The organism is Streptomyces sp. NPDC087270 (assembly GCF_044744625.1).
Classification (GTDB): domain Bacteria; phylum Actinomycetota; class Actinomycetes; order Streptomycetales; family Streptomycetaceae; genus Actinacidiphila.
In genome coordinates this window covers 1-56,378 of sequence record NZ_JBIUYR010000024.1, presented here as the reverse complement: position 1 = coordinate 56,378, position 56,378 = coordinate 1, and the positions used below count along the sequence as shown (strand labels likewise).

Genomic DNA, 56,378 nt, shown 5'->3' with positions numbered 1-56,378 from the left:
GGACGAACCTGTGGCATCAGACATTCCAATGGCTGCTCGGTCCGAGCGACGTCGAGATCCCGCTGACCGCGTACGCGAGGCAGCCGGACATCAGGGTGCGGTTCCACTACACCGGTCCCGGGCTCTACTGGGCGCTTGACAACGTCTCGGTGGCCGATCGCGTCCTTTCTCCCGTACCCGGTGGCCTGATCACCGGCACCGTGGACGACGCCAACACCCACCAGGGCGTGATCGGTGCGACCGTCACCGACGTCGACTCCTCGGTGCAGGCGGTGACCGTGGCCACCCCCGACGACCCGGCCATCGGCGACGGCTTCTACGCCGCCTTCGAACCGGGAAGCGGCAAGCAGCACTTCACGGGTGCCATGCCCACCTACACGTCGTCGGCCAGGTCCACAAGGATCACGGCGAACAAGACGGTGCGGCAGAACTTCTTCCTCAAGGCAGGTCGCCTGGCGGTCGTCCCCGGTTCCGTCAGCGCCGACGTCCAGGCGGGCCACCGGGTCACCGAGCGCCTGACGGTGAAGAACACCGGCGACGAACCGGCCTCCTGGACAGCGATCGAACGCAGCGGGACGGAACCCGGATCGCCGAGCGCCGGTACTCCCGCCGACGCCTGGCAGTCCATCGCCAACCTGCCGGTGCAGGTGTACGACAACGCCGTCGACACCGTCCAGGGCACCGTCTACTCGGCGTTCGGGACCAGCCCGGCCGCCGGAAGGCTCAGCTCTCTGTACGCCTACGGTCCGAAGACCGACAGCTGGAGCCAGCGTGCCTCCGCACCGCAGGCCGGCGCGGAGCCCGCCCACGGTGTCATCGACGGCAAGATCTACTACGCCGGCGGCTGGGGCAGCAGCGGCCAGCCGGTCGCCGCGACGCAGGTCTACGACCCGGCGGCCGACACCTGGACACCGGCGGCCGACGAGCCCAAGGGATACGGCGGCGCGGCGAGCGCCGTACTCGACGGACGGCTCTACTCCGTCGGAGGCTGCACCAACACATGCGGCAGGACCGACGTCCAGGTCTACGACCCGGCGACCAACGCCTGGTCCGCCGCAGCCGCCTACCCCGAGCCCATCTCCTGGGGCGCCTGCGGAGCCATCGACGGCAAGCTCTACTGCGCCGGCGGTGTGACGTCCAGCAGCGCCCCGGTCGCGGACGCCTACGTGTACAACCCGGCCTCCAACAGCTGGTCGCGCATCGCCGACCTGCCGGTCATCCTGGCCCAGTCGTCCTATACCGCGGCCAACGGCGAACTCCTCCTTTCGGGAGGAATCACCGATGTCAACGGCAACTTCCTCGCCACGGCGCACGGATACGCCTACGACCCGCAGAAGGGCACCTGGAACGCGCTGCCCGACTCGCCGACGGCAACGACCCGAGGCGGCGGTGGCTCCGGAATGTACCGCGTCGGCGGAACCACCCGCCTGCCCAACGCGGTCTCCACCGCCCAGGTCCTGCGCGGCTACGACGAGACCGAGTCCGATGTCGGCTGGCTGTCCGCAAGCCCCGGGAAGGTCACCCTCAACCCGGGCCAGAAAGCCACGGTGACCATCACCCTGGACGCGACGGGCCTCAGTCGTCCCGGCGCATACACGGCGACGCTTGAGCAGGCGAGCAACACCCCGTATGCGCTGGCGCCCGTTCCCGTGACCCTCAAGGTGAGCGGCTCCACCGCGCACTGAACCAGATGCCGGCAGGGCCCGGCGCACGTCCCGTACCGCCGGGACATGCGGGAGTCCGTCCAGTCAGCCGACCGGACGGGCTCCCGCCGTGCCCGGTGGCGCGGGACAGGTCCGGACGTCCGGAACCATGGTGCCCTGGGCCAGTCCCTCGGCGGCGATCCCCGCTCGGTCAGCTCCTGATGCCGTCCGGGGGTGGGCTTGTCGGCGGGCGCTGGTGGTGGAGGCGCACTCGGGGACGGTGACACCGGAGGGCAGGGGCCCTCGGCCGAGGGGCTACCGGGCTTGAGCCAGCGGGCTCTGTCGGTCGAGGCTCAGGGCCGTTCATGGGCACGGTGTCGTGGTGTCTTCTCTCACCGGGGTCTCGTCGATCTCTGAGGACAGCGTTTGCCGGCGGCTCCCGGTGATCAGCTGGTTCGCGGATGTCGACGGGAAATGACGGCAATTGCGAGTCGCGAGCGCGGTGTCCGGCGCGCCACGCGGTCGTTGACCGGACCTCTATCGCTTCCAGGCCACCGAAGCCTAACGCGGCACAAAGAACGCCTGACGACTTCCTTGAAGGTCCAGTCCGGTCAGTTCAACAGGGCAGCCGTGAACATCCCGCGGCGCTCCGCCAGCCAGGTCTGCAGGCGATCCCAGCGTTCCCATCCACCGCGCTCGGCCAGCGCCTGGAGATAGACGGGGTCACCGTCAGCCACGCGGCGGGCGACGAAGGCCCGGCAGACCTCGGTGGCCTGCTCGATGACGTCGGGCAGCTCGGCACGGTCCTGCGGCGAGAGGCCGTAGCTGTCGGCAAGTATCTGCAGCCGTGTGGGCGCGTCCAGCCCGGAGGGGTAGTAGGAGGCCGCGGATGAGGGATCGACCAGGGGCACCCAGTAGCGGGCAGTCATGGCGACGTCCCAGAGGGGACGGCCCGGGGCTGCCAGGTCGAAATCGATCAGGGCAGCGGCACGGCCGTCGCGGAAGACGACGTTCTCCGGGCACACGTCGTTGTGGCACAGCATCGCTCCTCCCTCCGGGTCGGCCAGGTCCCCGGGCCACCCGGCTTGGGTATCGACCGCGACGGCCGCGCTGGTCTCATGCAGGCGCCGCAGCAGACTCCCCACCGATTCCAGAGCGGTCTTCGTCATCGCCCAGTCCGGGAACGGCGGCAGAGCCACGTCGCCGGGGATGAAGGTCAACTGTTCCCGGCCACCCTCGGTGAAGCCGACAGGAGTCGGCGTCGCGTCGAAGCCGTGCTCCTTCAGCGCAAGGAGGTAGGCGTGCAAGGCCCGCGCATTGCGCGGCGCTGGACGCTCCACCAGCGCACCACGGCGAAAGACCGCGCCTGCGTTCGCCATGCCGCCGACCAGCGCTTCGCCCTCGACCGTCATGACGCTCAGGCTACCGATGCGTCGACCCCCGTGCGGGCCGGTCTCCAACAGACCCGGAACGGTTCAGGCCATGGCTTCGGGGGTGATGGAGCCCTTGTCGCTGAGTCGCTTGTTGTAAGGGAACAGCGGGCGGTTCAGCGTCACCAGGCCGTGCCGGGCTGACATGACGCTGACGAGGGACTGATGGGTCAGGGCATCCGCAGCACGCCGCAGCGACGTGTGGTGCGGGCCGTTGTAGAGCTGCCCGGTCGGAATGACGTCCCGGTACCCACCCGAACTTCTCCCACGACAGTGTGGCTTTGGCCGAGCCGCAGGCGGAAGCGCGCAGGTTCCAGAAATCTGGAACACCTTGGGACTTCTACTCGCGCGTCCCGCCCCATCTGAGCGCTGATGTCGTGTGTGTTCCTGCCCAAGCGGCAGGCACGTTGGCTCGCGGGATCCGCATGATGGCCGGCATCAGGAGCCACCGCGACGAGGCTCTCCTGTGAGTCAGACTGTTCGTCGCCCCTCGGCGAAGTCGTCCGATAGTGCCAGCAACCGCAACAACTGGTGGCGAAGCAACCGCCGCCGGGAGGGACGCGGGACGCGTACTTGCAAGTCTGAGAATCTCGGTAATAAAATCACCGCCATGCTCAGACCCGAGGATGCACGGCTCATCACAGAGGCCATCGCGCCTCTTGCTGCACCGCTCCACGAGGCACTGGAGGAAGGTCGACAGAACGCACACGATCACTACGATCGACACAAGATGACGGACCGGCGCTTCCTCAAGGGCCGAACCGATCTGACGCGAGACCACGCGCTCGCGTACTTGCTGAAGCAGGACCTTGCCGGCTGGACGCCTTCCCGTAGAGGTGGCGGGCGAATTCATCTGTCGCGAAATGCGATGTCTATGCGCCTGCTGCACCGATCACCATTTGGTGACGCTGTGCCTCCACCAGGTAAGAACCGGGCTCGAATAAACTACTACAGGAACCCGACACCTGATTTCTTCGGAGTATGGGCAAGTCACCTACTGGCCGTGTGGGACGTCGACGCAAAGGGTGAGATTGTCATCCGAGTTGTGCGCCCGACGAAATCATTCAGGGCAGGCGGAATTTCGACTTCCGACTACGACCTGCTCTTGCCGCGCAGTGCAGAGGACCTCTCGAAACTTGAGTTCGTCTCGAGCGACGAAGAGTTCGACCTGGGTTTCCTGTTCGAAGACGAAGAAGAACGAGAAGAAGGCGAAGAAGGCCGTGCTTGATACCGGTGCGCGACTACGCACCCTACGCATGCTAATGGGCTTGACCCAGAAAGAACTCGAGGGCATCGCCGGGGTGACGCAGTCGATGATCTCCGGAATCGAAAGGGGGGACAAGACTGCCAGCGAGGAAGTTTTGCAGGCAGTAGCCGGCGCCACGGGCACTCCGTATAGCTTCTTTCTCGTGGACCCGGATGATCTCCCAACGGACACGCTGCACTTCCGAAAGAAGGCCAGTGCCTCGGCCAAGGAAGTTGATCGGGTTAAAGCCACAGCGCGGGAGGCGTATCGCGTGGCTGCCCAGCTCATCGCAGAGACTCGCATGCGGCGCCTCCCTCTCCCTCGGGCGGAAGGGGAAATCGACGAATCAAGCATCGAGACACTGGCCGCGGAAACGCGGGACGCCCTCGGTGTTGCCCGTGACGGGATCTTGAAGCATGTAATTCGGACCTGCGAGCGGGCCGGGATTCCCGTCGTTCCCCTAGTTCTCGTTGACGGGGCCGGAGAACAAGAAGACGTGGCGATCGGGCACTCCGGCGTCTCATGCTGGAGAGGGGCGGACGATCCTCAACTGATCGCATACTTCGGCACTGATGCTGGTGACCGTCAGCGTTTCACGGTCGCCCACGAATTGGGACATCTCGTGCTGCACCCAGCGCGACGCACAATCTCAACGAAGCAGGCAGAGGCCGAAGCTCACAGGTTTGCTGGTGCCTTTCTCATGCCAGACGAGCAGGCACGCGAGACTCTGAGCGGAAACTTCACCCTCCGAAATCTAGCCGTCCTGAAATCTAACTGGGGAATTTCCATGCAAGCGCTGATCGAGCGGGCATTCGGCCTGAGCCTCATCGACAGCACTCGCCGCTCTAGTCTCTATCGGCAAATGGCTACGAACCAGTGGAGGTCTCGGGAGCCTGTCACGGTGTATCCGGAGCAACCAGCTCTTCTGCGCATGCTGATGGCCCGCCGGTTCGGCGCATCACCATCGTTGCGCCACGCCGCGGAAGATCTCGGGTTGCATCCCGTTCTCATGCGGTCGCTTGTGCCTGAGACCTCTCCGGGGCCGGGGGTATCTGGCGGCGAAGTGGTGAGCATGCGCGACCGGCGCCGAGGTCTTCAGCGCGTCTAGATGATCTATCCCAAGGAGCATTTGTCGGTCTTCGAGTAGGTGCAAGTCATCTGGGCGGCTTCGCTGTGCGCTCGGGGTGGGCGGCGGAGATATAGAATCTAAGATTCGGTGGGACTGAAACCGAACCGAGCGGCTAGCGCTTTGCGCCATGAGACGCATGGGTCCGGAGTCAACTCGCGTTAGGTTGCAGGCAGATCAGCCCAGGGGGCATCTGTGGTCCTTTGTTCCCATGGCTGCCTGACTGAAGTCAAAGGGGGATCCGTGGCATGAAGTACACGAACGAGGCTCAGATCATGAAGGCGCTTGGGATCGAGTCCTGGAGGAACCTCTCCAAGGACAAGATGGTCAGGTTCGCAGCCATGATGCCAAACATGGACACCGAGGTGGCTCTAAAGATCGTCGAGCAGTTCCCCGAGTTCAAGGAATTCGCTAAGGATGCTGTGAATGCCGTCGAGAGAGCGCACCAGTCTACGCTTTCGGCCAACAACCAAAGTCAGGAGCATGTCCACCGGGCCTGGCAGGAGGTCAGGGATGTCCTCAGGGGTGAACTCGGCAAAGACGACCTGAGCCGGGAAGAGAAGAAGTTTCTGATCGAGCAGATCCAGGAAACTGCAAGGATGCAATCTCAAAAGGACAGCGAGAACAAGCAGTTCTTGGATGGGGCGCTCAAAAAGGTACTGGTCGGTGCTACCGCCGCAGTCGCCCTCGGTGTTGCTTTTGTCGGCGGCAGAGTGATGGCCGAGTCCAAGGACAGTATCGCGAGCTCCCAGGACGCCTGAACTGGGCACGATTGCCGGGGCGGCTTGGCGGTTCGTTCAGAGAGGAACCGCATGGGCTTTTCGGCCTCTTCCAGGCGGGCCCGCAGCAGGACCAGGCGGACCGAGTCCCCGTTGGTCGGCAGGTCCCGCAGCGTGACCTCGGGCAGCCGCTCAGCTCCCTGCCTCGCGCACGGCTAGGGAAAGGTCGGCCATCTTGGCGCCATCCTGAGGTCGCCCCTTGCTCGGCCTCAAGCGCCGGACGAGCCTGTTCCCATCTGTCGACCGGCCGACTGGCGATCATGCTGACCATGGCGTCGCCCAGCGCTCGGAGCACGATGAGGAGCGGTATCTGATCGCGGACTGTGCTTCCAGCAGCGGGCTGGCGGAGCGGCGCGCTGCTGGAGGACTTGGTCCACGGCTCCTTGCCCACCTTCGAGCTCTTCTTGGTGGGCCGGCTCAGCGGTCGGGACGACCGACCGCGGTGCATCCCACCCCTTCCTGTCGACGGCGTCGTCCCGACTCCCGGTCGTCTGGCATGCGCACTCCACGGCTCGAGCCATTGTCCCCGGCCCCTGCCGAGCGGACTTCGCGGGCAGGCAGTGTTCGCGGAGCAGGAACGAGGGGGCGGGCCCTCGAACGTGCCGAGGGCCCGCTCCTACCCGATCTGACCGGTCAGACCTTGAGGATCAGCGCTTCCACCTGTTCGAGCGTCGTCACGCTGGCTTGCGCCGCGGCTCGGGCCTTCGACAGCTTTTCCATCCACTCGATCCGCCGCTCGGCCGGGAGTGACTCCTCCTCGAGCTGGACGCGCAGGCGGTGCGCCTCCTCGAAGTCCGTCATCAGGGCATGGGCGGCGTCCACCGCCTTCTGGTAATTCCCCTCGGCGAGTTCGACCCGCGCCGGCAGCTCCCGGCGCAGCTTGGTGAGCTGGTCGCGCGGGTCGGCGGCCGCCTCGCCGTGCGCTGTGGACGGGGCGTCGGCGTCCGCGGTGTTCCCAGCGCCCGCAGGCGCGTCGGCAGAGTTCCCGGTCGGCGCCGGAGTACCGAGGCTCACGGGCAACAGTTGGTCGAACCACGCCTTGTCGGCGACGTAGTGGGTGGGCTGGCCCTCGGTGTCAGGGGCGATCACCATCCCCGCGGTGATCGCCGTCCGGTCCGCCTCGGCCCAGTGCTGCTCGCCGTAACAGATTAGGGGTGTACCGTCGTCCGGCTCGGGCGGCCGCGGCGCGTCCGGGTGTTCCAGCACTGCCTTCGCGAACGCGAGCAGAAGGGCCCGGCTGACACCCGGCGTATTCACTGTGTACGCCAGTGTCAAGGCGGCGAGGGCGCTCTTAGGGGTGCGGCGTACGCCCTTGCGTCCATCGCTGGCCTCGCTGCCCTGCCCTGGGGTGATGAACGGCTGCGGAGCGTGGATCAGCGCCGGTGTCATCCGCCGGACCAGGGCGGTCCAGGCGGTCGCGTCACCTGCCTCCGCCCCGAGGAGCAACTCCGTGAGCGGCCTCGGATCCTGTCCGGCTCCCTCCTTGGTCTCCGTGGTGCCGAAGAGGCCGAGGGCGGAGAGGATGTTGCCCCGGTACACGAACAACTGTGCGACGGCCGCGGACCACAAACGCATGCGTCCCTCGGCTGCCTTCGCCCGGATATGGCTCCACGCCGGCTCCTGCAGCGTCCCCCTGACCACCGGCCAGAACCGCCCGGTGTCACGGACGGTGCGCCCGTTTGCCTGCTGCGGCTCCTCGGGCGGGATCCCTGGAAACACCAGCGCGGTGATGGCTCGGACCGCGATGTCACGCAGTACGACCGGGGAGACGTCGGCGCCCGCAGGCACGAGCGGCTCAAGCGGATCGAGCGGCCCGTTGACCGTCAGCGCATCGCGCACCCCCGTCAGCTCAAGGAGATCCGCGGCGCGCGCGTCGGGGAACGCCTCGGCGAGCGCATCCGCAAGGAGGGCCTCCCTGGCGTAGGCGTCGACGAGTGTTGCAAACAGGGCGATCAGCCGCGCGTCCTCGTCGTATGGCTGAATACCGCGTAGGTGGTCGTTGATGTTCAGGGCCCGCAGGACGTGTTCCAGGGCCTCGGGCTTTGTGCAGCCGATCACGATCTCCGCCGACACGGTGGCGATCTTCGCCGCCCGGAGCGACGGGTCGGTCGCCTCCGTCTCCGGCTTCGCTCCATCCCGGTTGAGCCGGGCGGAGAGCCGGTTCAGGATTTCCCGCAGACTCAGCAGCAGGGGCTCGGGGCCGCCCTTCTTGTCTTTCGGCAGGGGCACGAGGGACTGCGGCATGCCCATGATCAAGTGCTCGGGACGTACCCGGAAGACCTCCAACCGTGCCAGCGCCCGGTTGTTCCCCGTCACTGCAGCCAATCGCCACGGCTTCGACACCGTTCCGTCGGCGTGGGTGATCTGCCACTGCTGCAGGACGTTCATGCCTTTGGAAAGCTGACCCGCGTCCGCGAGGGACTCGGCCAGGTCATACCCGCGCTTCGTTCCGGCGCGCTTCAGGTTGTCGGCGGCGTACCGCTGCATGTGCACCGCCACCGCGTACGGCTGCTCGGCGAGCGTGAGTGCCGCCTTCGGCTGCCCGTCCTCTTGGACGGCGCGGACCACCGGCCGCGGCCGCCGGTGGCCCAGCGCGGCGAGCAGAGCGTGCTTCTCGGCCTCAAGCTCGTGCAGGTGACGGATGGCGTCCTGGTGCTTCTGAGTCGCCGCCGCCAACGCCTGCGACGCGTACGCGTCATCCCCCGGCGCCCGGCGCAGCGCCTCCCGCTCCTTCTCGGCGGACTTCGCGCTCTTCGTGGCGTCCTGGAGCGCCATCTCGGTGGCGACGAGATCCTTGACGCGCTGGCTCGCCTCCGGTGCGGGCGACGACCAGCAGATGGCCGTGCGGTCGTTGAGGTCCCACGGGACCACCGCGGCGCCGTGGACGTCGCAGGTCAGCAGGAGCACCTGTTCGTCGCCGGCCTGCACGATCCGGTAGGCGTTGGGCTTGAGGACCTTCCTGCCGCGCTGGGTGGCGATCAGGGCCTTGATCTCGGTGTCTGGGAGCGCGGCGGCCAGACCCTCAAGGATCGCCTGCCGCGGAGGCGGTACGACCTCGTAGTCCGCACAGGTGTTCTCGATCGCGTCCGCCAGACGGCCGGCCCAGAGGGCGTTGCCGATCTGTGGGTAGATGTCGTCCGACCGTTTCTCGGCCATGGTGTCGTCCTTCCACCCGGAGCGTCCCGGGCGAGCACAGAAACTCCCGACCGTCGGGAGCGTGTCACGCGCCCGAGGGCAAAAGCCTCGTGCCAGCGAGGAATCGGGCCGTCACCCGTGAGGGTGTGCGGCGCTCCTCGCCCCGTACGGTCCACCGGCCAGCGTCCGAAGGACGATCAGCCCCAACAGCGCCTCGGTGGCGCCTGGACCTCTCGCAGCTTGCTCCTGCTCCGCCGGAGGCGGCATGAGGCGGACGCCGGTGATGAGCCACCGACGTGCAGCACGGAACTTGCCACTTTCCGCGACGCAACCACCACTCACAGCCGTTGAGTTCACCCGATCGGGTGAACGACTGTCGCAACCAGACTGCAGGACGCTTGGGTTGAGGTAAGCGGTGGGCGATGGGGGGCCGGATCTGGACTTGATGTGGTCCGGCGGGCTCGTCGGTGCGCTGGTGAGCAACGAGATGCCGCTAACGGGTGCGGGCGAACTACCCGACGTCGACGAGGACCTGGCGAAGGTCCTGACCGCGCGGAACGCGTCGGGCGTACGGGCGCTGGGGATCCTGCAGGACGCGTGCCGGGTCCTGACCGGCACGCTGATGGAACGGCCGGACGAGGTTGCCGCGGCGTGTGTGCGCAGTGCGGCGGACGGCTGCTCCCGCCAGACCTGAGGCGCGCGGCGAAGGACCTGCTGGCCGTTGTCGACGCCCCCCGTCCGCCAGCTTTGGTGCCACGGTAGGTTCCGCCCCGTAGCGTGGTCTACCGTGGCAGCTTCACGGTGCGTTCCGGGTGGGCCGCGGTGATGTACCGCATAGCGGTCTGCGAGGAGATGTCGAACAACCGCATCAAGTGGAGCGGGTCGTTTACCTCGAATGCCTCGTCGCGGATCCGGTCCTGCCGCAGCGTCGGCATGGTGAGTCCGGTGGGCCGGAAGGTGGCGGCGAAGGCGGTGCTGATGGGCGAGTGGGTGGTGTCTACTGCGGTCCATCGGTTAATCAGCAGATGTGGGTTGGTCGTCACGGGCCAGCGATGGTGACGTTCACGCAGCCACGCGGAGGCGCAGCGGTAGGTGAGTTCGTCCAGGTAGATGATGTGCCGTTTGCCGGGGCGCCGCACGATGAGGCGCTCACGGGACAGGTCGAGGTCGGTGAGTAGTAGGTGGCGCAGGTCGGTGCCGCTGAGCGCGTGCACGCACACCAGCACCATCACGAAGCGCTGAAAGTCGTTCTGCGCATGGCTGAGGAGGCCAGCCAGCCGGTCGGAGGGCACGGAGGGCGGAGTCTTGTTGATCCCTGAGAAGACGAGGCCGCGGGTGGGGGCGCGGAAGATCATGCCCTCTTGCCGAAGAGCCCGGAAGACATTTCGCAGGACGATGTGGATCGAGCGGGCCGGTGTCCCCTTGCGGGTGGCGATTGCTCTCTTGACGTCGTCCTGGGTGATCTCGCGCAGGCTCTCGATGCCGTTCGCGAGCCACCCCTTGAGGATCGGGTCGAGGACATGCCAGTAGCGGGCGATGCTCTGGTAGGTGCGGCCGGTGTGCTCCCACTTGCCCTCTCCGCGTACGGCCTTGATCCAGACCGAGAGTTCCTGTGCGATCGTCGCGGGCAGAGCGGCGAGCTGGGCCTCCAAGTGCTTTTGCTGGGCATCCCGGCGGCGTTCGGCATCCGGGACCAGTAGCCCACGGCTTTCCAGGAACTGCGTGACCCGACGCCCGCTGAACTTCTTGGGACGGCTGTCGACGAGCGACCGGATGTCGGACTCCAACAGTGGGGCATCGGCTCCGAGCCAGGACACCAGGACGGCCAGCGTGTTGCGGGTCTTGGTGACGGGGACCTGAGACCACATCTCCTGCTTCATCACGCTGTCGAGGTCGGCCAGCAGTCGTCCGGCCGAGTCCGGGAGGGTCGGCAGATTCAGCCGCGTCAGCTCGACCACGGGGCGCCAGTCGCGCCGGAGCTCGAAGAGCCTTTCCTGCCCAGGGGCCGTCAAGTGTTCTGAGACAGGACGGCGAGCAGTAGGCGGGGTGGCGTTGGGGCGCTGGCTGGTGGGTGCCGGGACCGGTGAACCGAGCCACAACTGCGTTCCGAACCGGCTGACGTCCTTTCTTGGCCGTGGTGGGCGACGTGCCATCGGCATCCGCGGCAGCGTCCGTCTGCGAGCGGCAGGCCAGTACGGCGGCAGCGGTCGCACGCCACTGCAGATGCGGTGCTGTTTCCTCTCTTCCGGGTGGCGAAGGATGCGCAGGGTTCGCAGGTGACCCTCGTCTTCGCGGCGAACCAGGAGCCGCACTGCTGGCAGGACCTCGGTGTCAGCGCCCGGGGGGTCCAGACGCGGCGTGTAGCCCGTGGCGACCGAGTCCGCTGAGGGCGCTCAAGTTCACGTAGCGGCGGCAGGGGCTTGAGCATCCCCACCCGCAGCAGGATCTCTCTGACGGATTGGCCGTAGTTGGGGATGTCGTCAAGCACCAGTTCATCGACGAGGTCGTCGCCGTCCGCGTCGCCCACGGCGAGTGCGATGCGCAGCATCTCGTGCAGCTTGCGCTGCATGGGTTTGCTGATGCCGGTGTTCGTCGCGAACGCCGCGGTGTGCTCGACGATGTCGGCGTAGCCGGCGAGCGGCCGTTGCAGGATGCGTCGGCAGATGTCGATGGACAGCATCCGGCGGACGGGGAAGAGCGGTAGCTGCCCCGGGACGGCGGGTGGGAGGATCGCAGGGTCGTTACGGTCGGGGCCGAGGCCGCGCGCAGGTGTTCTACCCAGTGCAGCCGCTCGCGCTGATCGGTGCCGGTATGGCCGGTGCGGCTGCGGTGCTTCTTCAGCGGTTGGGCGTGGGTGGGTGCCAGGCCGTAGTAGAGGAGCATCAGCTGGCGGCTGCGCGGGCCGGCGCCTGCGGAATCAGTGGCCCATGCGGCGTCGGCGTCGAGTCGGACGGCGTGCAGGCATGCCTGGCACAAACGATCGGAGTTGAGATATCCGGTGTGACGGCAGCGCAGACATACGCGCTGCTCAGGATGATTCTTCCGCCCCTCCGTACACCCCTGGCACACGGTTCGGCCGAGCGCTCCCCAGCCCTGGCAGTCCGGGCACTGAGCCGGATGAGATCTCGCACCCATCTGTCAGTTCGGCGGCAGTGTGCGATGGCTGCCCTGCCGACCGGGCGTCGGCCGGACGGGCCCCTGTGGGAGCCTTCGGCAGTTCTTCGCTCTCTCCCGCAGCGTCCTCCAAGGGCTCGGCCTGGAGCAGATCGCCGACCGTGCAGTTCGGCACCGCACAGATCTTGTCCAGGTCGTCGAGTCGCACCGTGACCGGTGTGCCGCTCCACATCGCGGCGACCTTGCTGAGCGACGGCGTGAATCCCACTGTCTTGAACGCCTCCAGCAACTCGGTGGGACGCCACAGGTCCCGCTGCGCGGCCACCATCCTCAGATTCCACTTCACCGAAGATTCCCCTTGTCCATCACCAGGCGCTGGGCCGCCCGCGAGCTCGCTTCAACATTGGCATGCTCCGGGTCAGCCTGCGCAGTCGCCATGTACCGAAGAGTCGTAGTCGCCCAGTGGTGGCCCAAAACACGCTGGACCTCCCACAGCGTCATGCCGCGCTCGTAGTTGTGGGTCGCGCACGCGTGCCGGAGAAGGTGCGGGAAGAGATCGGTGACCGGGCCGGTCAGGTAGCTCGCGGCCGCCGCGTGGAGCTGGCGGCGGAACGTCGACGGTGTGATCGCCGGCGCGATCGGCAGGTTCAGTGCCGCGATCGCCTTTGGTCTGCGCTCGGACGGCCACAGAGGCGCAGCCGGGTGATCGGCGTCATCGCCGAACTCGCCCCGGACCTCCTCGATGTACCACCAGAGCAGCTCGCGCCCCTCGCGAAACATGTATGCCTCGCGAGGCCGCGGCCCAGAGCCCCGAGCGCCATTGCCCTGGACGACGAACCGGCCCCACTGGCCGTGTTCCCAGCGGACGTCGCCGATCGTCAACGGGCACAGCTCGGCAGCCCGTACACCGGAGACACATGCGATCTTCGTCATGACGTAGTCGCGGCAGGCCACGGCGTACTTCCGGGCGTACTGCAACTGCTCCCGCCAGTGGGTGAAGAACTCCTTCATCGCCGTCTGCGAGGGTGGGATCCCGAAGCCCGAAGTCCCCGCGGTGGACGGGCCTGTTGAACGGATCGACGGGTGACTCCACCGTCGCCCCGAACCGCATCATGATCTCGTGGGCGTAGCGCTGTTCGAGGAAAGCGAAGAACGCGTCGATGTGGTTGAGCTTCTGCCGGTGCGTGTGGTGTGCGCGCTTCCCCGGGCCGGCGAAGTACTTGTCGACCTCGCGCGGGGTCAGGTGCCACGGCACGGTGCCGTAGAAGTCGCAGACCTCAATGACCGGCTTGATCGGTTGGTCGATCGTCGACGGGGCCAATCCGGCCGAGTCCCGGGCCCACTGGTACTCCGTGAGCGCATCGACGAAGAAGCTCTCCTCGTCCTGCGCGGACATCCGGGCTTGCGGCGCCGTTGAAGAGTGACGATGTCGGCCAAACCGGTCTCGGGCGGACCCGTTCCCTCGTCCGCGGCATGCGGCGGCGGCACGAGCGTGAGGCTACGACCTTCGGAATCTGACACAAGCAGAGAGATTACTGCCATCTAGCCGAATTTCTTTGAGTTACTCGCAGATTCCTGGAGATCGCGAGCAGGGGTCTGCGTACGCCGTTGACCTGCTGACGAGCACCTTCACCCTTCTCGAAGGCGCTCGTGGAACCTGCACGTCATCCACTAGAGGGACCGGCCGGTGTCTTCGCAGGTGCCGGCGGTCATTGCGTAAGCGGAGGACCGCATGTCGGCGTGGCCGGCGGCGTGGGTGGCTGCCAGGGTCCGTTTGTTGACGAAGGCTGCCACGTGGTCGTCGATGCCCGGCGCGAGGTGGTCGGGGAACAGGGCGTGCGGGGCGACGAACGGCTCGCCGGCGCTGACGGCCGCGACGATGCGCCCGACCGGGCATCACGCCAGGTCAGACGCATCCTCGCTGGCCTCTAGAAGAAGCCGAGCTTCTTCGGGGAGTAGGAGACGAGGAGGTTCTTCGTCTGCTGGTAGTGCTCCAGCATCATCTTGTGGTTCTCCCGGCCGATCCCGGAGTTCTTGTAGCCGCCGAACGCCGCGTGCGCGGGATACGCGTGGTAGCAGTTGGTCCACACCCGGCCGGCCTTGATCTCCCGGCCCATCCGGTAGGCGGTGTTGCCGTCGCGGGTCCACACCCCGGCGCCGAGGCCGTAGAGCGTGTCGTTCGCGAGCTTCAGCGCCTCGTCGACGGAGTCGAAGGTGGTCACCGACACCACCGGGCCGAAGATCTCCTCCTGGAAGATCCGCATGTCGTTGGTGCCGCGGAAGATCGTCGGCTCGATGTAGTAGCCGCCCTCCAGCCCCTCGACGGTGCGCTTGGTGCCGCCGGTCAGCACCTCCGCGCCTTCCTGCCGGCCGATGTCGATGTAGGAGAGGATCTTCTCGTACTGGTCGTTGCTGGCCTGCGCGCCGAGCATGGTGGCCGGGTCGAGCGGGTCGCCGCCCTTGATCGCCCGGGTGCGCTCCAGGCAGCGGGCCATGAACTCGTCGTAGATCCCGGCGTGGATCAGCGCGCGCGACGGGCAGGTGCACACCTCGCCCTGGTTCAGCGCGAACATCACGAAGCCCTCGACCGCCTTGTCCAGGTAGTCGTCGTCGGCGGCCATCACGTCCGGCAGGAAGATGTTGGGGCTCTTGCCGCCCAGTTCCAGGGTCACCGGGATGATGTTCTCGCTGGCGTACTGCATGATCAGCCGTCCGGTGGTGGTCTCGCCGGTGAACGCCACCTTCGCCACCCGCGGGCTGGACGCCAGCGGCTTGCCGGCCTCCACGCCGAAGCCGTTGACGACGTTGATCACGCCCGGCGGGAGCAGGTCCGCGATCAGCTCCATCACCAGCAGCAGGCTCGCCGGGGTCTGCTCGGCCGGCTTGATCACCACGCAGTTGCCCGCGGCCAGCGCCGGTGCCAGCTTCCAGGTCGCCATCAGGATGGGGAAGTTCCACGGGATGATCTGCCCGACCACGCCCAGCGGCTCGTGGTAGTGGTACGCCACCGTGTCCGCGTCGATCTCGCCGATCGAGCCCTCCTGGGCCCGGATGGCGCCGGCGAAGTAGCGGAAGTGGTCCACCGCCAGCGGCAGGTCCGCGGCGAGGGTCTCCCGGACCGGCTTGCCGTTCTCCCAGGTCTCGGCGACCGCCAGCTTCTCCAGGTTCTCCTCGATACGGTCGGCGATCTTGTTGAGGATCACCGCGCGCTCGGTCGTGGACGTACGGCCCCACGGGCCGGCCGCCGCGTGCGCCGCGTCCAGCGCGGCCTCGATGTCCGGCGCGGTGGAGCGGGCGACCTGGCAGAAGGTCTCACCCGTCACCGGCGACGGGTTGTCGAAGTACTGGCCCTCGGCGGGCGCGACCCAGTCGCCCCCGATGAAGTTGTCATAACGTGCGGCGTAGTTGACGATGCTGCCTTCGGTGCCGGGTTGCGCGTAGACCATGGCGGGGCTCCTGAGAGTACGCAGAGGTACGACATGACCACTGTGGCCGCCCGAGGTTGGCGAAAGGTTGGCACGGCGGCCGGGGTACGGCATCGGTGCTCCGAGCACGCGGACGCCCGGCCGCACCCGTCCGCACCGTGCCGCCGCCGCCGTCTTCGCCGCCGTCTTCGCCGCCGCGTTCGGCGCAAGGGCGAAGCGAAGACACCGTGAAGGGATAGTGTGTGCGGCGTGTCCTTGAGATGGCGCAAGTCGCTTTCCATAGCGGGGTGTTCGCTCGCGATCGACGTGTTCCTCGTGGCGTACTGGCGCTGGGGTATGCACGACTCGTGGGCTTCGACCACCCGCTTGGATGTGGTTCTGCTGGTCTTCACCGCCGCCACCACCGCGTACACGTGGTGGTGGTACGGCGACCCGCGGCGCGAGGAGCGGGTCCGGCGGCTGCGCCGGGAGCGGGACGAGCGGGCCCGGCTCAGGTAGGAGGCGCCGTTCGCGGCGCCCTCCTGGCGGCGGTGGCCGTCATGGCGGCGGGACCCGCACCCGTCGGCGGTCGGCCGGCACCCCGTCAGCGCCGGGACGCGCCGATCCGGCTGACCGCGATACCGCGGCGCACGTCGCCCGGTCCGAGCAGCCGCAGCGCGTGCTCGTGCACCTCCGTGTCGTACGGTGCCCGCTCGCCGTAGCGCAGCGCGTACTCCGGGCGGGCCGCGGCCAGTACCGCCTCGCGCACCACCACCTCCAGGTGCTCGCGCCAGGCCACCACGCCCGGCGCCTCCGACAGCGGCAGCAGCGGGCCGCGGTAGCGCTCCACCGCGGTCCCGGTGTCACCGCGGCCCAGCGCCGCCAGCACCTCGACGGCGTCGCACACCACCGGCGCGGTCAGCGCGTACGTCCGCGTGGCGACCGCGCCGTCCAGGGCGCGTCGCAGGTGCGAGACCTCGGCCTTGAAGGTGGACGCGGTCACCGGCCGGTCGCCGTACAGCGACGCGCGCAGCCGCTCCGGGGTGAAGCCGCCCGGCTCCAGCGCCAGCAGCGCCAGGATCTCCAGCTGCCGTGGCGGCAGGTGCAGCGGCGCGCCCGCCCGGGTCACCCGCGCCGGGCCCAGGCAGCGCAGCTCCACACCCGGCGGCGCCTGCCCGCCCTCCGCCCCGTCCCGCAGCCGCGCCTCGATCGCGGTGGCCAGGGTGCGTACGGTCGGCAGCGCCAGCGGGTGCGAACGGTCCCAGGTGGTGGACAGGTCGAGCACGCCGAGCACCCGGCCGTCCGGGCCGTGGATCGGCGCGCAGTAGCAGACCCAGCCGTGCAGGGCCGCGACCAGGTGCTCGGCGGAGAACACGGTGCTGGGGTGGCCGTTGCGCAGCGCCAGCGACAGCGCGTTCGTGCCCATCGCGCCTTCGTCCCACCGGCCGCCGGGCGCGAAGTTGACCCGTTCCGCGCGGCGCCGCATCACCCGGCCGCCGCAGGTCCACAGGATGGTGCCCGCCTCGTCGGTGACCGCGGCGACGAAACCGGCGTCCTCGGCGATGCTCAGCAGCTCGGCGGTCAGGTCCGTGACCGGCCGGTACAGCGGGGAGCGCGGCCACCCGGCGGTGCCCCCGCCCGCGGCGGGCGGCGCGCTCTCCAGGCCCGGGTCCACGGTCGGCAGCGAGCGCGCCCACGACTCCGTGACCTCCGCCCGCACCGGCGGCCCGCCGGCCGAACCGCGCCCGGCGGACCGCAACTGCGGGACCACCCGGGCCCATTCGTGCTCCAGCAGCGTCCGGCGCCGCTTGAGCGCACCCATCTCCGCCATCGTCATCCCGACTTCGTCGTCGTTCGACCGTCGTCCTGCCGGGCCGGGTCGGGCCCGCCTCTCATTCAAGGGGTGCGCCGCCGCTCCGTCGAGCCCCGCGGACGAAAACCGACGGTTCGAGGGCTTCGCGGGATTCTCGCGAGGCTTCTCGGGAGGCTTCGCGGGCTTCTCCGGTCAGGACCGGGACCACCGGCGGGCCGCGCGCAAGGAGTGGCCGACGCCACTCCGGGAACGGGAATGGATCAAGGGACCCGGCCGCTCAACCAAGCGGAGGGCCCGCCGAACCGCGAGAGCCCGTACGGACAAGGAAGTTGGACCCCATGTACAAGAACATCCTCGCCGCTGTCGACGGCTCGTCCCACGGCACCGCCGTGGTCGAGGCCGTGGCATCTCTCGCCAAGCTCACCGGTGCCGCGGTCCAGGTGATACACGTCCGTCCCTCCCAGGTCATCGGCGGCGCGATCGCCAGCACCGTGGTGCCGGTCGAGGAGCGGGAGGAGAGCCGCCGCGTCGTGGACGAGGCGGTCGCGCGGCTGCGCGGCGACGGGATCACCGCGGACGGCGAGGTCGACGAGGGCCTGCGCGAGGAGCTGGCCGCGATCCTCACCGAGCGCGCCGAGGTGCTCGGCAGCGACCTCATCGCGGTCGGCCCCGGCCACTACAGCGGCATCTCCGCCCTGCTCCACCCGAGCGTGAGCCGCGGCGTCGCGAAGACCGCGCACGTATCCGTCCTGCTGGTCCGCAGCGACGAGGTGTAACCCTCCGCCGGTACCCGCCCGTACTACGGCCCCTCCCGGACGTCCGGGAGGGGCCGCGCCGCGTTCCGGCGGGCCACGGTCCCTGCCGCGGCCCGCGGAACCGGCCGCTACCGTGGCCGTATGACCTCCGACTTCGTGCCGCCCGCAGACCTCGCGACGATGCCGAAGGCCGAGTTCGGCTTTCCCGGGCCGCTGCGCGACCGGCTCGTCGCGGCGATCCTCGACGGCTCCAAGACCTCGACGACCGGGCTCGTCGTCGACTACGCGCACGAGGGGGAGGCGCTGCCGGAGGTCGGGGACCGCGCGGTGGTCGTCGACTCGGACGACCGTCCGGTCGCGGTCATCGAGGTGACCGGCGTACGGGTCGTCCCGCTCGGGCGGACCGACCTCGCGCACGCCATGGACGAGGGGGAGGGGTACACCAGCGTCGCCCAGTGGCGGGCCGGCCACGAACGGTTCTGGCACAGCGCGGAGATGCGGGCGGCCCTGGACGACCCCGGCTTCACGGTGGACGACGCGACGCCGGCGGTGCTGGAGCGCTTCCGCGTGGTGGGCGAGGTGCGGGCCGAGCCGAACGCGTCCTGAGCCGGGGCGGTCGGTCGGCGGGTCGGGCGGGCGCTCGTCACTTGGACGGGGCGAAGAGGCGTTGGGCGGCGACCGCCGCGCCGCCGCGGGCCCACTCCTCGAAGGGGAGCGGGCGGACCAGGAGGTCGCAGTCGGCGGCGGCGCCGAACGCGTGGGCGGCGAAGGTCTGCCGGATCTGGTCCTCGTACAGGTCGTAGGAGGAGACGCCCTCGCCCGAGATGATGATCCGCTCGGGGCCGACGAGGTTGGCGACCGAGGCGAGGGCGAGCCCCATCGCGTGCCCGGCCCGGGCGAAGACCGCGCGTACCTCGCGGTGGCCGCCGTGGGCGAGCCGGACCGCGCCGGCCAGGCCGAGTTCCGGGTCGCCGGCCGCCTCCCGGGCCTGCTCGGTGATCGCGTGGCTGGAGGCGACCGCCTCCACGCAGCCGGTGTTGCCGCAGGTGCACACCCGGTCGGTGCCGCCGACCGGAAGGTGGCCGACCTCGCCGGACACCCCGTGCGCCCCGGACACCACCCGCCCGCCGATCGACAGGCCGCAGCCGATACCCGCGCCGACGGTGACCAGCGCGAACGAGGAGAGCCCGACGCCCGCGCCGAACCACTGCTCGGCGACGGTGAGGGCGCGGACGTCGTTCTCGATCACGGTCGGCGTGCCCGTCGCGGTCTCCACCAGCTGGGCCAGCGGCACCCGGCGCCAGTCGAGGAAGGGGGAGTACTGCACGGTGCCGGTCCGGCCGTCGACGTCCCCGGCGATGGTGACGCCGATGCTGTGCACGTCACCGTCCCGCGCGGCGCCCGCGTCGGTGCGCAGCCGGGCGACGAGCCGGGCGATCGCGAGGACCACGGTGCCCACGTCGCGGGAGCGCAGCGCGGCGCGGCCGCTGGCCAGCGGCCGCGCGGTCAGGTCGGCGAGCACGCCGATCAACTCGTCCCCGGTGACCTTCACCCCGACGAAGCGGGCCCGTCCCGCGCGGACCGCGATCGGCACGGCGGGACGGCCGGAGCCACGCTCAGTGGCTGCCGCCGGGCTGCCGAGTTCCGTGATCCAGCCGTCGGCCAGCAGGGGAGTGGCGACCTTCGTGACCGCGCCCGGCGACAGGCCGGTCCTGCGGCCGACCTCGGCGCGGGTCAGCGGGCCGTGGATCAGGAGGGTCTGGAAGACCAGGGACGCCGCGGGCGGCTGGTCGGCGAGCGTCATACCGAGACGATACATTTCCGAAGGAAACGAAGGAAGGTCCCTGCGGGGGGTGAACGGGCCCGGAGTGCCCCTCTTCCGCGGAAGGAGCCGCACCGGCTCAGGGGCGCGGGAAACTCCGCGCGCGACCCGTCACCGGCGGATGGTCCCCGAACCGGCGGGGCGGGGCAGCCCGGGAGAGGGCGCCCCGCAGGCGGGACGCCGAATATGTTGACGGCGGAAGGAAACCCTCGCTAGATTCGCCGCACTCCGCGCCCCGGGCGGTGGGACCTGCTCCGGGCGCGGGCCAACCCTTCTCCGCTTTGAGGCGGCCGACCGCGCCCGCGCGCGGCGAGGCCGGGATGGAGTACACCGATGACCCGTCCGGCAAGACCCCCACGGCGCTCGGGCACCCGCGGCACCCGCACCCGCGCTCACGTTCTTCCGCTGCTCGCCGTCACCGCGGCCACCGCCCTCGCGGCGGCCGTCGCCGTACCAGCCAGCGCATCAGCGTCCACGTCCGCGCCCGCTTCCCGGCACGCGCCCGCTTCCCGGCACGCGCCCGCACCCGTGCTCGCTGCCAAGCCCTACATGGGATGGAGCAGTTGGAGCCTGGAGTCGACCAGCGCGCCGGGCTACGGCGGGGAGGCGTGGCTGACCGAGGCCCATGTCCTCCAGCAGGCCGACGTGGTGGCGTCGAAGCTGAAGCCGCACGGCTACGACTTCGTCAACCTGGACGCCGGCTGGAACGTGGACGCGGACGGCCACAACACCTCGGACGCGTACGGCCGTCCGGTCGGCGACGCCACCAAGTTCCCGCACGGCATGAAGTACGTCGGCGACCAACTCCACAAGAAGGGGCTGAAGTTCGGCGTCTACCTGGCGGTCGGCCTGTACATCGACGCGTACAACGACGGGAAGACGCCGGTCTACGGCGCCCCCGGCTGCACCACCAAGGACCTGGTCTATCCGGACCTGCGCAAGACCAGCGGCTGGGACAACGTGTCCTACCAGATGGACTTCGCCACCCCCTGCGCGGAGAAGTACATCGACTCCGTCGCCGACGAACTCGCCTCCTGGGGCGTGGACTTCCTCAAGATCGACGGCGTCGGCCCCGGCTCCGGGCAGGGCGACGCCGCCCACGACAACATCCCCGACGTCCAGGCGTGGCACGCCGCGCTCCAGCGCACCGGCCGCCCCATCCAGCTCACCCTCTCCTGGTCGCTGAGCCACCCCCAGGTCGCGACCTGGACGCAGAACGCCAACGGCTGGCGGGTGGACACCGACGTCGAGTGCTACTGCGACACCCTCGCCACCTGGAACAACTCGGTCAAGCAGCGCTGGAACGACGTCGTGCAGTGGATACCCGACGCCGGGCCCGGGCACTGGAACAACCTCGACTCCCTCGACGTCGGCGACGGCGCGCTCGACGGCCTCACCGACGCCGAACGGCAGAGCTACGCCACGCTGTGGGCGATCGAGTCCGCGCCGCTCTACACCGGTGACGACCTCACCAAGCTCGACTCGTACGGCCTGTCGCTGCTCACCAACGACGAGGTCATCGCCGTCGACCAGGCCGGCCGCCCGGCCAAGCCGGTCAGCCAGGCCACCGACCAGCAGACCTGGTACGCCCGCAACGCCGACGGCAGCGTCACCGTCGCGCTGTTCAACCTCGGCTCGGCCGCGGCCGACGTGACCGCCGACTTCTCCGACCTGGGCATCGGCGGCACCGCGTCCGTCCGCGACCTGTGGAGCCACCGCGATCTCGGCTCCGCCGCCGGCCGGCTCACCGAGCACCTGCCCGCGCACGGCTCGCGGCTGTTCACGATCACCCCGAAGAACGCCGGCAACGGCCCGGGCAGCCCGCTCGCCGTGCACGGCACCGCGGCCACGGCGACCAGCGTCTCGCTCGCCTGGGACGCGGTGAACGCGGGCCGCTCCGCCGCGACCGGCTACACCGTCTACGCCGACGGCCGGAAGGCCGCCACCACCAGCGGCGCCGGCGCCACCACCGCGACCGTCCGCGGTCTCGCGGCCGGCAGCGGCCACTCCTTCACCGTCGTCGCCCACGACGCGCACGGCCGGACCTCCGCGCCCAGCAAGGCGGTCGCGGTCACCACGCCGTCCGCCGCCGGACCGGTGGCCTACGAGGCCGAGGCGCCCGGCAACACCCTCGCGGGCGGCGCGAGCGTCGCGGACTGCGCGGGCTGCTCCGGCGGCAAGAAGGTCGGCAACCTCGGCGGCACCGGCAACACGCTGACCTTCAACGGCGTGACCGCGCCCGCCGACGGCACCTACCTGATGCGGCTCGACTACGTCGACGGCTCCTCGGGCCGCACGGCCGTCATCACCGTCAACGGCGCCTCCTTCCAGCTCCCGCTGGCCGGCACCAACGACAACGACTGGGGCGCCGCGCAGTCCGTGACGGTCCCGGTGCACCTCAAGGCGGGCACGAACACCATCGGCTTCGGCAACCCCACCGACTACTCCTCCGACATCGACAAGATCACGCTCTGAGCCATGGACGGACCGGCTGGGCCGTGCCCTACCCGGTCCGTACAGCGGCGTCTGATACGAACGAGCGATGGCCCGGCCGCCCGGCCGGGCCATCGCGGCGGTTCGGCTCCCGGAACCCCGGTGTCCGCAGCCCCGGCCCCCGGCGTCCCGGGTGCCCGAACCTCCGACCCCCGACCCTGAACCCGGTTTCCGGAAGGACCTTTGTATGCCCAGCACTTCGGCGCGGATCGTCGCCCTGCGCGCTGCCGGTACGAGTTTTGTCGTGGAGCTGACGGAGCCGGTGCCCCGGGTTCTGCACTGGGGGGCCGACCTCGGTGAGCTGAGCGGCGCGGACTGGGCGGCGTTGAGCCTGACGGCCGAGCCCGCGATCCTGAACAACGCGCTGGATGTGGAGCGGCGCTTCACGGTGTGGCCGACCGAGGCGGACGGGTGGTCGGGTACGCCGGCGCATCACGGCCACCTGGCCGGGGGCGCGGGCGCGCCGCGGCTGGCCCTGTCCGGTGTCGAGCACCACGAGGACCCGGACGGCGGGGGCGAGGTGCGGATCGCGCTGGCGGACGCGGGGGCCGGCCTCGACGTGGCGGTGACGTATCGCCTGGAGCCGTCGGGGGTGCTGGGGGTCCATGCGGAGCTGACCCGCCGCGCCGGCGCGTCCGACGGTGGCGCAGAGGCGGCGCCGTACGACCTCGCGCAGGCGGTGACGCTGCTGCCGGTGCCCCGGCGGGCGGCCGAGATCCTCGACTTCACCGGCAAGTGGAGCCGTGAACGCAGCCCGCAGCGGCGCCCGTTGGGACATGGCACGTACGCGCGGGAGGTGCGGCGGGGCAAGCCGGGGCTGGACTCGCCGTACCTGCTGACGGTGGGCACACCCGGGTTCGGGTTCCGGTCCGGCGAGGTGTGGGGGGTGCACGTGGGGTGGAGCGGTGACCAGCGGTTTCTGGTGGAGCAGTTGCCGGAGGGCGCGGGCGTGCACGCGGCCGCGCTGGGCGGCGGCGAGCTGCTGCGGGCCGGTGAGGTCCGGCTCGCGCCGGGGGAGGCGTATCGCACGCCGGTGAGCTGGTACGCCTGGTCCGCCGACGGTCTTGACGGTCTGGCCGACCGGTTCCACGCCCTGCTGCGGGCGCGCCCGCAGCATCCGGTCGCGCCGCGTCCGCTGGTGCTCAACAGCTGGGAGGCGGTGTACTTCGACCACGATCTGGAGCGGCTGCTGCGGCTGGTCGACAAGGCCGCCGAGGTCGGGGTCGAGCGGTTCGTGCTGGACGACGGCTGGTTCGCCGGCCGCCGCTCGGACAACGCCGGCCTGGGGGACTGGTGGGTCGACCCGGTGGTGTGGCCGCGGGGGCTGACCCCGCTGATCGACCATGTCCGCGCGCGCGGGCTGGAGTTCGGGCTGTGGGTCGAGCCGGAGATGGTCAACCCCGACTCCGATCTGGCCCGGGAGCACCCGGACTGGGTGCTCGGCCCCAAGGCCGGGCTGGGCCCGTCGGCCCGCAACCAGTACGTCCTGGACATCACCAACCCCGACGCGTGGGCGTATCTGCTGGACAAGCTGGACGCGCTGCTGTCGCAGAACGCCATCGCGTACCTGAAGTGGGACCACAACCGCGAGCTGCACGAGGCGGTGCACGGACCGGACGACCGCCCGGTCGCGCACGCTCAAGTCACGGCGCTGTACCGGCTGTTGGACGAGCTGAAGGAGCGTCATCCCGGGGTGGAGATCGAGAGCTGCGCCAGTGGCGGCGGCCGGGTGGATCTGGGCATCCTCGCGCGGACGGACCGGGTGTGGGCGTCGGACTGCAACGACCCGGTGGAGCGGCAGGCGATCCAGCGGTGGACGGGGCAGCTGCTGCCGCCGGAACTGGTCGGCGCGCATCTGGGTCCCTCGCCCGCCCACACCACGCACCGGGCGACGGCGGACTCGTTCCGGCTGGCGACGGCGCTGTTCGGGCATGCCGGCATCGAGCAGGACCTGACGGCGTGCACGGACGAGGAGCTGGCGCGGATCACCGCGTGGACGGCGATGTACCGGGAGTTGCGGCCGCTGCTGCACGGCGGTCGCAGCGTCCGCGCGGACCTGACCGCGCCGGACGACCCGGACCGCGAGGCGCGGCTGCTGCACGGCGTCGTCGCGCTCGACGGCTCGGCGGCGCTGTACTGCTGGGCGCGTACCGCCACGTCCGCCGAAGGCCAGTACGGCCGGGTGCCGTTGCCCGGGCTCGCCGCCGACGGGAGCTACCAGGTTCGGGTCAGGACCGAGCTCGGCCTGCCGTCGCTGCACCAGACCGCCGGGCCCGCCTGGCTGACCGAGGCGCTGACGGACTGGGTACGGATGCCGGGCGCGGTGCTCGCGCAGGCCGGAGTGCCGATGCCGACGCTCAACCCCGGCCAGGCGCTGCTGATCGAGGTGCGCCGGGCCGCGTGAACCGCGCGGCGGTCGCGGTCGTCGCGGTCGTCCGGGTCGTCGGAGTCCCTGGGAGGTCCGAGCCGCCGGGGTGCCGGGGCGCGCGAGTGTAACCGGACATCCGGAGCCGACCGGACGCGGGCGAGCGGTTGATGCGCGGCAGTTGTACGACCCCCGTACGGTCGTGCAACTGCCGCGCACGCGCGGGCCGATGGCGATCGGGACATTGCGGCCCCCTGAGCTGCAACGTCTCGAATACGGCAGTAATCCATACCCCGAGGGGGAGCCGCTCACGCATGTGTCGACACCGCGTCGGACCGACAGTACCGTGACTTGGGTGACACCGTTGCAATTGCATCGGAAATTGCAACGGCACGTGCACCCACGGTGTTTCGGCAACTGCCGTGGCCCCTGGTGCGCCAGCGTAGCCAAGTGGCGCCCGGCCGACGAAGGAGCGATGCCAAGTGCAGCAATTCGAGAACGGTGTGCAGGCCAGTTCGATTTCCGGGGTCCGCTGGACCAAGAGCGCGCGCAGCAACCAGAGCGGCAATTGCGTCGAGGTGGCCGCGCTACCGGACGGCAGCGTGGCGATGCGCAACTCGCGCCATCCGGACGGGCCCGCGCTCGTCTACACCCGCGCGGAGATCACCGCGTTCGTCGAGGGCGCCAAGGACGGCGACTTCGACGGGTACATCGGCTGAGGCGCCGGCGCGGCCTGCGACGGTGACCTGAGGAACTGCCCGCCGGCAGCCGCCGGCGGGCAGCCCCGAATGCCCATCCGGTGCAATACTGGTCCGTCCAGTAACTGTGTTGGGAGCCTGTATGCCTGCCGCGCCGCAGCTCGTCTCGCCCATACAGCTTCTCGAACGCCGCCCCGACATGGGTGCCAAGGCGATGGCCCGCGTGCTCGGCAACTACCTGCGGGCGCTGCGGGAGAGCCGCTCCATCAGCCCGGTCGTCGCCGGTCGCCACATCCGCGCGCACGCCTCCAAGATCAGCCGGATGGAGACCGCCCACGTCAACCTCAAGTCCCGTGACGTGGAAGAGCTGTTGGACCTGTACGGCGTCGACCCGGTCGAGCAGCGGCAGATCATCGCGATGGTGGAGCGCTCCGCCCGCCCGGACTGGTGGCAGCCCTACGGCGAGGTGGTGCCGGACTGGCTGCAGCAGCTCATCGGCCTGGAGCGCGACGCGCATGTGATCCGCACCTACGAGAACCAGTTCGTGCCCGGGCTGCTCCAGACCCCCGCCTACGCGCAGGCCGTCGTGCTGAGCGGCCATCGGCTGGCGCCGGCCGACGAGGTCGAGCAGCGGGTCCAGTTGCGGCTGGAGCGGCAGCGCCGGATGGGCGAGCCGGGCGCGCCGGTGCTGTGGGCGCTGATCGACGAGGGCGTGCTCCACCGCCCGGTCGGCGGCCGGCAGGTGATGCGCGACCAACTCGTCTACCTGCTCGAAGTGTTGCGGCAGCCGGGGGTGCGGCTCCAGGTCGCCTCCTACGAGGCGAGCGCCGCCGCGACCCCGGGCGCGGCCGTGACCTACCTGCGCTTCGCCCAGGGCTTCCTGCCGGACGTGGTCTACCTGGAGCACATGACCAGCGCGGTCTACCTCGACCGGCTGGAGGACCTGGACCGCTACCGGGCCGCGCTCGACGAACTCAGCGCGGTGGCGGCGACCCCGGCGGAGAGCCGGCTGCTGCTGGAGGAGGCGCTGACCCGCTACGAGTAGCGGTCAGCGCACCCGGCCGACGCCGCCGAACTCGATCCACTCGTAGCTGGGTTGGACCAGCGCGAGTTCGTTGTCGGCGCGCCAGGTGGAGACCTCCACCAGGCCGGGCGGCAGGATCTCGGTGCCGTCCAGGTAGTGCAGCAGGTCGCTCTCCTCGCGTACCTCGCCCCAGTTGCCGCCGGTCGACTCGTCCATGAACTCGCTGACCCCGCATCGGACTTCGGGATCGTCGCTGACCAGCTGGCACACCACCAGGCAGCTGCCGGCCGGCAGCCGGTCGCGCACCCGGTGCACCATGCCGGCCGGGTCCTCGACGGCCTTCACGCAGTGCAGCACCGACACGAACAGCGCCGCGACCGGCTCGGCCAGGTCGATCAGCCGATGCACCTCCGGGCTGTCCCAGATGCTCTCGGTGTCGCGGAAGTCGGCCTGGAGGACCGCGGTGTTCTCGTTCTGCTCCAGCAGCACCCGGCCGTGCGCCAGCACGATCGGGTCGTTGTCCGCGTAGACCACGCGGGCGTCGGGGTGGACGCGCTGGGCGATCTCGTGCACGTTGTCCTGGGTGGGCAGCCCGGAGCCGTGGTCGACGAACTGCCTTATGCCGTAGTCCTCGGCGAGCACCCGCACCACGCGGCGCAGGAACTGGCGGTTGTTCAACGCGAGCACCTTCATGCTCGGCACCTGCTCCAGCAGCTCCTCGGTGGCGCCGCGGTCAGCAGGGTAGTTGTCCTTGCCGTCCAGGAGGTAGTCGTACATGCGGGCGACACTCGGCACCGTCACATCGATCGGGGGGCTGGGCGACACGTCTCGGGATGGCATGGGCCCCTCACGACATTGCTGATCCTGCGCAACTACCGCCGCCGAGCGACATCGGGGGCAGCCGCCATCTTAGGCAGCGGCGATCGGCCGGTCGAGTGACGTGTCAAGGTCGTTACGCGGCGCACCCTTTCGAGGCACCCGAGGACACGCTCGCCGGCAGGGCCAGCGTCAACCCGAGGCCGTGGGAGTCCGTACGGGCCCCGGTCAGGGCGACGCCCGGCGGAAGCGAGGGGGCCTTGACGGTGCGCGGGGCGAGTTTCGCGGCGAGCGCGGAGCCGCCCTGACCACCCGTCATCTGCGAGACGGGGAGGGTACGGCCGAGCACGTCGACGTCGGTGGGCGTGACGGTGATCGCGTCCTTGCTGGTGCTGATGGAGGTGTGCACGGTCACCGGCAACGGGATGCCCACGAGGGTGCCGGTGAGCACCAGCCCGCCGTGGCCGTCGGACTCCGGCCGCAGCCCGGCCGCCTTGTGGTTCAGCCGCTTGCCCAACTCGTCGTAGGAGATGGTGGCCGTGGCGGTGCCGCCGCTCATGGTGCCCTTGGTGGTCACCTCGTGCAGGTCGGCGGCGACGGACAGGTCCATGCCGTCACGCCGTACGTCCTCGGCGCGGATGTGCACGGTGCCGACGTCGCCGGTCAGCAGCCGCAGCCCGGCCAGGCTTCCGGACAGGTCCGCCGACACCGGGCCGGTCGGCTTGAGCTTGCAGCCGGCCGCGCGGGCGATCCGCTCCCGCGCGGTGTGCGCGAGGACCAGGTCGGCGGCGGTGGCGAGCACGGCCAGCCCGGCCACCACCGCGGTGGCCACGATCAGCGGTTTGCGGCGCGGCACGAACCGGCGGCGCGGCTGCGCGGGGGCCGGCTCGCGCAGCTTCGTCGCGTCGGGGCCGGGGCCGGGGCCGAGGTCGGGGTGGGCGTCGGCGTCGGGGTTGCGGTCGGCGTCGCCCGCATCCGTATCGGCATCCGTATCGGCACCCGTATCGGCACCCGTATCCGGTGCCGTGGACGCGGCGGACGCGCTGCCGGGTGCGCCGGGTGCACCGGGTGCACCGGGTGCACCGGATATGCCGTCTTCCGCACCCGAGGGCGCGTCTTCGGCGTCCGCGCGCCGGACTTGGGGCTCGTCGCTGGGCGTCATGCGTCGGCGGTTCCGATCCGGGGGAGGTGGGCGAGCAGGGCCAGGGCCTCGGGCAGCAGCCGGGCCGCGGTGGGTTCCGCGGTGCCGGCCGCGCGCCGGCCGCGCTGGGTGCGCAGCACCGCGCGGGCGGCGGACAGCGCGGCGCCGGCCAGGACGGCCGCGCGCAGATCGCGATCAGGCAGGCCGGCCGGCAGCCGCCGCTCGACGAGCGTGGCGAGCCGGTCCTCGAAGTGGACGAACTCCTGCACCAGCCGCGCCATCACCAGGGACTCGGTGCCCTCCAGCGGGTGGGTGAGCGCGCTCAGGCTGCTGGCGCCGAAGGCGTGGGCCGCCGCCAGCAGCGCCCCGCACACCGCGTCGAGCGGCGGCTCCTCGACCGGCCGGTCCGCCAGCTCCGCCTCCACCCGGGCGAGCAGCTCCACCCCGTCGGGCAGCAGGAGCGCCTCCTTGCTGTCGAAGTAGCGGAAGAAGGTGCGCTCGGAGACGTTGGCGGCCGCGGCGATGTCGGCGATCGTGGTGCCCGCGAATCCGTGCACGGCAAAGAGCCGGGCCGCGCTCCGGCGCAGCTCGTGGCGGGTCTGCTCCTTCTTGCGCTCCCGCAGTCCGGGTTCGGACGCGGTTTCGTTGGGTGTGGCGGACACGGCGCCCAGCCTAGCGAACGTGTCGGCTATGTCAATTGGCAGTCCTGCCAGTTTCCGCCCGGTGGCCGAGGCCCCGGCCGCCGGGGCCGCCCGGGTGCACCCCCGGACGGCCCCAGCAGGTGTTCGCTCCGTTCAGGGTGCCGCCGTCAGTTCTGCAATCCCGTGTTGAGGGTGTTGAGCAGCGAACCGTCGGGGGTGTCGCCGGACATCTCCCAGATCATCGCGCCCAGGAGGTGTTTGGACTTGATGTACGCGGCCTTCTTGCCGATCGACCAGGCGTCGTCGAAGGACCACCACTGGCCGCCCTCGCCGGTGTAGCCGTAGGTCGCCACGGTCTGGTCGTTGTGGTAGACGGTCAGCCCCGGCACGCTGGTGACCAGGTTGTTGTAGCCGCGGGTGCCGGCCTCCTCGGCGAACTGGCCGGGTGCGGCGCCGTTGGCGCTCTGCCACTCGCCGTTCGCGCCGCCGCCGGTCACCTGCTGCCAGCCTCTGCCGTAGAAGGGGAGGCCGATGGTGAGCTTGCGCGGGCTGACGCCGGCGTCGAGGTACGTCTGCACCGCGCTGTCGACGCTGAAGTCGTTCGGGTAGGGCGAGTTGGGGTCGGGGTAGAGGTTGGCCTGGTCACCGGTGCGGTTCGGCTCCCACGAGTTGTCGCTGCCCGAGCCGTGGAAGTCGTAGCCCTGGATGTTCTCGATGTCCAGGTTCTTCGACACCTGCGGCAGGTCCCAGCCGGCGTCGATCTTCTTGGGGTCGGCCGGGGTGAAGGCGGTGAGCAGTTTGTGGTCGCCGCCGAGCGCGTCGAGTTCGGTGCGGAACTCGGCGATCAGCGCGGTGAAGTTGGCCTTGTCGGCGGTGCTCCAGTGGTTGCCGGGGTGGCCGTCCGGGGAACCGGGCCACTCCCAGTCGAGGTCGAAGCCGTCGAAGATGCCCGCGGCGACGCCCGGGCCGCCGGCGCCCTCGGTCTCCGGCAGGTTGCCCTTGATGTACATGTCGATGCAGGACTGCACGAACTTCTTGCGGGAGGCGTCGGTGGCGGCCACGTCGGAGAAGTACTTGGAGTACGTCCAGCCGCCGAGCGACATCACCACCTTCAGGTTCGGGTACTTGGCCTTGAGTTCCTTGAGCTGGTTGAAGTTGCCGCGCAGCTTGCCCCAGCCGTCGTCCGCCTGCCCGTTGACGGACTGCGAGGCGGGGAACGCCCGGCCGTAGTCGGCGTCCGCGTCCCCGGCGCCGTCACCCTGGTTCGGGTCCTCCGGGTCGGCCGTGGTGCCCTTGGTCACGCCGTTGAGGCAGGTGAGGTTGGTCGGGTCGATGTTGCCGAACGCGTAGTTGATGACGTCGAGCTTGCCGGCGGCGCCCGAGGTGTCGAGGTTCTTCACGAAGTACTGGCGGCCGTAGATGCCCCACTGCACGAAGTAACCGACCTTGGCGTAACCGCCGTTGCCCACGGCCTCCAGGGTGGTGACGGTGACCGTGTTGCCGGCCGGCGAGACGTTGTCGGCCAGGTCACGGGCCTTGACGGTGAAGGTGTAGGCGGTGGCGGGCGCGAGACCGACCAGGGTGGTGGTGCGGGTGTCGGCGGGCACCGTCGCGGCGAGCGTCGAGCCCTGGTAGACGTCGTAGGCGGCGACGCGGATGTTGTCGGTCGCCGCGTCCCAGGACAGCTGGACGGTGCTGGAGGTGACGGTGCCGGCCCGCAGGTTGCCCGGAGCGGTCGGCGGGACGGTGTCGGTGGACGGGTCGAAGGTGGTCGCGGTGACCGGGGCGCTGGCCGGCCCGGTGTTGCCGCGGGAGTCCTTCGCCCGCACCGTGAACTGGTACGACGTCGCCGGGGACAGGTTCGGCACGGTCGCCGTGGTGGTGGCGCTGGAGGCCACGACGGTGGCCCCCTGCAGCACGTCGTAGGACGCCACGGGGAAGTCTCCGGTGGCCGCCGCGCTCCACTTCAGGCTCACCGTGTGCGCGGTGGCGTCGGCGACCGAAACCCCGGTCGGCGCCTTCGGGGGCACCGCCGGGCTGCCGTCGCACTTGTCGCCGTTGATCAGGCACCCCGTCGGCGTGCCGAGCGGGCCCGAAGCCTGGAACGTGTAGCTGTACGGATACGTGGACCCGTTCGCCGGAATCGTCGCGTTGTAGTAGGCGGGCGTGACGACGACATGGGAACCGGTGACCGAACTGGTGCCGTTGGTCTCGCTGGTGATCGTGACACCGGCCGGAAGGTCGAACTCCAGGCTCCAGCCGTTGACCGCGGCCGAGGAGCCGTTCTTGACGACATAGCTGCCGGACCACGACGAGCCGCTGCCGGTGCTGCTGAACTCCGCGGTGAGCCCGCCGGCGGCGTGCGCGGCGGGGGTGTTGAGCCCGACGAGCCCGGCCATCGAGAGGGCCAGGGCGGTGAGTCCGGTGACCAGCCGGGCGCGTAACCGCGCCGCCCGGCGGACAGGTCTGGGCGTTCTGAGTCCTGTGAACACGGCTCTCCTTGGGGGTGGGGGGATGCCCAGGGCGGCGTGGAACGGCGTGACTCCCGATCCGCACCGCACTGCCGGGGTATCGCACAGCCAGGACAGCCGAGGCCGCTGTCGAGCGGCAATGGGTCGGACGAACAATTGGACTGTACCAATCGGCGCGCGGCAGGCAGGGCCGCGCGCGTTGCCGCAGATGAAAAGGGACTAGACCAATTGCCGTGATTTTACCTTTACTTGACCGTCCGAGGATGTCGGGCGCCGGACCGCCCGTGCACGACGCCGCTCCGCGTGACGAGGCGGCCGAGCCGGAGCGGGTGCCTCGCCGGATGCCGAGGGGCTGCCGGCGGTACGCGGGCGGTCCGGCCCGACGGTGGCCGCTGGATGGCCGCGGAAAACGCAGCCCTTCCATGCGTCACGCAATGCTTCATCCGGCCGACTCGCCGCCCACGGCGCCCTGTTGGCGTGGCCGCTCGGGGTCGGGTCGTGAATGTCGTGACCGTTTGGCCGTGTTGTGCAGGTGCCGAGGGTGGGTGGGGTCAGTCCGTGCTCAACGGGTCGGTGAGTAATTCGGGTACCGCGGTCAGTGCCGCTTCCCGTAGCGCGGGCATCGCACCCTGGTGTCGGTGTGGGATGGGCCGACTTGTTGTGCGCGGGGGTTTGTTGGTGTGCCGGCTCGGGGTCGGGTCGTGAACGTCGCGACCGCTCGGCCGCGTTGTGCAGGTGCCGAGGGTGGGTGGGGTCAGTCCGTGCTCAACGGGTCGGTGAGCAGTTCGGGTACCGCGGTCAGTGCCGCTTCCCGTAGCGCGGGCACCTGTTCCGCCGGCACCCAGCGGTGCGGCCACCGCACCCGGGTGCCGGTGCGGGACCAACCGCCCACCGCGCACAGCACCTTGTCCAGCGCCGGATCGCTGTAGCCGTCGGCCGCGAGCGGCGCCACATGGCGGTCGAGGAAGCCGCGCAGCCGCGCCTCCACGTCCGCCGCGCCCCGCGGGTCCGCGGCCATCTGCGCATACCAGCGCACCGCGCCGGCCGGACTCATGCAGGCGACGTTCGAGTACGACCCGGCGGCGCCACCGCGGCGGCCGGTCGCCAGCGTGTGGCCGGCCACGAACACCGCGAAGCGGTCGGTCAGGCCCTGAGCGACCTCCACCGCGGGCACCTTCAACCCGACCACCTGCGGTACCTCTTCGCCGATCCGCGCCAGCAACGCCGGCGTGACCTGCGTCTTCGCGTACGGCGGGTTGTACAGCACCAGCGGCACACCGTCCGCGGCGGCGGCGAACCCGCGCAGCGCGGCGACCACTTCACCGGGCCGCAGCGGCAGCCAGTCCGGCAGCACCACCTGGATCGCGCCCGGCCGCAGCGCCGCCGCCCGGCGGACCCGGTCCAGCGACAGCCGCCCGCCGGGGTGGCTCGCGCCGAGCTGGTACGGCACCCCGGCCGCGGCGCAGCGCGCGGCCACCAGCGCGTGCAGGCGGTCGTACTCGCCCTCGTCCAGGGTGTGGAACTCGCCCGCGGTGCCGTTGGTGTAGACGCCGTGCACGCCCGAGCCGAGCACCGCCTCCAGCGACTCCTCCAGGCGGCCGAAGTCGATCGCGTCGTCCGCGTCGAGCGGCAGCAGCGTCGGCGACCAGATGCCGCGCAGCGTCCGCGAGGTGAGTGGGTCCACCGATCCCTCCCCGGGGTCCGGGCCGGCGTGCGCGCGGCACCGTCGCCACGTGATCACCGAACATCGGACATCCTACGTGGGATGAGTGCTGCCGTCGATCGCCGCCGGGGAACCCTTCGCATCATGGGAAGTTCGGATCGTCGGAACAGCGGCTTGTCGACATGCCAGCTCGTCGGAACGTCCGATCGTCGCAACGACAGCTCTTCGGAACGACAGCTCTTCGGAACGGCGGACCTTCGGAACGTCCGATCGTCGGCACGGGCGGAATGTCGTAGTCCGGCCGCCCGAACCGCGGGCGCGGCCTTCGCCGTACACCCGTGAGGGGGCCGCCGCCCGCGCCGGGCAACGGCCCCCTCACCCCCATGGGCCACGCGTCAACGCGCCGGGCACCTCACCAGGTTCACCGGCGCGGGTGCCGGTGCCCGGATGGGCCACGGCACCGTTGATCACGTGGTCGATCACATCGGCCCGTCCTGCGGGCCGCCGGTCAACCGGTACCCGTGAGCGAGCGGCCGCCCTCGCCGTTCCGCGCCACGCCGGACGTCAGGAAACGCGCCACGAACAGGCCGCTGGCCCGCACGTCGTCGCCGTTGACCATCACGTCGGCCGCCGCGCCGCCGGCCGGCCGGTCCTCGCCGGTGCCGGGTCCGGCGCGCCACACCCGGACGTGGTCGAGCAGCACATGGTCGCTGTTCACGACGAGCGCGGTGGCCGCCCGGCCGCCGTCGCCGATCCGAAAGCACACGTCCTGCACGGACGCCGGGTCGCGCGGGTCGCTGCGTCCGCCCCGCCGGGCGCCGATCTCCAGCAGCACGATCGTGTCCGCCTGGTCCGCGTCGGCGGGGTCCGCGTCGAACCGCAGCCCCGCGATCCGCACCCTGCGCGCGTCCGCGACCGTCATCGGCACCACACCCTGGCGCGGGGCGAGCGTCACATGGCCGAGCCCCAGCACCACCGTGCCGGCCCACTTGACCTTGATGGTGTCGGCCAGTTCGTAGCAGCCGGGGGTCAGCAGCAGGTGACGTCCTTGCGACAGCGCCTTGTTGAGGGTGCGCACCGAGTCGGAGGGCCTGGCCACGAAGAACCGGTCGATCGGCACCGACGAGCCCGGGGTGCTGCCGCCGGCCCAGCTCGCGCCGACCGCGCCGTGCCGCAGCGCCGGCAGGAACACCCGGTACCGGCCGCCCTCGTCGACGTAGAGGAACGGCTTCTCGCGGCTGAGCGGGCCGCCCGGCGGCGTGACCCGCGGAGCCGTGCCCGGCACCGAAGATGGCGGGTCGGGGAAGGCCGGCGCGGGCGCTCCCTCGACGCCGGCGAAGACCTGCCGCCCGGCCGGGTCCGGCCAACCGCCGACCCGGCTGTCCCGGGTGAGCGAGCACTGCCGCGCGGTGTCGAGCACCTCTCCGTCCACCACCGAGTCGGCGATGAACCCGTCACCGCAGGCGCCGTCCGGCCCCGGGCAGAGCAGGAGCCGGCCGCGGACGTGCACCCGGCGCAGCGGCGCGGCGGGGGAGACCTCCCACCGCTGGGTGCCGCCGGCGGGCAGGATCGCGAGGTTCTCCACGGCGCGCCACGAGTCGGTGGCCGCGCGGTCGCCGCGGCCCGGCCCGCGCTGGTCCGCGGCCCGCACCGCGCCGTCGATCGTCACGTCGTCCGGGTGCGCGCCGAGGCCGGCCACGGACGTGCGGGGCCCGAGCCGTACGTCCACGGCGTAGCGGCCCGGCCTGAACAGCAAGGCGCTCCGGCCGCCGCCGACCGCGGCCGCGTTCAGGGCGGCCTGGACCTGCCCGACCGGCGTGTCCGGGCCGAAGACCTTCACGTGCGGGCCGAAGTCCGGCTCCGCGGGCGGCGACTGGCGGGCGTACGGGGGCCGCTGCCCGCTGCGGGAGCGCGCGGACCCGGGCAGGGGCGCGGGCGTGGAAGCGGGCGCGGACGCGGGAGTGGCGGCACCGGACACCGGAACGCCGCCGGGCAGGGCCGCGGTGGTCATGAACGTACGGCGGCCGAGCGCGTCGCCGACCAGGGTGTCCGTCCCGCCCCCGGGTCTGTGCGCGGCTGCCGGGGCTTCACTTCCTGCGGCCCTGCTTGATGACATACGTACGACCTACCTCTGTCCGGACGGCCCGGCGGCACCGCGACGCCCGGGCGGTGCGCGCGGGCGGGCGGGGGCGCTTGTACGCGAGCGGTGAGCCCCCGCTCTGAGAGCGCTCTCTGGGACGTACCTTGGAGGGCCGGGGGCGCCGTGTCAAGGCGTTGAGAGAGCGCTCTCCCCGATCCGCGGCAACCGGCGGCCTCTGGTGCGGGTGTGGCGGGTGAGGTCACGGGCCGGTGACGGTCCGGTCAAGGGTCGGGGGTGGGGTGGGGCGTTGCCGGGTGGGGGTGTTGCGGCGGGCGACGGTGTGGCGGCCGGGAAGGGCCGGCTCGGGGTCGGGGTCGGGGCCGGAGTGCGAGGGGGCGGGGGGGCGGGGGGTGGGGGTCGGCCGGGGATCGGCGGCCGGGGGTCAGGGGGTCTGGTCGGGGCTGTGGTGGGGCGCCCGGCGCGGGGCGCGCGCGTCCCAGGTCATCTGCTTCAGCTCCATCCGTGCGGCGGGCGCGGTGCCGGGGAGGGTGGCCCAGTAGGGGTGGGCGCTGATGCGGACGGACAGCCGGACCAGACGCCGGCGCAGCACCGTGGTGCGCGAGCCCGCGCCCGCGCTCGCCGCCAACTCGCGGTAAGTGGTGTACCAGTCGCGCTGGGCCTGGACGAGGTCGTCGGGAAAGGAGTGGGGCATGGCTGGATTCTGGCACATGTTCGAACGGCTGTGCGATTAGGGTGGTGGACCGGGTGTCGGGCGACCGCCGCGGCCTCCGGGCGTCGGGGCGCGTACGGCTGGGTCGTACGGTCGCGGCGCGGCCGGTCGGCCGGTCGGTACGCTCGCCCACGGCGACGCGCGGCCGGTCCGGCCGCGCTTGCTCGGGCGCCTGGGCCATGGGGTCCGGGCGCCGACGATCACCTGCCGGGAGGGCTCGATGGACGTGGTGCTGCGTGCGGTGGAGGACGGTGATCTGCCCGTCTTCTTCGCGCAGATGACGGACCCCGAGGGGGTGTGGATGGCGGCGTTCACCTCCGAGGACCCGGCGGACCGCGGCCGGTTCGACGCCCACTGGGAGCGAATCCGCCGGGACCCGGCGGTCGTCACCCGCACGGTGGTCGGTGCGGGTGGCGAAGTCGTCGGGCACGCTGGCGCGTACGGGCCGCCGGAGGAGCGCGAGGTGACGTACTGGATCGGCCGGGAGCACTGGGGTCGCGGGGTGGCCACCGCGGCGCTGCGCGCACTGCTCGCCGAGGTGCCCGAACGCCCCCTGCGCGCACGCGCGGCCGCGGACAACGCCGGCTCGATCCGGGTGCTGGAGAAGTGCGGGTTCGTGGTCACCGGCACCGAACGGGGGTACGCGAACGCGCGGCGCGCCGAGATCGACGAGGTGGTCCTCACTCTGCCGGCCCCTTCCGAACCCCCCTGACCTGGCGGCCCCGCCGGCGCGAACGCGTCATGACCGCCGAGCCCGATCGCCACCCGGTCGACGCCCCTGACGGCGTGGTCCGCGGGCGTGTGCGCCTCGGCGTCCTCGCCGTCGACCACGAGGCGTGCCGGGTCGGGGTCGGCTTCCGCGCACGGCGCTCGCCCTCACCCCCGCCGGTGACCACGCCTTCCAGGACGGAGCCACCCGACCGAGCGGCTCGTCCACCGGATGGAACGCGGGCGATTCGGCCCCAGGGTCCTGGCGGGGGTGCCGGGAGTCGCGCGCCGTCGGGCGAGCGGGTGGACGAGTGGGTGGACGGGCCGGGCGGTCCCCTCGAATCTGCGCGCGTCAGGGCTGAATGGTCTCCAGGTCCTCGAGGAGGCCGGCGTGGGTCGGCTGCCAGCCGAGCGCCTCACGGGTGTGGGCGCTGGACGCCGGCTGGTCCATGGCGAAGATCGGGCCGAACGGGCCGAAGTTCTCCTGCGGAACCTCCTCGACCGGCAGGCCCAGTCGCCGCCCGATGACCGCGGCGATGTCCCGCACCGCGTCGCCCTCGTCGCCGACGGCGTGCCAGGACGTCCCGGCCGGTGCGGACTCAAGAGCCAGGCGGAACAGGACCGCCGCGTCGAGCGCGTGCACGGCCGGCCAGCGCTGGGTGCCGTCGCCCGGGTAGCCGGCCACCCCCGTGCGGCGCGCCTGATCGGCCAGCAGGCCGGCGAATCCGCCCTTGCCCTCGTTGTGGACCGTGCGCGGCATGCGGACGGCCGTGCCGCGCACGCCGCGCGAGGCGAGGTCCAGCAGTGCGTTGACCGAACGGCCGCGACCGCCCACCGGGCCGTCGGTCGGCAGCGGATCGGCCTCGACGGAGGCGCGTCCCGGCACCCAGGGCGTGCCGGAGACCGTGACGATCGGGCGGTCGCTTCCGACGAGTTCCTGCCCCAGCGCGGCGAGAGCGGCGCTCTCCTCGGCGATGGCCCGGGTGAGCGCGTCCGGACTGCTGTAGTCACGTCCGAACGCCAGGCTGATCACGCCGTCGCACTGCGCCGCGCCGGACCGCAGGGTGTCGATGTCGGCCAGGTCGCCGCGCAGCACCTTGGCGCCGGCGCCCTCAAGGGCTTGCGCGGAGCCGTCCGAGCGAGCCAGTGCGAGAACGGTGTGGCCGTTGCCGAGCAGTTCGGCGACGACGGCGGAGCCGATGGTGCCGGTACCGCCGGTGACGAAGACATGCATGAGCTCTCCCTGAAAGTGATGAGACCATTGTCCCATCACCGACCCTACATGGTGATAGGACAGGAGTCTCATCACCTATCCTGGTCTCATGGCCAGATGGCAACCGGGAGCGGACCAACGACTCGTCGTCGCGGCGGTCGACCTGTTCACCGAGCAGGGGTACGACGCCACCACGGTGGCGCAGATCGCCGAGCGCGCCGGCGTCACCAAGAGCACCTTCTTCCGGTACTTCTCCGACAAGCGCGAGCTGCTGGTCGCCGGCCAGGAGACGCTCGGCAGGCTGCTCGCCGACGGCATCACCGAGGCCCCCGCGGGCGCCAGCCCGCTCCAGGCGGTGGCGGCCGGTCTCGAGCGCGCATCGGGCGCCATGGGTCCGGCGAACCGCGAACTCGGCCCCCGCCTCAAAGCGGCCGTGGCGGCCAGTACCGAACTGCAGGAGCGCGACGCCCTCAAGAGCGTCGGGCTCGCGGCCGCCATGACGGCCGCGCTCGTCGCCCGCGGTGTCCCGGAGCCGACCGCGCACCTCGCGGCCGAGCTGGGAGTCCTCGCGTTCAAGCGGGGATACGCCCAGTGGTCCGAAGGCGAGCGTGACGACACGGAAGGGCTCGCGCCGCATGCGCTGGCGGCCTTGGAGGACCTGCGCGCGGCAACCGCGTCGCTGGGCTGATCGATGCCGCTCGGCTGCCCCGACGTGCGTGCCGTTCGCGGGCGTCCTTGCGTGCGCCCCGCGGGCGTCCGGCCGTTGAATGCCCTTCGGCCGCCGGAGTCGCAGGGTGGGGCGGTCAGTCGAGTTTGTGGACGGTGGTGTCGTCGGGGGTGAGGCGCCGTCCGTCCGCGGCGTGGACCGCCAGGGCGCGCAAGGGGCGGCCCTGCCGGCGGTCGAGAAGCTCGGAGTGGGGCTCGCCCGGGGCGAAGAGGTTCTGCTCGCCCCACTGCCGCAGGGCGACGACGACGGGGAAGAGGCCCCGTCCCTTCGGGGTCAGTACGTACTCGTGGTAGGCGCTGCCGTCCGAGGCGGGCGCGGTGTCGAGGACGCCGGCGGCGACCAGGGCGCGCAGGCGCGCGGTGAGGATGTTCTTCGCCACGCCGAGGCTGCGCTGGAACTCCCCGAAGCGGCGGCTGCCGTCGAAGGCGTCCCGCACGATCAGCAGCGACCACCAGTCGCCGATGGCGTCGACCGACCGCGCGACGGGGCAGTCGCTGTCGTCGAAGCGGGTCCGCTCCACCATGGCGTGCCCTCCTCCTCATGTCCGGTTGCAACATGCTACCAGCTACGGCTACCGTCCGTCTGGTAGCAAGATGAAACCGGATGTGAGGGGCTGCGCGTGGGACGCGATCACAGGGTCATGGCGGGCGAGGCCGAAACCGCGATCGGTAGCGCGGGCGAAGCCGAGGTCTCGGGCGCGGGCACGGGAACGGGCGGCGCGGGCACGGGCGGCGCGGGCACGGGAGCGCGCGCGGCGCCGAGCACGGGGACGTCCGGATTCAGGCTCTCCAGGGGGCTCACCCTGCTCTTCGCCGTGGCCTGCGGCACCGCGGTGGCCAACGTCTACTTCGCCCAGCCGCTCCTCGTGACGCTCGGCCGCGACTTCTCGATCGGCACGGCGACGGTCGGCGCGATCGTGACGCTGACCCAAGTCGGCTACGGGCTCGGGCTGTTCTTCCTGGTGCCGCTGGGTGACCTGCTCGACCGCAGACGCCTCGTCGTCGCCCAACTCCTGTTGCTGGCAGCGGCGTTGACCGCCGTCGGCACTGCCGGGAACGCCGCGCTGCTGCTGGTGGGCCTGACCTCCGTGGGGCTGCTCGCGGTGGTCACCCAGACGCTGGTGGCCTTCGCCGCGTCGCTGGCCGCGCCCGAGGAACGCGGCAAGGTCGTCGGCCTGGTGACCAGCGGCGTGGTCACCGGCATCCTGTTCGCCCGCTCCGTCTCCGGCCTGCTGGCCGACCTCGCCGGCTGGCGCTCGGTCTACCTCTGCTCGGCGGCCCTCACCGGCCTGCTCGCCCTGACCCTCCACCGCCTGCTGCCGTCCCGGAACAAGGTCGCGCCGAGGGCCGGCGGGTACGGTCAACTGCTGCGCTCCACCGTTCAGTTGTTCGCGCGCGAGCGCCTTCTACGGGTACGGGCCCTGCTCGCCCTGCTGATCTTCGCCGCCTTCAGCACGCTGTGGAGCAGCGTCGCGCTGCCGCTCAGCGCACCCCCGCTCTCCTTGTCCCACACCGCGATCGGGGCGTTCGGGCTGGCCGGGGCCGCGGGCGCGCTCGCCGCCACCGGCGCCGGCCGGCTCAACGACCGCGGCCACTCCCGGCGCACCACCGGTATCGGGCTGGCCCTGCTCACCGTCTCCTGGCTGCCCCTGGCCTTCACCCGGCACTCGCTGTGGGCGCTGGCCGTCGGCGTGATCGTCCTCGACCTCGCCGTCCAGGCGGTGCACGTCACCAACCAGACGCTGATCTACGCGCTGCACCCGGAGGCGGGGAGCCGGCTGATCGGCGGCTACATGGTCTTCTACTCGATCGGCAGCGCCTCGGGCGCCGTCGCCGCGACCACGCTCTACGCGGCGGCGGGCTGGACGGCCGTGTGCGCGCTGGGCGCGGGGATCAGCCTGCTCGCGTTCCTGCTGTGGGCGGCGCTGCCTGAGCGGCCGGGCGCAGCGCCATGAGCACGATGTCGTCGCTGTTGTGGGGACCGGCGACCTCGCGGGTGAGGCGGGAGAGGAGTTCCGGGAGCGGCATCCCGCGGTGGGCGAGCAGCGAGGCCGCCGCGCGGGCGATGCCGTCGTCGATGTTCGCCCGGCGGTGCTCGACCAGACCGTCGGTGTACAGCAGCAGGGTCGCGCCGGGGTCGAGGCGTAGGTGCTGGTCGGCGCGGTCGGGCGGGGTGAGGGCGTGGTGGAAGAGCGCGTCGTGGACGGTCAGCTCCTCGACCCGGCCGTCCGCGTGCAGCAGCAGCGGCGGCGGGTGGCCCGCGTTGGTCCAGCTGACGTGCCAGGCCGGGCCCTGCCGGCGCAGGTGCGCGTGGATTAGGGTGCCGCCGGCCTCCAGCGGCAGGTGCGCCACCGCCCGTTCCAGGGCCGCCACGACCGCGGCAGGGCCCTGCCCGGGGTGGTCGAGCGCGGCCTGGCGCAGCATGCTGCGGACCTGGCCCATGACGGCGGCGGCGTGGATGTCGTGGCCGGTGATGTCGCCGACGGTGATCGCGAGGGTGCTGCCGGCGGCCACCGCGGGGGCCGCCGCGACCGGGCCGGGCCCGGAAACGGCCGAAGGCGCCGCCGAGGAAAGGGGCTCGGACAGGGACGCGAGCGCCTGCGGGGCCACGCTCAGGGGGATCGCGTCGTACCAGTCGCCGCCGACCATCTCCCCGGAGACCGCCGGCAGGTAGACCGCCGCCATGTCCAGGCCGTCGACCTCGGGCAGGGTGGTGAGCATGGCCTGCTGGAGCTGGTGGGCGACGTCGATCCGATCGTCCAGGAACACCGCGCGTTCCACCGCCTGGGCGGTGTAGCCGGCCACCGCGCTCAGCGCCGCGTACTCGGTCAGGTCGGTGCGGTGCGGCTCGGCCCAGCCCGTCACCAGCACGCCCAGCGGCCCGCGTACGGCGGGCAGCGGCACGCACACCGCGGACTGGAGCCCCAGCGAGTCGTAGGCGGCGACGGCCTCGGCGCTGTACCACTCGACGAGGTGGGCGCGGTCGGGCACGGTCACGGTGCGCCGCTCCCGCAACGCCCGCGCGGTGGGGAACGCGTCCTGCGGGCCGTACCGTTCGAACAGGGTCTCCACGGCGTGCGCGGTGTCGGGGTCGGGGACCCGGCGCAGCTCCCCCTCGTCGAGGAGCACCAGGCCCACATAGCTGGGCTTGAGCAGCCCGGAGACCAGTTCGCGCACCTTGCGGCGCACGTCGAGCAGGCTGACGGTGCCGGTCAGCTCCTCGGCCGCGCGCAGTTGCAGCTCCGCGCCGGCCAGCACCTGCTCGGCCGCCCGGCGGGCCTCGTCGGCGGCCGCGCGGGCCTCCTCGCCCTGGCGGTTGGCGATCCGCAGCCGCAGCTCCGCCGAGCACGCCTCGGCCAGGTCGGCGAGGTCCTGGACCTCCCGCCCGGTCCACTCGCGGATCACGGAGTCGATCGCGCACAGCGACCCCAGGACGTTGCCCCGGGCGTCGGTGAGCGGCATCCCGGCGTACGCGACCAGGCCCATGTCGGGGATGGCCAGGCTGTCGCGGGTCAGGTCGTCCGCACGCACGTCGGCCAGCACCAGCGGCTCCCGCGACGCCACCACGTACTGGCACAGCGAGTGCGTCAGCGGTGTCTCCCGGCAGCTCGCCCACGGATCGCCGAGCCCCACCATGCCGGGGAAGACCTGCCGCTCGGGCTCCAGCAGGGACACCAGGGCGACGGGCACGTCCAGCAGGCGCGCGACCATCCGCGCGAAGCGGTCCATGTCGGGGTCCGACCGGGCGGTCAGTCCCGCCTCGGCCAGCCCGCGCAGCCGGGCCTGCTCGCGCTCCGGCGCCTCGCGCCCACCACCGGGACCAGCAGCCAAAACCGGCCCTCCCACGTCATCCGAGTCCTGCCCGTAGCGGCCGTCGGGCCGACGGCGCAACGTATCAGCATCCTAAGCAGCCCGGGCGCTCCCCGCCTGCCAGCCCGCCGTACCCGGGCCCCGCGGAGGCGATACGGTGCGGGGGTGGCGGGTGTGCCGAGGTGCGAGGGGGACCGGGCGGCGGGCGGTCGGGGTCCGGGTCAGGCTTCGGGAGCCAGGACCGGTACGGGTACGGGTACGCATATGGACAGAGCTACGGGGTGGTCGCGGTGAGCGGGGTCGACACGGCGAGGTTCTGGTCGCTGCTGCGGCAACTGCCCGCGCCCGACGACGCGGAGTTCCTCTACGGCGCGGACGAGGCGGGCCGGCTGCGGACGGACAACCTGCGCCGCTACCTGGAGTTGATCGCCCGGAACCGGCCCGGCGTCATGCTGATCGGCGAGGCGCCCGGCTACCGCGGCCACACGATCAGCGGCATCTCGTTCACGAGCGTCCGCCAGCTCACCGCCCGGCCCGGGCCGATCACGGGGGACCCGGACGGCGACGGCTTCCGGGTGCCGCGGGACCCGGCGTTCGGCTGGGAGGCGTCCTCGGCGGTGGTGTGGGGCGCGATGGCCTCGTGGCGCGGGGCGCTGCCACTGTTCTGGCCGATCTACCCGCACCACCCGCACGAGCCGGGGCGCCCGGAGAGCAACCGCACCCCGCGGGCGGCCGAGGTCGCCGCGGGCGCTCCGGTCGCGCTCGCCCTCGCCGAGGCGTTCGCGATCACCACGTTCGTCGCCGTCGGCCGCAAGGCCGAGGCCGCGCTCGCCCGCAACGGCGTGCCCGCGGTCGCCGTACGCCACCCCGCCCAGGGCGGCGCCCGCATCTTCGCCCGCCAACTCGCCGAGCTGAACGCCTCGTTGACCGGTCAGACGCGGTAAGCAGCAAGCCGTCCCGCCGCAGGCCGCCGCGCTCCTGGCCCGGCACGCCCCGCGGCCTGTTCGCGCGGCGCCCTGGACGCGCCCGGACGGCATGAGGACGCGCCCGGACCGCGACGCCGACGTGGGCGGTTCGCCGTCCGGGCGCGGGGCCCCGAACTACCCGGTCAGGGCGTGTTGTTGGCCAGTGCCAGCAGTCGTGAGCTGTCGGCGCTGAACCGGTCGCGGTCCACCGCGCCCGAGATGCCGCTGATCGAACCGGAGTCGCTGTACTGCCAGAACGTCCAGAACGGGAAGCCGCTCGGGATGGTGGGGCTCGACCCGGTCGTCCAGTACGCCACGTTCAGCGGGCTCCTGGCGGACATGCCGGTCCAGCCGCCGGTGCAGCTGTTCCACCAGCTCGCGCTGGTGTAGATGACGACGTCGCGGCTCGTCTTCGCCTTGTAGGTGTTGTAGAAGTCGAGAATCCACGACTGCATCGAGGCCGCCGACAGGCCGTAGCAGCCGCCCTCCAGGTCCAGCATCCCGGGCAGCGTCAGGTTGTCCGCCGACCAGGCGCCGCCGTGGGTGGCGAAGTAGGTGGCCTGCGTCGCGCCGCTGGAGAGGTCCGGGTGCGCGAAGTGGTAGGCGCCCCGGATCACCTTGGCGTTGTAGGCGTTCAGGTAGTTGGCGCTGAAGTTCGGGTCGGTGTACGTGGTGCCCTCGGTGGCCTTGATGTAGGCGAACTGGATGCCCGCGGCCTTCACCGAGGACCAGTTGATCGACCCCTGGTAGTGCGAGACGTCGATCCCCTCGGGGTACGCCGCGGCCGGGGCCATGATGCCCTGGGCGTTGAGCTGGAGGTGCTGCGGGTCCGGCTTGAAGTCCTTGCTGTCCTGGACGTAGCCGACGCCCATGTAGCCGTGGCCGAGCGGGATGGTGCTGCCCGACGGCGCGGGCGCGGCGGCGGCCGGGCCCGTCGTCGACATCGTCGCGGCCAGCGCCAGGCCGGCGGTGAGGACGGCGGCCGTCATCAGTCTCCGCGGCACAGCCCGGGCGTTGCGGTTTCGGGAGAACAAGGCTTTCCTCCAGGCACGTTGGGGTGGGGGGAGCGTGCGGGTGCGTGGTGAGCTCGTGCTCGTCCGAGGAGCGGGTCTACTCGCGTAGCCCTGGCCTCACAGGTGACCGCGGGAGATCGCCGGTCGGGGTGGTGTGGTGCGGGTGAGGTGCTCGTGGTGAACGCGCCACGAGTGACGCATGAACGACCCTGTCGCGTAAAGGGGTTGGGGAAATCCTCTGTGGTCCAGTCCAGTTGGCCGGTCGCGGAGCTGCGGTGATGGGGCGCGGACGCCGGCAACTTTCAGCGCCGTGAAAGTCCGCTCGCACAGGCGTTTGCCGCGTGCTCATGTGACGGCAACTCCGTGGGCGCCGAACGGACGTGCGCCCGGCGCCGCCGTCCGGATCGCCCGGCGCCGCCGTCCGGATCGCCCGGCGCCGCCGTCCGGATCGCCCGGCGCCGCCGGTCAGGCGAGCATGCGCAGAGCGTCCGCGGTGGCCGGGGAGAGCCGCGGACCCGACGGCTCGGCCAGCTCGGACAGCGGTATCCAGCGGGCCGCGCTGGTGGAGCCGTCCTGCTCGGTGACGGTGAGCGGGCCCGGCGCCAGGCGGACGAGGTGGAAGAGCCCGACCAGATGCCAGCTCACGCCGAGCCGGTGCGCGGTGTACGTCCGGGCCTCCAGCAGGCGGGCGTCGAGCAGTTCGAGGCCGGTCTCCTCCCGCAGCTCCCGGGCGAGCGCCTCGGCCGGCTGCTCGCCGGGGTCGATGCCGCCGCCGGGCAGATGCCACGACCCGGGCTCGAACACCGGTGAGGCGTCGGAGAGCCGGGTGAGCAGCAGTTGCCCGTCGGTGCGGGCGATGGCGTAGGCCGACACGCGGGTGCGTACGGGCTGCTCCGGCACGGCTTCCCTCCAGGGCAGCTCGGGACGACGGGACCCCCATTCGATCATGCGGCCGGCGTGCGCGCCGCGCGGGGGAGCCGGTACGGTCACGCCCGTGACGGAGCCGCTGCCCCACTTCCCCTACCACCCCGACCCCGTGGCGACCGGCTCGGTCGCCGCCGCGGACCGGACCTGCGTCTGCTGCGGGCGGGCCCGCGGGTACCTCTACCGCGGTCCGGTCCACGCCGAGGCCGACCTGGCCGGCCGGATCTGCCCCTGGTGCGTGGCGGACGGCAGCGCCGCGCGCCGGTACGACGCCCACTTCATCGGTGACCCGATCGGCGACGACGTGCCGCTGGAGGTCCTGCTGAGGGTGGACCGCCACACGCCCGGGTACAGCGCGTGGCAGGACCCCCGCTGGTACTTCCACTGCGGCGACGGTGCCGCGTTCCTCGGCGCGGTCGGCGCGGCCGAACTCGCCGCGTACCCGGACGCGTCGGCCTTCCTGCGCGGTGAGATCGCGAACTGGGGCTGGGCCGTCGAGGACATCGCGAAGTACCTGGCCGCGCTGGACCGCGACGGACAGCCGACCGCGTACCTCTTCCGCTGCCGGGTGTGCGGCGCCCACCTCGCCCACTCCGATTTCACGTAGCGCGGGCGCCGGCGTCTTCGTCAGGTGAAGGAGGGCCAACGGTCGGTGGACCAGGCGTGCCAGGTGGGCCAGGGGGGAGGGGGAGGGTCGAGGTCGTGTCCGGTGAGCTCGGTGGGGGTGGGCTCCTGGAAGGCGGCTCGCCAGCGGAGGAGGTCCGCTTCGGTCATGGGGAAGGTCTCGTCCGGGGTGGCCGCCTGGCGGTGGGCGATCCGGGCGCGTTGGGTGTCGAGGTCCACCGGCGCGTACACGAGGTGGCAGGTGGCGCCCGCGGACCTCGCCAGCCAGCGGATCGCGGACCGCTCGTCGCGCGACCAGCAGCCGAAGTCCAGGATCACGTGGGTGCCCAGCCGCAGCGCCTGCAGGGCGAGGGAGAGCAGCCGTCCCTCCAGCACGTCGCGCTTGCCGCCCGCGTCGGACTCGCCGAAGAGCGGGATCATCCACTCGTCGGGCGTCAGCCGCAGCGCGCCGTGCTGTGCGGCCAGCTCCCGGGCCCGCGTGCTCTTGCCGGCTCCGGGCAGGCCGACGGTCAGGAACAACAGGGTCACACCGGGATCGTTCAGGGAGACCGGGGCGGAGGACAACTGCTTTCTCCGGGCGGGTACGGACTCGGGTGCGGGTTCAGGTGCGGGTTCAGGTGCGCGGGGGCGCCCCGGACCGGCCCGGAGCCGAGGCCGGGCGCGGCACGGCGGGGAGGAAACGGGAGAGCGGGGGCTCGGTGGCCAGGACGGCGCCCGCGGTGATGGTGAAGGTCAGGGTGACGCAGATCGCGATCAGCCAGGACAGGAGGGTGAAGACCGAGCCGAGCGGGCCGTAGGTGGCGAGGCTGCGGTTGAGCGCGATCGGCATGTAGACGCGGGCCGTGACCGAGAGGGCGGTCATCGCGGCGGCGGTGAGGACCGCCCCCGGCAGCAGCGGCAGCCAGGGCAGGCGGGCGCCGAGCAGGAGGTGCTGGGTCCACCACCAGACCGCGAGGTCGGCGAGGAAGATCAGTGGCACCCCGAGCCACGGCCCGGCGCCCAGCCCGTCGCGCAGCGGCCCTTGCAGGACGAGCACCGCCACCCAGGCCACGATCCAGGCGAACCAGCGCCACACCACCACCCGCGCCGCCGAGCGCGGCAGCAGCCAGGCGCGTTCGCAGACCCTGGCCATCGCCCGGCTGCTGGCGGTCGCGGCCAGCAGCGCGACCAGCGCACCGATCGCCCCGGTGGTCTGCCGCTCGGTGTCGGTGTCGGCGCTGTCCGGGCGGTAGAGCTGTTCGAGCTGGCGCTGGGCGCTTCCGTTCAGCCCGAAGAGGTCCTGCGCGGAGTCGACGATGTGGGTGCGGACGGACTGCGGGGTGAAGGCGGCCGCCACGAACATGAACGGCACGGCGGTGAGGAAGAGCTGCGCCGCCAGGCGGGTGGCCGCGTCCAGCAGGTTCACCGACAGCAGGCGCGCGGTCAGCTCGGTCAGTACGGGGAAGCGCTGCTCGGCCGTCCGGCGCGCGGCCAGCGTCCGCACCCGCAACGCCGACCAGCGCCCGCGCCGGCGTCCGCCCTCGCGCGCCCGCGCCCGCCGGGACCCGCCGCCCTTGCGGTCCGGCTCGCCCGGAGGCGGGGCCGTGGTGGCCATGGCTACCTCCGGCACGTGGGGGACGCACTGAGGGAATTATGCGATGAATGCGCTATTCACGCTGTTCGGGGCAGGCCGGAGCCGCGCGAGAAATCCACTAAGGTATTCTTAGTGCGCCGGGCGGATCGGCCCGGCGTACCGCTGGAACCGCGGAAACACCGAAACGCAGCACGCAGAAGGAGACGCGATGTCGAAGCTCGGGATCATTGTGGCGAGCACCAGGCCGGGACGGCTGGGTCTGCCGATCGCCCAGTGGTTCGAGGGGGAGGCGCGTACGCACGGCGGCTTCGACGAGATCGACCTGATCGACCTCGCCGAGATCGCGCTGCCCTTCATGAACGAGCCGAACCACCCGCGGCTCGGCCAGTACACCCACCAGCACACCCGCGACTGGAGCGCCCGGGTCGCCGGCGTGGACGCGCTGGTCTTCGTGATGCCGGAGTACAACTACGGCTACAACGCCGAGCTGAAGAACGCCATCGACTACCTGCACAACGAGTGGCTCTACAAGCCGGTCGGCTTCGTCAGCTACGGCGGGGTCTCCGCGGGCACCCGCGCGGTCCAGATGATCAAGCAGGTCGTGACGACCCTGAAGATGACGCCGGTCTTCGAGGGCGTCAGCATCCCCTTCGTCCGGCAGTTCATCGACGAGGAGGAGCAGGTCCAGCCGAACGAGACCATGCTCGCGTCGTCCAAGGCGATGCTGGACGAGCTGGTCAGGGTCGAGGCGGCGCTGCGCCCGCTGCGGCCCGCTCTGGCAGAATCCCGGCAGGGCGCGTAACACCGCACCGACAGCGCCGCGCGCGGGCCGCCCGCCCGCCCGCGGCGCGCACTACGGAGACGGGGGTCCCCGATGGCGTCCCAGGACCACGCGGCAGCGACCGAGATCCACCGGGTGTGCGAGCGGTTCCACGCCGCCATCGAGCTGATCGGGGGCCGGTGGACCGGCGCCATCCTGCGCGCCGTGTTCACCGGCCAGCACCGCTTCGCACACATCCGGGCGGCCGTGCCGGGGCTGAGCGACACCATGCTCGCCCAGCGGCTGCGCACCCTGGAGGAGCACGGCGTGCTCGAACGCCGGGCCGGGGCGAGCGGCCCGGCCCCGGTCGAGTACCACCTCACCGACAAGGGACGGGAGTTGGAGCCGGTGCTGGAGGCGGTCATCGCCTGGTCGCACCGCTGGATTCCGCTCCCGCCGGCTACCGCGCCCGATTCGCCGCCCGCGCCGGCCCCTTCGTCCGGGCCCGACTCGCCTTCCGCGCAGGCCCCTTCGCCCGCGGGGTGACCGCGCCCCCCCGCCCAGGCCCCGGCCGCGCCCCGCCGCTCGCTCCGGCCCCGCCCGGCTACGACGTGATCAGGTCGAACTCCTCCCACGGCCCGATCGCCGTGCGGTTCGCGATCAGCGGCGCCGCGCCCGCGTCCTCCGCCGTCACGTAGTCGCCGTCGGCCCGCGCCAGCAGGCTGACGCTGCCGTCGCCGTTGTGCACCAGCTGGAAGGTCTCCCATCCGCCGACCGCCGTACGGTTGGCGATCAGCGGGGCGGCGCCGGCGTCGTCCGCGGTCACGATCAGCCCGTTCGCGTGCGCGCGCAGCGCGATGTCGCCGCCGCCCAGGTCGAGTTCGTCGAACTGCTCCCACGTCCCGATCGCCGTGGCGCTCGCGATCAGCGGTGCCGCACCGGCGTTGGCGGCCGTGACGTAGTCGCCGTCGGCATGCGATCGCAGGCTCACCACGCCCGAGGACGGCTGGCCGCCGGAGCCGTCGAAGAGTGACAGGTCGACGGCGTCGGCGATGGCCTGCAACCCGGCCTCGTTCGGGTGGAGATGGTCGCCCGCGTCGTACGACGGCAGGTAGCGCTCCGGGTTCGCCGGGTCGTGGGTCGCGGCGTCCTGGTCGACCACGGCGTCGCACCCGCTGCCCGCGCCGCGGATGAAGGCGTTGACCGCGTCCCGGGAGTCCTCGCCGGCCTGCGACCAGCCGCCCGACCCCTGGAACGGGGTGAGCGTCGAGCACAGGAAGGAGATGCCGGCCTGGTGCGCGCGCGAGATGAGCTGCTGGAGCGCGGCGATCAACTGGTCACCGGTGGGCGGGTTCGCCACCCCGACATCGTTGATCGGGTCGTCGGAGAAGATCACCCAGCGCACTCCGGGCTGGCCGACCACGTCCCGGTCGAAGCGGTTGAGCGCGCTCTGCCCGGCGCCGTCGCTGAGCAGCTTGTTGCCGCTGATGCCCTGGTTGAGCACGCCGACCGTACGGCCGCTGCCCGACAGCCGCTGCGCGAGGTCGTTGGGCCAGCGGCGGTTGTCGTCCTGAGCCGAGGCCACCCCGTCGGTGATCGACGCGCCGAGCGTGACCACCGCGCCCGCGGCCGCGGAGTTCTGCACGTCCAGGTTGGTCAGGAACGCGTAACTGCCGCTCGTCGAGGCGCCGTTGAGCGTCGCGTCGGCGCTGACGTCGCCGCCCGCCAGGTAGTTGGTCTGGGTGCCCTGCTGGTGGTAGGTCGCCGAGCCGGTCGCGTTCGGCAGGTAGAAGCTGACCGCCACGTCCGACAGCGCGGACACCGTGAACGCCACCGAGTCGCTGACCGCCGTGCCGCCCGCCGGGATCGTCACCGACGGCTGCCCGCCGAAGTCCACCACCCGATCCGTGCCGGTGTCCACCGACGAGCCCGAGGTGCGCCGCGCCACATGCACGTCGGAGACGGTCAGCGGCGCCGACCCGAAGGCGTTGGAGATCCGGATACGGGCCGCGCTGCCGCCGATGCTGGTGTGCACGATCTGCCGGAGCGTCTGCTGGCCGTACGACGGGCCGCCGCTCTGCGGGGACACCGACCAGCTCCCGGTCCAGCCTTCGGCGTCGGCGGCCGGAGCGGTCGTGCGCGCGGGGGCGGACCGCGGTGCGGACCCGGATACGGGTGCTGGTGCGGATGCGGCTGCGGGCTCGGATGCGGTCGGCGTCGCTGCCGACGCGCCGGAGGACAGCGCCGGGACGGACAACCCGGCGGCGAGCAGGACGGCCGTGAGGACCGCCGCTCGCCGGCGGGCCGGTACGCGTCGTTGCATGGGAACTCCTGAGGGGGGAGGGGCGGGCGGGATGCCTGCTCCGTGGAGGTGCGACGGCGGACGCCTGGACTGTAAGTCCGCGCCCTGGTCCACGCCAATCCCCTTGCGGGCGGCGAAAGTTCGGATGACTCGCGGACGGATGTCCCGTGTGGTGGCGAAATCCGGCCGACCGGTGCCCTGACATCGGATCTCCCGGCCGCCGAGGTGGTGTGGTGACTCCGGTCACCACTTCGGCCGCACGGCTGCCGCGGCGCCGCGATTTGCTACGGTTGAGGTGTTCGCCCCGACGAGCGCGCCGTACCGGGACCCTGCAAAGACGGCGCACCCCCGTAGTCACCAACCCGCGGAGGTGCCGTCATGGCATGGGTCCTGATCATTGTCGCCGGTCTGCTCGAGGTCGCCTGGTCGATCGGCATGAAGTACACCGACGGTTTCACCCGGCTCGGGCCGAGCCTGCTCACCGGGGCCGGCATCGTGGCGAGCATGCTGCTGCTCTCGCAGGCGGCGAAAACCCTTCCGATCGGCACCGCCTACGGCGTCTGGGTCGGCATCGGCGCGGCCGGCGCCGCGGTGGTCGGCATGCTGCTGCTCGGCGAGCCGATCTCGGCCGCGCGGATCTTCTTCGTCTGCCTGCTGGTCGCGTCGGTGGTCGGGCTGAAGGCCACCTCGGGCCACTGACCGGCGTCGCCTCGCCCACGGCCCGCCCGGCGCGTCCTCCGACGCCGCCCGCGGGCACGGACAGGGGCCCGGATGCGGACTTCCGCATCCGGGCCCCTGTGGCGCTACGGCGCTACGGCGCCGTCAGCTGCGACGGCTCCGCCTGACGCTGTGTCAGTGCGCGCGGCCGGTGCCGCGGCGGCGTACCACGAAGGTCACCGCACCACCGAGGGCGACCAGCACCACGGCGAGCGTGGCGAACAGCCCGGTGTTGCCGCTGCTGCCGGTGTGCGCGAGCGAACCGGTCGCGGACGGCGACGGGGAGTCGGTGTCACCGACGGCCGGCGCGCTGCTCGTGGCGGTGGCGGTGGCGCTCGCCGTGTCGCTCGGCGTGGCGGAGGAGGTGTCCGTCGGGCTGCCCGACGGCGTGCCGGTCGGGGTGTCCGTGGGGGTGCCGGTCGGCGTGTCCGTCGGCGTGGCGCTGTCCGAAGGGGACGGCGACACCGGGGGAGTGGTGGGCTCGGTGGTGGTGCAGTCCTTGCCACCGGTCGGCCCGTTCCACGAGGCGAGCAGGTTGGAGCCGATCACCGACCCGTTCGGGCCGTGCGGCGCCGGGCCGTGGCCCGCGCCGGTCTTGCCGTCGTACTCGGTGCTGCCCTTGTACAGGTCGATCTGCGCGAAGCAGCCCGTGGCGGGCGCGGACACGGTGAGCGTGCCCTTCTTGTGGCGCTGCACGGTCACCGTGGAGAAGTCGGTGAGCACCTGCTGGCCGGAGGACGCGAAGTCCGGGCCCTGCGCGAGGTAGACCGCGAGCGAGACCGTGCAGGTGCCGCCGTCGGCGGTCACGCCGATGCTGATCCTGCCGTCGCTCGACGGCTTGATCGAGGCCAGGCCCTTGCCGGGCGTCCACGTCTTGCCCTCGACGGTGAACACGCACTTGCCGTCAGGGGTGGGCGTGCCGCCCGGTCCCTTGTGCTGCGCCGGATACGTCGACTGCCCGCCGTGTGCGGACGCCGGTCCGGCACCCACTGCCGTGGCGGCCGCGACCGCGGTCGCGGCCACGGCTATCTGCCATGTTCTGGTGCGTCTTGACATGAGAAAGCACCCCTCCCTCGTGCTCGGCGACCCGTGGTCGCACACGAGGGAGATCTGCTCCGGCGTGCGCCGCACCGATGTGCGCGGGCGTCGTGCGCCGGGAAACGGAATACGCCGGGCAGCCCCGGACCCGGGATCATGACGCATCGTGTCGGTGTGACCGGAGGTATGTCAAGCCAGGTCATAATGGCGAACACACCCTCGTCCCACCGCGTTTCGCCCGTTCCCGGACCACCTCTGACACCACCGGACGCACTCACCCCGCGCTCCCCGGCCGCCTCCCCGGGGGAGGTCGCGTGTCCGGCGGGGAGGCGATCGGGGGCAGGCGGTCGCGGCAGGTGGTCGGTGGTCCGGTGGCCGGTGGTCAGCTCGCCGCGCGGTAGGCCACGCCCGAGGAGTTGGGCACGGTGCCGTCGTACAGGCCGGTGGGGCTGGTCGCGGTGGACAGGGTGAACCAGGCGTAGCGCTCGACGAACGGCAGGCTGTCGAGCATGGCCGTGGAGGAGGTGACGAAGTCGGTCTGCTGCTGGGCGGTCGGGTAGCGCGGCGTGCTGCCGGAGAAGTCGGTGAGGGCGTACTCGGTGAGCCAGATCGGCTTGTGGTAGCGGTCGTACACCGCCTGGAGGTAGCCGCGCAGCTCGTCCGCGGCCGCCGACGAGAAGTCGCCGCCGTACCAGTGCAGCGGGATGAAGTCGACGCGGTAGCCGCGGGCCGCCGCGCCCGACATGAACTGGTCCAGCCAGCCGCCCGGGGTGTCGCCGCCGTACGCCACCGCCGGGGCGCCGAGCCGCAGCCCGGTCGCCTCCAACTGCGGCCACAGGTCGAGCGCCTGGTCGGGGGACATGGCCGCCTGGCCGGCCAGGTCGGGTTCGTTGAAGCCGAGTAGTTCGGTGCCCTGCTGGGCGGCCTGGGCGAGGGCGGTGGCGTTGACGTCGGCCGCACCCCAGATCATCGGCACGAACTCGGTGCCGGCCGGCCCCGTCACGGCGCCGGGCGTGGTGCTCCAGTCGTAGTACCAGCCGGCCCCGACGTCGGCGAGCGCCTGCGAGGCGCCGTCGACCGGGGTGACGCTCACGCCCTTGCGCGCGTCGGCGCCGGCCGCGGGGGTGCGGCCGAGCACGGTGAGCACGGCCAGTACGGCCAGGGCGACGACCACGGGCAGCAGGCGGGCGGGGACGCGGCCGAGGCTTCGCGAAGTGGTCACGGCGACGTCCTCTCAGTGGAAGGTGACGGTGAAGCCGCTGCATGACGTGCAGTCGCGCACCACCTTGTTGCCCGGGACGGTGTCGGCCTTCGACCAGGCGTAGGCCCAGGGGCAGTGCCCGCCGATCGCGTCGCTGTACGGGGTCTGCGCGTCGCGGTCGGGGTTGACGCACAGCGCGAGGCCGGTCCCCGCGTCGGTGGTCAGGTCGTCGGGCGGGCAGTACGGCAGCAGGTCGTCCGGGCAGCCCTCCGGGGCGCAGGCCCCGCCGTCCGGCGGCGGGGCGACACCGTCGGGGCTGATGGTGACCGGCACCGAGAAGGCGTTGACGTAGCTGACGTTGTACCAGGGCGCCAGGCTGTCGGACGGGTCGAAGTTGAACTCGGCGAGGCTGACCGGCTGTTCGCCGGTGGTGCAACTGCCCACCGAAGCCCCGCAGTCACCGAGTACGCAGTGGAACGTGCTGCCGTCGGCTCCCGAACACCCCTCGCGGGCGAAGAACTTGCCGCGCCAGTGGCCGGCGCCGGTGTCCTCCGGGATGGCGACGGTGGCGGACTGGCCGGTGTCGAGCGTGGGCAGTCCGGTGAGCTGCGCGGAGCCGTCGGCGTTGACGTTGCTGCCGATCCAGATGGTCTGCCCGGTGTCGTTGACCAGGGTGACCGTGTGCTCGGTGACGGTTGGTGCGGCGGTGGCGGTGGCGGTGGCGGTGGCGGGTGCGGTCGTGCGATGCGGTGCCGTGGCGGCTGCGGCGGGGCCGCCGGCCGCGGCGGTGGCCGCGAGCACGCAGCTGACGAGGAGCAACAGGGCGGACAAGGCCGAACGCAGCCTCATACGGACCTCCGTGGGGGGAAGGACGTGGGCAAGGACGTCGGGAGGACATCGTTGCCATGGTCATGCCCGTCTGGTTCCCGGATGAAGCCCCGCTTGCCGCCGCGGGCGCTGTGCGCCGGGCGTACGGGGGTGGCGAGGGGCGGCGCAGAGGGCGGGCGCCTTGGAGTCGCGGGGCGGGAGCGCGGGCCCGGGCGGGACGGGACTCGGGAGCCGAATTTGCTCAAGGCTGTTGATAAGTTAGGTTGAGTATATGGCCGACGAACCGGATGCCGGCGAGGTCGCCGCAGTCCTGCTGGCGAGCTTCAGCGTGCTGCTGCGACGGGTGCGACAAGTGCCCGCCGCGGGCGAACTCACCATGCCCGAGCGCAGCGCCCTGTCGCACCTGGAGCGCTCGGGCCCCACCACCTCCTCCGCGCTCGCCCGGGAGGTGCAGATCACCGCCCAGGCGATGGGGACGACGATCGGCGCCCTGCACGCCCGTGGCCTGGTCGAACGCCGTCCGGACCCGGACGACGGCAGGCGCGCCGTGCTCACGGTCACCGACGCCGGCCGGCAGGCGCTGCGGGACAAGCGCAACGCGCGGACCGAACTCATCGCCCAGGCCCTGACCAGCGGTATGTTCACCCCCGCTGAGCTGGATCAGCTCGCAGCGGCCGCCGCGCTGCTGGAGCGACTGGCCCGGAACATCTGACGCCGACGGAAACCAGCCGACCTCCCCAGGAGAGACAGCCATGGCACAGACGACGCACCACCGCACGTCCGCACCCGGCGGCGGCGCCACCGCCGCCGTCGTGGCGGTCCGGATGATCGGGGCGGCACGATGACACTGCTCGGCGGGCTGCTGAAGAACCGCAGGGCGGGGGACGCGCACCTGGCGTGGCACCTGCCCAACCTGCAAGGCCCCGACGAACTGGCCCTGACCAGCCGGGACTTCGACGAGGGCGGCGCCATGGCGCTGGAGCACTGCGAGAAGCGCGTGGGCGGCGCCGACCTGTCCCCGCACCTGGCCTGGACCGCCCCGCCGGCCGGCACCGCCCAACTCCTCCTGGTCGTCGAGGACATCGACGTCCCCCTGGCCAAGCCCGCCGTGCACTGCGTCGCCCTCGTCGACCCGGCGGCGGGGCACCTGGACCCCGGCGCGCTCCGCGCACGGCAACCGGCCCCCGGAGTACAGGCGTTGCGCGGCACCGTCGGGCGCGGGTACCGCGGCCCCGGGCCCATCAAGGGCCATGGGCCGCACCGTTACGTCTTCCAGCTGTTCGCCCTCGCCGCTCCCGTCAGCGCCACCCCTGACGGCACGTCACCGGAGCGGGCCCGGCCCCGCACCCTCCTGCCCACCGTCGCCGGGCCCGTCCTCGGCCGCGGCCGGCTGACCGGCGTCTACGAGCGCTGACCCCCGGTCCGGGGAGCCCGGACCCGTGGCCCTGGCGCGAGCCGCCGTGGGGGGGGGGGGGCCCCCCCCCCCCCCCCCCCCCCGGGGGGGGGCCCCCCCCCCCCCCCGGCCCGGGGCCCCCCCCCGGCCGGCCCGGGGCCGGCGGGGAAGACGCCCGCGAGCCCCCCCGGGCG

49 protein-coding genes, 1 pseudogene and 1 riboswitch (1 of these 51 running past the window's edge) are annotated in these 56,378 nt (G+C 71.7%); of the genes and pseudogenes, 23 read left to right on the top strand and 27 right to left on the bottom strand.

Going from position 1 to position 56,378, the window contains the following annotated elements:
• A protein-coding gene (locus ACIPAE_RS34940; protein WP_402450829.1) for a carboxypeptidase regulatory-like domain-containing protein crosses the window boundary here: on the top strand, positions 1-1,685 show its end. The gene continues 2,056 nt to the left of window position 1, outside the view; 1,685 of the gene's 3,741 nt are visible here — the last part of the coding sequence; the start codon falls outside the window, past its left edge; it ends in the stop codon at positions 1,683-1,685.
• A gap of 569 nt (positions 1,686-2,254) precedes the next feature.
• Here the strand turns inward: ACIPAE_RS34940 and ACIPAE_RS34935 are convergent.
• Entirely contained in the window at positions 2,255-3,055 is an 801-nt protein-coding gene (locus tag ACIPAE_RS34935) for an aminoglycoside phosphotransferase family protein (protein ID WP_402450826.1), read from the bottom strand.
• A gap of 628 nt (positions 3,056-3,683) precedes the next feature.
• Between ACIPAE_RS34935 and ACIPAE_RS34930 the strand changes: the two genes are divergently transcribed.
• The 3 genes from ACIPAE_RS34930 (at position 3,684) to ACIPAE_RS34920 (ending at position 6,206) form a co-directional block, all read left to right on the top strand.
• Positions 3,684-4,301, top strand: coding sequence for a hypothetical protein (locus tag ACIPAE_RS34930; protein WP_402450823.1), 618 nt, complete (start codon positions 3,684-3,686; stop codon positions 4,299-4,301).
• Complete coding sequence (locus tag ACIPAE_RS34925) at positions 4,189-5,427, top strand: helix-turn-helix domain-containing protein (RefSeq protein ID WP_402450821.1); 1,239 nt, start codon at positions 4,189-4,191, stop codon at positions 5,425-5,427. The genes ACIPAE_RS34930 and ACIPAE_RS34925 overlap by 113 nt, the downstream gene beginning before the upstream one ends.
• A 266-nt stretch (positions 5,428-5,693) precedes the next feature.
• A complete protein-coding gene (locus ACIPAE_RS34920) occupies positions 5,694-6,206 on the top strand; it encodes a hypothetical protein (protein ID WP_402450819.1) in 513 nt (170 codons plus the stop codon).
• A gap of 651 nt (positions 6,207-6,857) precedes the next feature.
• On the opposite strand, the gene ACIPAE_RS34915 is transcribed toward ACIPAE_RS34920, so the two are convergent.
• Positions 6,858-9,380, bottom strand: coding sequence for a hypothetical protein (locus ACIPAE_RS34915; RefSeq protein ID WP_402450817.1), 2,523 nt, complete (start codon positions 9,378-9,380; stop codon positions 6,858-6,860).
• A 394-nt stretch (positions 9,381-9,774) separates the two neighbouring features.
• On the opposite strand from ACIPAE_RS34915, the gene ACIPAE_RS34910 reads away from it, so the two are divergent.
• Positions 9,775-10,053, top strand: a complete 279-nt coding sequence (locus ACIPAE_RS34910) for a hypothetical protein (RefSeq protein WP_402450815.1) — start codon at positions 9,775-9,777, stop codon at positions 10,051-10,053.
• An 88-nt stretch (positions 10,054-10,141) separates the two neighbouring features.
• On the opposite strand, the gene ACIPAE_RS34905 is transcribed toward ACIPAE_RS34910, so the two are convergent.
• From ACIPAE_RS34905 to ACIPAE_RS34890, 4 genes and pseudogenes are all read right to left on the bottom strand, one after another.
• Positions 10,142-11,317: a hypothetical protein gene (locus tag ACIPAE_RS34905; protein WP_402450813.1), complete on the bottom strand. Its 1,176-nt coding sequence runs from the start codon at positions 11,315-11,317 to the stop codon at positions 10,142-10,144.
• A gap of 50 nt (positions 11,318-11,367) precedes the next feature.
• The gene (locus ACIPAE_RS34900) at positions 11,368-12,039 is read right to left on the bottom strand and encodes a hypothetical protein (RefSeq protein ID WP_402450811.1); all 672 of its coding nucleotides are present in this window, start codon (positions 12,037-12,039) and stop codon (positions 11,368-11,370) included.
• 348 nt (positions 12,040-12,387) lie between these two features.
• Positions 12,388-12,819, bottom strand: coding sequence for a helix-turn-helix domain-containing protein (locus ACIPAE_RS34895; protein WP_402450809.1), 432 nt, complete (start codon positions 12,817-12,819; stop codon positions 12,388-12,390).
• Positions 12,816-14,015 (bottom strand): annotated as a pseudogene (locus ACIPAE_RS34890) (tyrosine-type recombinase/integrase). Before ACIPAE_RS34890 ends, ACIPAE_RS34895 begins: the two are co-directional and overlap by 4 nt.
• A 198-nt stretch (positions 14,016-14,213) precedes the next feature.
• Here ACIPAE_RS34890 and ACIPAE_RS34885 point away from each other — a divergent pair.
• Entirely contained in the window at positions 14,214-14,405 is a 192-nt protein-coding gene (locus ACIPAE_RS34885; protein ID WP_402450807.1) for a hypothetical protein, read from the top strand.
• On the opposite strand, the gene adh is transcribed toward ACIPAE_RS34885, so the two are convergent.
• Positions 14,402-15,919, bottom strand: a complete 1,518-nt coding sequence (gene adh / locus ACIPAE_RS34880; RefSeq protein ID WP_329361718.1) for an aldehyde dehydrogenase — start codon at positions 15,917-15,919, stop codon at positions 14,402-14,404. The two genes, ACIPAE_RS34885 and adh, sit on opposite strands and share 4 nt — an antisense overlap.
• Positions 15,920-16,147: 228 nt before the next feature.
• Between adh and ACIPAE_RS34875 the strand changes: the two genes are divergently transcribed.
• Positions 16,148-16,396 (top strand): hypothetical protein, encoded by a 249-nt coding sequence (locus ACIPAE_RS34875; RefSeq protein ID WP_329361716.1) that lies wholly within the window; start codon positions 16,148-16,150, stop codon positions 16,394-16,396.
• A gap of 85 nt (positions 16,397-16,481) precedes the next feature.
• Here the strand turns inward: ACIPAE_RS34875 and ACIPAE_RS34870 are convergent, their stop codons facing one another.
• A complete protein-coding gene (locus ACIPAE_RS34870) occupies positions 16,482-17,714 on the bottom strand; it encodes a transcriptional regulator (protein WP_329361713.1) in 1,233 nt (410 codons plus the stop codon).
• Between the two features lie 314 nt (positions 17,715-18,028).
• Here ACIPAE_RS34870 and ACIPAE_RS34865 point away from each other — a divergent pair, with 314 nt between their 5' ends.
• Both ACIPAE_RS34865 and ACIPAE_RS34860 read left to right on the top strand, forming a co-directional pair.
• Positions 18,029-18,466, top strand: coding sequence for a universal stress protein (locus tag ACIPAE_RS34865; RefSeq protein WP_329361712.1), 438 nt, complete (start codon positions 18,029-18,031; stop codon positions 18,464-18,466).
• A gap of 120 nt (positions 18,467-18,586) precedes the next feature.
• Positions 18,587-19,051, top strand: a complete 465-nt coding sequence (locus tag ACIPAE_RS34860) for an ASCH domain-containing protein (protein ID WP_402450804.1) — start codon at positions 18,587-18,589, stop codon at positions 19,049-19,051.
• A 37-nt stretch (positions 19,052-19,088) separates the two neighbouring features.
• On the opposite strand, the gene ACIPAE_RS34855 is transcribed toward ACIPAE_RS34860, so the two are convergent.
• Positions 19,089-20,249: an ROK family protein gene (locus ACIPAE_RS34855; protein WP_402450801.1), complete on the bottom strand. Its 1,161-nt coding sequence runs from the start codon at positions 20,247-20,249 to the stop codon at positions 19,089-19,091.
• Between the two features lie 351 nt (positions 20,250-20,600).
• On the opposite strand from ACIPAE_RS34855, the gene ACIPAE_RS34850 reads away from it, so the two are divergent.
• The 4 genes from ACIPAE_RS34850 (at position 20,601) to ACIPAE_RS34835 (ending at position 26,868) form a co-directional block, all read left to right on the top strand.
• The gene (locus tag ACIPAE_RS34850) at positions 20,601-22,742 is read left to right on the top strand and encodes a fibronectin type III domain-containing protein (RefSeq protein ID WP_402450798.1); all 2,142 of its coding nucleotides are present in this window, start codon (positions 20,601-20,603) and stop codon (positions 22,740-22,742) included.
• A 205-nt stretch (positions 22,743-22,947) separates the two neighbouring features.
• Positions 22,948-25,164, top strand: a complete 2,217-nt coding sequence (locus ACIPAE_RS34845) for an alpha-galactosidase (RefSeq protein ID WP_402450796.1) — start codon at positions 22,948-22,950, stop codon at positions 25,162-25,164.
• Between the two features lie 443 nt (positions 25,165-25,607).
• Positions 25,608-25,844: a DUF397 domain-containing protein gene (locus ACIPAE_RS34840; RefSeq protein ID WP_328473044.1), complete on the top strand. Its 237-nt coding sequence runs from the start codon at positions 25,608-25,610 to the stop codon at positions 25,842-25,844.
• 121 nt (positions 25,845-25,965) lie between these two features.
• Entirely contained in the window at positions 25,966-26,868 is a 903-nt protein-coding gene (locus tag ACIPAE_RS34835) for a helix-turn-helix transcriptional regulator (RefSeq protein ID WP_329361702.1), read from the top strand.
• 3 nt (positions 26,869-26,871) lie between these two features.
• Here the strand turns inward: ACIPAE_RS34835 and ACIPAE_RS34830 are convergent, their stop codons facing one another.
• The 7 genes from ACIPAE_RS34830 to ACIPAE_RS34800 form a co-directional block, all read right to left on the bottom strand.
• A complete protein-coding gene (locus ACIPAE_RS34830; RefSeq protein WP_329361700.1) occupies positions 26,872-27,687 on the bottom strand; it encodes an SAM-dependent methyltransferase in 816 nt (271 codons plus the stop codon).
• Between the two features lie 112 nt (positions 27,688-27,799).
• Positions 27,800-28,825: a DUF2993 domain-containing protein gene (locus tag ACIPAE_RS34825; protein ID WP_402450793.1), complete on the bottom strand. Its 1,026-nt coding sequence runs from the start codon at positions 28,823-28,825 to the stop codon at positions 27,800-27,802.
• Complete coding sequence (locus ACIPAE_RS34820) at positions 28,822-29,466, bottom strand: TetR family transcriptional regulator (RefSeq protein WP_402450790.1); 645 nt, start codon at positions 29,464-29,466, stop codon at positions 28,822-28,824. Before ACIPAE_RS34820 ends, ACIPAE_RS34825 begins: the two co-directional genes overlap by 4 nt.
• Positions 29,467-29,612: 146 nt before the next feature.
• On the bottom strand, positions 29,613-31,937 hold the full coding sequence (locus tag ACIPAE_RS34815) for a glycosyl hydrolase family 18 protein (RefSeq protein ID WP_402450787.1): 2,325 nt from the start codon (positions 31,935-31,937) through the stop codon (positions 29,613-29,615).
• Between the two features lie 733 nt (positions 31,938-32,670).
• Positions 32,671-33,600: a dihydrodipicolinate synthase family protein gene (locus tag ACIPAE_RS34810; RefSeq protein ID WP_402450785.1), complete on the bottom strand. Its 930-nt coding sequence runs from the start codon at positions 33,598-33,600 to the stop codon at positions 32,671-32,673.
• Between the two features lie 487 nt (positions 33,601-34,087).
• Positions 34,088-35,695, bottom strand: a complete 1,608-nt coding sequence (locus tag ACIPAE_RS34805; RefSeq protein ID WP_402450783.1) for a coagulation factor 5/8 type domain-containing protein — start codon at positions 35,693-35,695, stop codon at positions 34,088-34,090.
• A 406-nt stretch (positions 35,696-36,101) separates the two neighbouring features.
• Positions 36,102-36,371 (bottom strand): hypothetical protein, encoded by a 270-nt coding sequence (locus tag ACIPAE_RS34800; RefSeq protein WP_329361690.1) that lies wholly within the window; start codon positions 36,369-36,371, stop codon positions 36,102-36,104.
• Between the two features lie 238 nt (positions 36,372-36,609).
• Here ACIPAE_RS34800 and ACIPAE_RS34795 point away from each other — a divergent pair, with 238 nt between their 5' ends.
• Positions 36,610-37,101: a GNAT family N-acetyltransferase gene (locus ACIPAE_RS34795; protein WP_402450781.1), complete on the top strand. Its 492-nt coding sequence runs from the start codon at positions 36,610-36,612 to the stop codon at positions 37,099-37,101.
• 348 nt (positions 37,102-37,449) lie between these two features.
• Here ACIPAE_RS34795 and ACIPAE_RS34790 read toward each other — a convergent pair whose 3' ends face one another.
• Positions 37,450-38,331: an SDR family oxidoreductase gene (locus tag ACIPAE_RS34790; RefSeq protein ID WP_402450779.1), complete on the bottom strand. Its 882-nt coding sequence runs from the start codon at positions 38,329-38,331 to the stop codon at positions 37,450-37,452.
• 88 nt (positions 38,332-38,419) lie between these two features.
• Between ACIPAE_RS34790 and ACIPAE_RS34785 the strand changes: the two genes are divergently transcribed.
• Positions 38,420-38,998, top strand: a complete 579-nt coding sequence (locus tag ACIPAE_RS34785; protein ID WP_329361684.1) for a helix-turn-helix domain-containing protein — start codon at positions 38,420-38,422, stop codon at positions 38,996-38,998.
• Between the two features lie 115 nt (positions 38,999-39,113).
• Here ACIPAE_RS34785 and ACIPAE_RS34780 read toward each other — a convergent pair whose 3' ends face one another.
• Entirely contained in the window at positions 39,114-39,560 is a 447-nt protein-coding gene (locus ACIPAE_RS34780; protein WP_402450777.1) for a winged helix-turn-helix transcriptional regulator, read from the bottom strand.
• A 96-nt stretch (positions 39,561-39,656) separates the two neighbouring features.
• Here ACIPAE_RS34780 and ACIPAE_RS34775 point away from each other — a divergent pair, with 96 nt between their 5' ends.
• Positions 39,657-40,991, top strand: a complete 1,335-nt coding sequence (locus tag ACIPAE_RS34775) for an MFS transporter (RefSeq protein WP_402450775.1) — start codon at positions 39,657-39,659, stop codon at positions 40,989-40,991.
• Here ACIPAE_RS34775 and ACIPAE_RS34770 read toward each other — a convergent pair.
• The gene (locus ACIPAE_RS34770) at positions 40,930-42,867 is read right to left on the bottom strand and encodes a GAF domain-containing SpoIIE family protein phosphatase (protein WP_402450774.1); all 1,938 of its coding nucleotides are present in this window, start codon (positions 42,865-42,867) and stop codon (positions 40,930-40,932) included. The genes ACIPAE_RS34775 and ACIPAE_RS34770 overlap by 62 nt on opposite strands.
• A 269-nt stretch (positions 42,868-43,136) precedes the next feature.
• Between ACIPAE_RS34770 and ACIPAE_RS34765 the strand changes: the two genes are divergently transcribed.
• A complete protein-coding gene (locus ACIPAE_RS34765; RefSeq protein ID WP_366413130.1) occupies positions 43,137-43,790 on the top strand; it encodes a uracil-DNA glycosylase in 654 nt (217 codons plus the stop codon).
• Between the two features lie 164 nt (positions 43,791-43,954).
• Here ACIPAE_RS34765 and ACIPAE_RS34760 read toward each other — a convergent pair whose 3' ends face one another.
• Positions 43,955-44,800 carry a GH25 family lysozyme gene (locus ACIPAE_RS34760; RefSeq protein WP_329361673.1) on the bottom strand — a complete coding sequence of 282 codons (846 nt, stop codon included), beginning with the start codon at positions 44,798-44,800 and terminating at the stop codon, positions 43,955-43,957.
• A 489-nt stretch (positions 44,801-45,289) separates the two neighbouring features.
• Complete coding sequence (locus ACIPAE_RS34755) at positions 45,290-45,772, bottom strand: NUDIX domain-containing protein (protein WP_402450772.1); 483 nt, start codon at positions 45,770-45,772, stop codon at positions 45,290-45,292.
• A 46-nt stretch (positions 45,773-45,818) separates the two neighbouring features.
• Between ACIPAE_RS34755 and ACIPAE_RS34750 the strand changes: the two genes are divergently transcribed.
• Positions 45,819-46,355, top strand: a complete 537-nt coding sequence (locus ACIPAE_RS34750) for a CbrC family protein (protein WP_402450769.1) — start codon at positions 45,819-45,821, stop codon at positions 46,353-46,355.
• A gap of 20 nt (positions 46,356-46,375) precedes the next feature.
• Here ACIPAE_RS34750 and ACIPAE_RS34745 read toward each other — a convergent pair whose 3' ends face one another.
• Both ACIPAE_RS34745 and ACIPAE_RS34740 read right to left on the bottom strand, forming a co-directional pair.
• Entirely contained in the window at positions 46,376-46,900 is a 525-nt protein-coding gene (locus tag ACIPAE_RS34745; RefSeq protein WP_402450767.1) for an AAA family ATPase, read from the bottom strand.
• Positions 46,901-46,985: 85 nt separating this feature from the next.
• Complete coding sequence (locus tag ACIPAE_RS34740; protein WP_402450765.1) at positions 46,986-47,966, bottom strand: ribonuclease BN; 981 nt, start codon at positions 47,964-47,966, stop codon at positions 46,986-46,988.
• A gap of 187 nt (positions 47,967-48,153) precedes the next feature.
• Here ACIPAE_RS34740 and ACIPAE_RS34735 point away from each other — a divergent pair, with 187 nt between their 5' ends.
• Together ACIPAE_RS34735 and ACIPAE_RS34730 are read left to right on the top strand one after the other, a co-directional pair.
• The gene (locus ACIPAE_RS34735) at positions 48,154-48,747 is read left to right on the top strand and encodes an NAD(P)H-dependent oxidoreductase (RefSeq protein WP_328473086.1); all 594 of its coding nucleotides are present in this window, start codon (positions 48,154-48,156) and stop codon (positions 48,745-48,747) included.
• 72 nt (positions 48,748-48,819) lie between these two features.
• Positions 48,820-49,251, top strand: a complete 432-nt coding sequence (locus ACIPAE_RS34730; RefSeq protein WP_402450762.1) for a winged helix-turn-helix transcriptional regulator — start codon at positions 48,820-48,822, stop codon at positions 49,249-49,251.
• Between the two features lie 58 nt (positions 49,252-49,309).
• Here ACIPAE_RS34730 and ACIPAE_RS34725 read toward each other — a convergent pair whose 3' ends face one another.
• The gene (locus ACIPAE_RS34725) at positions 49,310-51,028 is read right to left on the bottom strand and encodes a GDSL-type esterase/lipase family protein (RefSeq protein ID WP_402450759.1); all 1,719 of its coding nucleotides are present in this window, start codon (positions 51,026-51,028) and stop codon (positions 49,310-49,312) included.
• A 262-nt stretch (positions 51,029-51,290) separates the two neighbouring features.
• Positions 51,291-51,354, top strand: a riboswitch (guanidine-III (ykkC-III) riboswitch).
• A gap of 31 nt (positions 51,355-51,385) precedes the next feature.
• On the opposite strand from ACIPAE_RS34725, the gene ACIPAE_RS34720 reads away from it, so the two are divergent.
• Positions 51,386-51,706 (top strand): multidrug efflux SMR transporter, encoded by a 321-nt coding sequence (locus tag ACIPAE_RS34720; protein ID WP_328473093.1) that lies wholly within the window; start codon positions 51,386-51,388, stop codon positions 51,704-51,706.
• A 153-nt stretch (positions 51,707-51,859) separates the two neighbouring features.
• Here the strand turns inward: ACIPAE_RS34720 and ACIPAE_RS34715 are convergent, their stop codons facing one another.
• The 3 genes from ACIPAE_RS34715 to ACIPAE_RS34705 all read right to left on the bottom strand — a co-directional run bounded on the left by ACIPAE_RS34715 (position 51,860) and on the right by ACIPAE_RS34705 (position 54,812).
• Positions 51,860-52,780: an LAETG motif-containing sortase-dependent surface protein gene (locus ACIPAE_RS34715; RefSeq protein ID WP_402450757.1), complete on the bottom strand. Its 921-nt coding sequence runs from the start codon at positions 52,778-52,780 to the stop codon at positions 51,860-51,862.
• 364 nt (positions 52,781-53,144) lie between these two features.
• Positions 53,145-53,984, bottom strand: a complete 840-nt coding sequence (locus ACIPAE_RS34710; RefSeq protein WP_329361658.1) for a glycoside hydrolase family protein — start codon at positions 53,982-53,984, stop codon at positions 53,145-53,147.
• A gap of 12 nt (positions 53,985-53,996) precedes the next feature.
• Positions 53,997-54,812, bottom strand: a complete 816-nt coding sequence (locus ACIPAE_RS34705) for a thaumatin family protein (protein WP_402450754.1) — start codon at positions 54,810-54,812, stop codon at positions 53,997-53,999.
• A 250-nt stretch (positions 54,813-55,062) separates the two neighbouring features.
• Between ACIPAE_RS34705 and ACIPAE_RS34700 the strand changes: the two genes are divergently transcribed.
• Positions 55,063-55,503, top strand: a complete 441-nt coding sequence (locus tag ACIPAE_RS34700) for a MarR family transcriptional regulator (RefSeq protein WP_329361654.1) — start codon at positions 55,063-55,065, stop codon at positions 55,501-55,503.
• A 129-nt stretch (positions 55,504-55,632) separates the two neighbouring features.
• Entirely contained in the window at positions 55,633-56,205 is a 573-nt protein-coding gene (locus tag ACIPAE_RS34695) for a YbhB/YbcL family Raf kinase inhibitor-like protein (protein ID WP_402450751.1), read from the top strand.
• Positions 56,206-56,378 lie beyond the last annotated feature (173 nt).

Bases quoted from the DNA above. Each gene is read 5' to 3' on its own strand.
- ACIPAE_RS34780 (WP_402450777.1), bottom strand. From the start codon at position 39,560: ATGGTGGAGCGGACCCGCTTCGACGACAGCGACTGCCCCGTCGCGCGG.
- ACIPAE_RS34915 (WP_402450817.1), bottom strand. From the start codon at position 9,380: ATGGCCGAGAAACGGTCGGACGACATCTACCCACAGATCGGCAACGCC.
- ACIPAE_RS34730 (WP_402450762.1), top strand. From the start codon at position 48,820: ATGGCGTCCCAGGACCACGCGGCAGCGACCGAGATCCACCGGGTGTGC.
- ACIPAE_RS34900 (WP_402450811.1), bottom strand. From the start codon at position 12,039: ATGCTGTCCATCGACATCTGCCGACGCATCCTGCAACGGCCGCTCGCC.
- ACIPAE_RS34865 (WP_329361712.1), top strand. From the start codon at position 18,029: ATGTACAAGAACATCCTCGCCGCTGTCGACGGCTCGTCCCACGGCACC.
- ACIPAE_RS34805 (WP_402450783.1), bottom strand. From the start codon at position 35,695: ATGTCATCAAGCAGGGCCGCAGGAAGTGAAGCCCCGGCAGCCGCGCAC.
- ACIPAE_RS34705 (WP_402450754.1), bottom strand. From the start codon at position 54,812: ATGAGGCTGCGTTCGGCCTTGTCCGCCCTGTTGCTCCTCGTCAGCTGC.
- ACIPAE_RS34800 (WP_329361690.1), bottom strand. From the start codon at position 36,371: ATGCCCCACTCCTTTCCCGACGACCTCGTCCAGGCCCAGCGCGACTGG.
- ACIPAE_RS34855 (WP_402450801.1), bottom strand. From the start codon at position 20,249: ATGACGCTCGCCGACCAGCCGCCCGCGGCGTCCCTGGTCTTCCAGACC.
- ACIPAE_RS34720 (WP_328473093.1), top strand. From the start codon at position 51,386: ATGGCATGGGTCCTGATCATTGTCGCCGGTCTGCTCGAGGTCGCCTGG.
- ACIPAE_RS34835 (WP_329361702.1), top strand. From the start codon at position 25,966: ATGCCTGCCGCGCCGCAGCTCGTCTCGCCCATACAGCTTCTCGAACGC.
- ACIPAE_RS34695 (WP_402450751.1), top strand. From the start codon at position 55,633: ATGACACTGCTCGGCGGGCTGCTGAAGAACCGCAGGGCGGGGGACGCG.
- adh (WP_329361718.1), bottom strand. From the start codon at position 15,919: ATGGTCTACGCGCAACCCGGCACCGAAGGCAGCATCGTCAACTACGCC.
- ACIPAE_RS34825 (WP_402450793.1), bottom strand. From the start codon at position 28,825: ATGACGCCCAGCGACGAGCCCCAAGTCCGGCGCGCGGACGCCGAAGAC.
- ACIPAE_RS34790 (WP_402450779.1), bottom strand. From the start codon at position 38,331: ATGCATGTCTTCGTCACCGGCGGTACCGGCACCATCGGCTCCGCCGTC.
- ACIPAE_RS34930 (WP_402450823.1), top strand. From the start codon at position 3,684: ATGCTCAGACCCGAGGATGCACGGCTCATCACAGAGGCCATCGCGCCT.
- ACIPAE_RS34700 (WP_329361654.1), top strand. From the start codon at position 55,063: ATGGCCGACGAACCGGATGCCGGCGAGGTCGCCGCAGTCCTGCTGGCG.
- ACIPAE_RS34725 (WP_402450759.1), bottom strand. From the start codon at position 51,028: ATGCAACGACGCGTACCGGCCCGCCGGCGAGCGGCGGTCCTCACGGCC.
- ACIPAE_RS34870 (WP_329361713.1), bottom strand. From the start codon at position 17,714: ATGACGATGGCGGAGATGGGTGCGCTCAAGCGGCGCCGGACGCTGCTG.
- ACIPAE_RS34795 (WP_402450781.1), top strand. From the start codon at position 36,610: ATGGACGTGGTGCTGCGTGCGGTGGAGGACGGTGATCTGCCCGTCTTC.
- ACIPAE_RS34760 (WP_329361673.1), bottom strand. From the start codon at position 44,800: ATGACGGCCGCCGTCCTCACCGCCGGCCTGGCGCTGGCCGCGACGATG.
- ACIPAE_RS34830 (WP_329361700.1), bottom strand. From the start codon at position 27,687: ATGCCATCCCGAGACGTGTCGCCCAGCCCCCCGATCGATGTGACGGTG.
- ACIPAE_RS34850 (WP_402450798.1), top strand. From the start codon at position 20,601: ATGACCCGTCCGGCAAGACCCCCACGGCGCTCGGGCACCCGCGGCACC.
- ACIPAE_RS34735 (WP_328473086.1), top strand. From the start codon at position 48,154: ATGTCGAAGCTCGGGATCATTGTGGCGAGCACCAGGCCGGGACGGCTG.
- ACIPAE_RS34785 (WP_329361684.1), top strand. From the start codon at position 38,420: ATGGCCAGATGGCAACCGGGAGCGGACCAACGACTCGTCGTCGCGGCG.
- ACIPAE_RS34715 (WP_402450757.1), bottom strand. From the start codon at position 52,780: ATGTCAAGACGCACCAGAACATGGCAGATAGCCGTGGCCGCGACCGCG.
- ACIPAE_RS34740 (WP_402450765.1), bottom strand. From the start codon at position 47,966: ATGGCCACCACGGCCCCGCCTCCGGGCGAGCCGGACCGCAAGGGCGGC.
- ACIPAE_RS34920 (WP_402450819.1), top strand. From the start codon at position 5,694: ATGAAGTACACGAACGAGGCTCAGATCATGAAGGCGCTTGGGATCGAG.
- ACIPAE_RS34860 (WP_402450804.1), top strand. From the start codon at position 18,587: ATGACCTCCGACTTCGTGCCGCCCGCAGACCTCGCGACGATGCCGAAG.
- ACIPAE_RS34845 (WP_402450796.1), top strand. From the start codon at position 22,948: ATGCCCAGCACTTCGGCGCGGATCGTCGCCCTGCGCGCTGCCGGTACG.
- ACIPAE_RS34755 (WP_402450772.1), bottom strand. From the start codon at position 45,772: ATGATCGAATGGGGGTCCCGTCGTCCCGAGCTGCCCTGGAGGGAAGCC.
- ACIPAE_RS34935 (WP_402450826.1), bottom strand. From the start codon at position 3,055: ATGACGGTCGAGGGCGAAGCGCTGGTCGGCGGCATGGCGAACGCAGGC.